This is a genomic window from Hyunsoonleella jejuensis, from assembly GCF_900111025.1.
Classification (GTDB): Bacteria; Bacteroidota; Bacteroidia; order Flavobacteriales; family Flavobacteriaceae; genus Jejuia; species Jejuia jejuensis.
The window spans coordinates 1,211,102-1,268,652 of sequence record NZ_FOFN01000001.1; the positions used below are offsets into that span (position 1 = coordinate 1,211,102).

Annotated in this window: 58 protein-coding genes and 1 tRNA gene (2 of these 59 running past the window's edge); 26 read left to right on the top strand and 33 right to left on the bottom strand. The window is 35.1% G+C overall.

Annotated elements, in window-relative coordinates:
* Positions 1-379: the 5' portion of a tetratricopeptide repeat protein gene (locus BMY39_RS05170; RefSeq protein ID WP_143064740.1), read on the bottom strand. Its footprint begins 575 nt before the window's first position; only the first 379 of its 954 coding nucleotides appear in the window; the start codon lies at positions 377-379; its stop codon lies off the left edge, out of view.
* Between the two features lie 563 nt (positions 380-942).
* The gene (locus tag BMY39_RS05175) at positions 943-2,013 is read right to left on the bottom strand and encodes an HNH endonuclease (RefSeq protein ID WP_092576528.1); all 1,071 of its coding nucleotides are present in this window, start codon (positions 2,011-2,013) and stop codon (positions 943-945) included.
* 219 nt (positions 2,014-2,232) lie between these two features.
* Here BMY39_RS05175 and BMY39_RS05180 point away from each other — a divergent pair, with 219 nt between their 5' ends.
* Positions 2,233-2,919, top strand: coding sequence for a GNAT family N-acetyltransferase (locus tag BMY39_RS05180; RefSeq protein WP_092576533.1), 687 nt, complete (start codon positions 2,233-2,235; stop codon positions 2,917-2,919).
* An 87-nt stretch (positions 2,920-3,006) separates the two neighbouring features.
* On the opposite strand, the gene pruA is transcribed toward BMY39_RS05180, so the two are convergent.
* Positions 3,007-4,635: an L-glutamate gamma-semialdehyde dehydrogenase gene (gene pruA, locus BMY39_RS05185; protein ID WP_092576537.1), complete on the bottom strand. Its 1,629-nt coding sequence runs from the start codon at positions 4,633-4,635 to the stop codon at positions 3,007-3,009.
* 166 nt (positions 4,636-4,801) lie between these two features.
* Between pruA and BMY39_RS05190 the strand changes: the two genes are divergently transcribed.
* On the top strand, positions 4,802-5,527 hold the full coding sequence (locus BMY39_RS05190; protein WP_092576540.1) for an NRDE family protein: 726 nt from the start codon (positions 4,802-4,804) through the stop codon (positions 5,525-5,527).
* Positions 5,520-6,512, top strand: a complete 993-nt coding sequence (locus BMY39_RS05195; protein ID WP_092576543.1) for a DUF6695 family protein — start codon at positions 5,520-5,522, stop codon at positions 6,510-6,512. The genes BMY39_RS05190 and BMY39_RS05195 overlap by 8 nt, the downstream gene beginning before the upstream one ends.
* Before the next feature lie 158 nt (positions 6,513-6,670).
* Here the strand turns inward: BMY39_RS05195 and apaG are convergent, their stop codons facing one another.
* Positions 6,671-7,057, bottom strand: a complete 387-nt coding sequence (apaG, locus tag BMY39_RS05200; RefSeq protein WP_092576549.1) for a Co2+/Mg2+ efflux protein ApaG — start codon at positions 7,055-7,057, stop codon at positions 6,671-6,673.
* Positions 7,058-7,141: 84 nt separating this feature from the next.
* Positions 7,142-8,392, bottom strand: a complete 1,251-nt coding sequence (locus tag BMY39_RS05205) for a type IX secretion system plug protein (protein WP_092576552.1) — start codon at positions 8,390-8,392, stop codon at positions 7,142-7,144.
* A gap of 153 nt (positions 8,393-8,545) precedes the next feature.
* On the opposite strand from BMY39_RS05205, the gene BMY39_RS05210 reads away from it, so the two are divergent.
* From BMY39_RS05210 to nqrF, 6 genes are read left to right on the top strand one after another with little or no spacing between them, the layout of a single operon-like run.
* A complete protein-coding gene (locus tag BMY39_RS05210) occupies positions 8,546-9,901 on the top strand; it encodes a Na(+)-translocating NADH-quinone reductase subunit A (RefSeq protein WP_092576555.1) in 1,356 nt (451 codons plus the stop codon).
* Positions 9,901-11,124: an NADH:ubiquinone reductase (Na(+)-transporting) subunit B gene (locus BMY39_RS05215; protein WP_092576558.1), complete on the top strand. Its 1,224-nt coding sequence runs from the start codon at positions 9,901-9,903 to the stop codon at positions 11,122-11,124. The genes BMY39_RS05210 and BMY39_RS05215 overlap by 1 nt, the downstream gene beginning before the upstream one ends.
* 2 nt (positions 11,125-11,126) lie before the next feature.
* Positions 11,127-11,930, top strand: coding sequence for a Na(+)-translocating NADH-quinone reductase subunit C (locus BMY39_RS05220; protein ID WP_092576560.1), 804 nt, complete (start codon positions 11,127-11,129; stop codon positions 11,928-11,930).
* Position 11,931: 1 nt separating this feature from the next.
* The gene (locus tag BMY39_RS05225) at positions 11,932-12,576 is read left to right on the top strand and encodes an NADH:ubiquinone reductase (Na(+)-transporting) subunit D (protein ID WP_042244897.1); all 645 of its coding nucleotides are present in this window, start codon (positions 11,932-11,934) and stop codon (positions 12,574-12,576) included.
* A gap of 36 nt (positions 12,577-12,612) precedes the next feature.
* A complete protein-coding gene (nqrE, locus tag BMY39_RS05230) occupies positions 12,613-13,335 on the top strand; it encodes an NADH:ubiquinone reductase (Na(+)-transporting) subunit E (protein WP_092576563.1) in 723 nt (240 codons plus the stop codon).
* A 1-nt stretch (position 13,336) separates the two neighbouring features.
* Positions 13,337-14,644, top strand: coding sequence for an NADH:ubiquinone reductase (Na(+)-transporting) subunit F (gene nqrF, locus BMY39_RS05235; protein WP_092577707.1), 1,308 nt, complete (start codon positions 13,337-13,339; stop codon positions 14,642-14,644).
* Positions 14,645-14,709: 65 nt separating this feature from the next.
* Here the strand turns inward: nqrF and BMY39_RS05240 are convergent, their stop codons facing one another.
* The 3 genes from BMY39_RS05240 to BMY39_RS05250 form a co-directional block, all read right to left on the bottom strand.
* Positions 14,710-15,165, bottom strand: a complete 456-nt coding sequence (locus tag BMY39_RS05240) for a Na(+)-translocating NADH-quinone reductase subunit F (RefSeq protein WP_092576568.1) — start codon at positions 15,163-15,165, stop codon at positions 14,710-14,712.
* Positions 15,166-15,284: 119 nt separating this feature from the next.
* On the bottom strand, positions 15,285-16,028 hold the full coding sequence (locus tag BMY39_RS05245) for a DUF6090 family protein (RefSeq protein ID WP_092576571.1): 744 nt from the start codon (positions 16,026-16,028) through the stop codon (positions 15,285-15,287).
* Between the two features lie 61 nt (positions 16,029-16,089).
* On the bottom strand, positions 16,090-16,902 hold the full coding sequence (locus BMY39_RS05250) for a DUF6090 family protein (RefSeq protein WP_092576574.1): 813 nt from the start codon (positions 16,900-16,902) through the stop codon (positions 16,090-16,092).
* A 153-nt stretch (positions 16,903-17,055) separates the two neighbouring features.
* On the opposite strand from BMY39_RS05250, the gene BMY39_RS05255 reads away from it, so the two are divergent.
* Positions 17,056-17,523: a DUF4846 domain-containing protein gene (locus tag BMY39_RS05255; protein ID WP_245738170.1), complete on the top strand. Its 468-nt coding sequence runs from the start codon at positions 17,056-17,058 to the stop codon at positions 17,521-17,523.
* On the top strand, positions 17,502-17,642 hold the full coding sequence (locus tag BMY39_RS15220; protein WP_245738172.1) for a DUF4846 domain-containing protein: 141 nt from the start codon (positions 17,502-17,504) through the stop codon (positions 17,640-17,642). Before BMY39_RS05255 ends, BMY39_RS15220 begins: the two co-directional genes overlap by 22 nt.
* On the opposite strand, the gene BMY39_RS05260 is transcribed toward BMY39_RS15220, so the two are convergent.
* The gene (locus tag BMY39_RS05260; protein WP_092576577.1) at positions 17,631-18,374 is read right to left on the bottom strand and encodes a tetratricopeptide repeat protein; all 744 of its coding nucleotides are present in this window, start codon (positions 18,372-18,374) and stop codon (positions 17,631-17,633) included. The two genes, BMY39_RS15220 and BMY39_RS05260, sit on opposite strands and share 12 nt — an antisense overlap.
* A 354-nt stretch (positions 18,375-18,728) precedes the next feature.
* On the opposite strand from BMY39_RS05260, the gene BMY39_RS05265 reads away from it, so the two are divergent.
* On the top strand, positions 18,729-19,106 hold the full coding sequence (locus BMY39_RS05265) for a Na(+)-translocating NADH-quinone reductase subunit F (protein WP_092576580.1): 378 nt from the start codon (positions 18,729-18,731) through the stop codon (positions 19,104-19,106).
* Positions 19,107-20,090 (top strand): FAD:protein FMN transferase, encoded by a 984-nt coding sequence (locus BMY39_RS05270; RefSeq protein ID WP_092576583.1) that lies wholly within the window; start codon positions 19,107-19,109, stop codon positions 20,088-20,090. It begins immediately after the preceding gene.
* An 82-nt stretch (positions 20,091-20,172) separates the two neighbouring features.
* Here the strand turns inward: BMY39_RS05270 and BMY39_RS05275 are convergent, their stop codons facing one another.
* The 3 genes from BMY39_RS05275 to map are packed head-to-tail and all read right to left on the bottom strand — an operon-like array spanning position 20,173 to position 22,079.
* Positions 20,173-20,937: a class I SAM-dependent methyltransferase gene (locus BMY39_RS05275; RefSeq protein WP_092576585.1), complete on the bottom strand. Its 765-nt coding sequence runs from the start codon at positions 20,935-20,937 to the stop codon at positions 20,173-20,175.
* 6 nt (positions 20,938-20,943) lie between these two features.
* Positions 20,944-21,261, bottom strand: a complete 318-nt coding sequence (locus BMY39_RS05280; RefSeq protein WP_092576588.1) for a cupin domain-containing protein — start codon at positions 21,259-21,261, stop codon at positions 20,944-20,946.
* Positions 21,261-22,079 (bottom strand): type I methionyl aminopeptidase, encoded by an 819-nt coding sequence (gene map / locus BMY39_RS05285; protein ID WP_092576591.1) that lies wholly within the window; start codon positions 22,077-22,079, stop codon positions 21,261-21,263. The genes BMY39_RS05280 and map overlap by 1 nt, the downstream gene beginning before the upstream one ends.
* Before the next feature lie 122 nt (positions 22,080-22,201).
* Between map and BMY39_RS05290 the strand changes: the two genes are divergently transcribed.
* Entirely contained in the window at positions 22,202-23,467 is a 1,266-nt protein-coding gene (locus tag BMY39_RS05290; RefSeq protein ID WP_092576595.1) for an acetyl-CoA hydrolase/transferase family protein, read from the top strand.
* A 6-nt stretch (positions 23,468-23,473) separates the two neighbouring features.
* Here the strand turns inward: BMY39_RS05290 and BMY39_RS05295 are convergent, their stop codons facing one another.
* Both BMY39_RS05295 and gpmI read right to left on the bottom strand, forming a co-directional pair.
* A complete protein-coding gene (locus tag BMY39_RS05295; RefSeq protein ID WP_092576601.1) occupies positions 23,474-23,884 on the bottom strand; it encodes a BT0820 family HAD-type phosphatase in 411 nt (136 codons plus the stop codon).
* Between the two features lie 49 nt (positions 23,885-23,933).
* Positions 23,934-25,451 carry a 2,3-bisphosphoglycerate-independent phosphoglycerate mutase gene (gpmI, locus tag BMY39_RS05300; protein WP_092576605.1) on the bottom strand — a complete coding sequence of 506 codons (1,518 nt, stop codon included), beginning with the start codon at positions 25,449-25,451 and terminating at the stop codon, positions 23,934-23,936.
* A gap of 250 nt (positions 25,452-25,701) precedes the next feature.
* On the opposite strand from gpmI, the gene BMY39_RS05305 reads away from it, so the two are divergent.
* Complete coding sequence (locus tag BMY39_RS05305; RefSeq protein WP_092576607.1) at positions 25,702-26,097, top strand: ankyrin repeat domain-containing protein; 396 nt, start codon at positions 25,702-25,704, stop codon at positions 26,095-26,097.
* A gap of 66 nt (positions 26,098-26,163) precedes the next feature.
* Here BMY39_RS05305 and BMY39_RS05310 read toward each other — a convergent pair whose 3' ends face one another.
* Positions 26,164-26,931 (bottom strand): M48 family metallopeptidase, encoded by a 768-nt coding sequence (locus tag BMY39_RS05310; RefSeq protein WP_092576609.1) that lies wholly within the window; start codon positions 26,929-26,931, stop codon positions 26,164-26,166.
* Positions 26,932-27,014: 83 nt separating this feature from the next.
* On the bottom strand, positions 27,015-27,470 hold the full coding sequence (locus tag BMY39_RS05315) for a GNAT family N-acetyltransferase (RefSeq protein WP_092576611.1): 456 nt from the start codon (positions 27,468-27,470) through the stop codon (positions 27,015-27,017).
* An 81-nt stretch (positions 27,471-27,551) separates the two neighbouring features.
* On the opposite strand from BMY39_RS05315, the gene BMY39_RS05320 reads away from it, so the two are divergent.
* Both BMY39_RS05320 and BMY39_RS05325 read left to right on the top strand, forming a co-directional pair.
* The gene (locus BMY39_RS05320; RefSeq protein WP_092576615.1) at positions 27,552-27,977 is read left to right on the top strand and encodes a GNAT family N-acetyltransferase; all 426 of its coding nucleotides are present in this window, start codon (positions 27,552-27,554) and stop codon (positions 27,975-27,977) included.
* A gap of 48 nt (positions 27,978-28,025) precedes the next feature.
* Positions 28,026-28,098 (top strand) — tRNA-Gly (locus BMY39_RS05325).
* 370 nt (positions 28,099-28,468) lie between these two features.
* On the opposite strand, the gene pepE is transcribed toward BMY39_RS05325, so the two are convergent.
* Positions 28,469-29,176: a dipeptidase PepE gene (gene pepE, locus BMY39_RS05330; RefSeq protein ID WP_092576617.1), complete on the bottom strand. Its 708-nt coding sequence runs from the start codon at positions 29,174-29,176 to the stop codon at positions 28,469-28,471.
* A 151-nt stretch (positions 29,177-29,327) separates the two neighbouring features.
* Here pepE and BMY39_RS05335 point away from each other — a divergent pair, with 151 nt between their 5' ends.
* From BMY39_RS05335 to BMY39_RS05355, 5 genes are all read left to right on the top strand, one after another.
* Positions 29,328-30,131 (top strand): carboxypeptidase-like regulatory domain-containing protein, encoded by an 804-nt coding sequence (locus BMY39_RS05335; RefSeq protein WP_092576620.1) that lies wholly within the window; start codon positions 29,328-29,330, stop codon positions 30,129-30,131.
* 135 nt (positions 30,132-30,266) lie between these two features.
* Positions 30,267-31,004 carry a hypothetical protein gene (locus tag BMY39_RS05340; protein ID WP_092576623.1) on the top strand — a complete coding sequence of 246 codons (738 nt, stop codon included), beginning with the start codon at positions 30,267-30,269 and terminating at the stop codon, positions 31,002-31,004.
* A gap of 60 nt (positions 31,005-31,064) precedes the next feature.
* Complete coding sequence (locus BMY39_RS05345) at positions 31,065-31,568, top strand: DUF6702 family protein (protein WP_092576626.1); 504 nt, start codon at positions 31,065-31,067, stop codon at positions 31,566-31,568.
* 111 nt (positions 31,569-31,679) lie between these two features.
* Positions 31,680-33,983, top strand: a complete 2,304-nt coding sequence (locus BMY39_RS05350) for a M1 family metallopeptidase (RefSeq protein ID WP_092576628.1) — start codon at positions 31,680-31,682, stop codon at positions 33,981-33,983.
* Between the two features lie 80 nt (positions 33,984-34,063).
* Positions 34,064-34,351 (top strand): Sec-independent protein translocase subunit TatA/TatB, encoded by a 288-nt coding sequence (locus BMY39_RS05355; protein ID WP_092576632.1) that lies wholly within the window; start codon positions 34,064-34,066, stop codon positions 34,349-34,351.
* Between the two features lie 168 nt (positions 34,352-34,519).
* Here the strand turns inward: BMY39_RS05355 and BMY39_RS05360 are convergent, their stop codons facing one another.
* The 8 genes from BMY39_RS05360 to kynU form a co-directional block, all read right to left on the bottom strand.
* Positions 34,520-35,164 (bottom strand): O-methyltransferase, encoded by a 645-nt coding sequence (locus BMY39_RS05360; protein ID WP_092576635.1) that lies wholly within the window; start codon positions 35,162-35,164, stop codon positions 34,520-34,522.
* An 87-nt stretch (positions 35,165-35,251) separates the two neighbouring features.
* A complete protein-coding gene (locus BMY39_RS05365) occupies positions 35,252-36,337 on the bottom strand; it encodes an amidohydrolase family protein (RefSeq protein ID WP_092576638.1) in 1,086 nt (361 codons plus the stop codon).
* Between the two features lie 84 nt (positions 36,338-36,421).
* Positions 36,422-36,955: a 3-hydroxyanthranilate 3,4-dioxygenase gene (locus tag BMY39_RS05370; protein WP_092576640.1), complete on the bottom strand. Its 534-nt coding sequence runs from the start codon at positions 36,953-36,955 to the stop codon at positions 36,422-36,424.
* A 138-nt stretch (positions 36,956-37,093) separates the two neighbouring features.
* Positions 37,094-37,876 carry an SDR family oxidoreductase gene (locus BMY39_RS05375; RefSeq protein ID WP_092576642.1) on the bottom strand — a complete coding sequence of 261 codons (783 nt, stop codon included), beginning with the start codon at positions 37,874-37,876 and terminating at the stop codon, positions 37,094-37,096.
* An 18-nt stretch (positions 37,877-37,894) separates the two neighbouring features.
* Entirely contained in the window at positions 37,895-39,334 is a 1,440-nt protein-coding gene (locus BMY39_RS05380; protein WP_092576645.1) for an aldehyde dehydrogenase, read from the bottom strand.
* Complete coding sequence (locus BMY39_RS05385) at positions 39,335-39,739, bottom strand: RidA family protein (RefSeq protein ID WP_092576647.1); 405 nt, start codon at positions 39,737-39,739, stop codon at positions 39,335-39,337.
* Between the two features lie 121 nt (positions 39,740-39,860).
* Entirely contained in the window at positions 39,861-41,318 is a 1,458-nt protein-coding gene (locus tag BMY39_RS05390) for an FAD-dependent oxidoreductase (RefSeq protein ID WP_092576651.1), read from the bottom strand.
* 40 nt (positions 41,319-41,358) lie between these two features.
* A complete protein-coding gene (gene kynU / locus BMY39_RS05395; RefSeq protein ID WP_092577710.1) occupies positions 41,359-42,657 on the bottom strand; it encodes a kynureninase in 1,299 nt (432 codons plus the stop codon).
* 117 nt (positions 42,658-42,774) lie between these two features.
* Between kynU and BMY39_RS05400 the strand changes: the two genes are divergently transcribed.
* From BMY39_RS05400 to BMY39_RS05410, 3 genes are all read left to right on the top strand, one after another.
* Positions 42,775-43,194, top strand: coding sequence for a (4Fe-4S)-binding protein (locus BMY39_RS05400; protein WP_092576655.1), 420 nt, complete (start codon positions 42,775-42,777; stop codon positions 43,192-43,194).
* Between the two features lie 136 nt (positions 43,195-43,330).
* Entirely contained in the window at positions 43,331-44,131 is an 801-nt protein-coding gene (locus BMY39_RS05405) for a class I SAM-dependent methyltransferase (RefSeq protein WP_092576660.1), read from the top strand.
* A gap of 284 nt (positions 44,132-44,415) precedes the next feature.
* Complete coding sequence (locus BMY39_RS05410; protein ID WP_092576663.1) at positions 44,416-47,682, top strand: WD40/YVTN/BNR-like repeat-containing protein; 3,267 nt, start codon at positions 44,416-44,418, stop codon at positions 47,680-47,682.
* A gap of 257 nt (positions 47,683-47,939) precedes the next feature.
* Here BMY39_RS05410 and msrA read toward each other — a convergent pair whose 3' ends face one another.
* From msrA to BMY39_RS05425, 3 genes are all read right to left on the bottom strand, one after another.
* A complete protein-coding gene (gene msrA, locus BMY39_RS05415; protein WP_092577713.1) occupies positions 47,940-48,599 on the bottom strand; it encodes a peptide-methionine (S)-S-oxide reductase MsrA in 660 nt (219 codons plus the stop codon).
* 167 nt (positions 48,600-48,766) lie between these two features.
* The gene (locus BMY39_RS05420; RefSeq protein WP_092576666.1) at positions 48,767-49,546 is read right to left on the bottom strand and encodes a zinc ribbon domain-containing protein; all 780 of its coding nucleotides are present in this window, start codon (positions 49,544-49,546) and stop codon (positions 48,767-48,769) included.
* Between the two features lie 3 nt (positions 49,547-49,549).
* Positions 49,550-50,644 carry a Nif3-like dinuclear metal center hexameric protein gene (locus BMY39_RS05425; RefSeq protein ID WP_092576669.1) on the bottom strand — a complete coding sequence of 365 codons (1,095 nt, stop codon included), beginning with the start codon at positions 50,642-50,644 and terminating at the stop codon, positions 49,550-49,552.
* 46 nt (positions 50,645-50,690) lie between these two features.
* On the opposite strand from BMY39_RS05425, the gene lpxK reads away from it, so the two are divergent.
* A complete protein-coding gene (gene lpxK / locus BMY39_RS05430) occupies positions 50,691-51,698 on the top strand; it encodes a tetraacyldisaccharide 4'-kinase (protein ID WP_092576672.1) in 1,008 nt (335 codons plus the stop codon).
* Here lpxK and BMY39_RS05435 read toward each other — a convergent pair.
* The 5 genes from BMY39_RS05435 to BMY39_RS05455 form a co-directional block, all read right to left on the bottom strand.
* On the bottom strand, positions 51,695-53,890 hold the full coding sequence (locus BMY39_RS05435) for a tetratricopeptide repeat-containing hybrid sensor histidine kinase/response regulator (protein ID WP_245738173.1): 2,196 nt from the start codon (positions 53,888-53,890) through the stop codon (positions 51,695-51,697). The two genes, lpxK and BMY39_RS05435, sit on opposite strands and share 4 nt — an antisense overlap.
* A 115-nt stretch (positions 53,891-54,005) precedes the next feature.
* Positions 54,006-54,884: a lipoyl synthase gene (gene lipA, locus BMY39_RS05440; RefSeq protein WP_092576678.1), complete on the bottom strand. Its 879-nt coding sequence runs from the start codon at positions 54,882-54,884 to the stop codon at positions 54,006-54,008.
* Between the two features lie 49 nt (positions 54,885-54,933).
* Positions 54,934-56,178 carry an NRAMP family divalent metal transporter gene (locus tag BMY39_RS05445; RefSeq protein ID WP_092576684.1) on the bottom strand — a complete coding sequence of 415 codons (1,245 nt, stop codon included), beginning with the start codon at positions 56,176-56,178 and terminating at the stop codon, positions 54,934-54,936.
* A complete protein-coding gene (locus BMY39_RS05450) occupies positions 56,171-56,722 on the bottom strand; it encodes an RNA polymerase sigma factor (RefSeq protein ID WP_092576687.1) in 552 nt (183 codons plus the stop codon). Before BMY39_RS05450 ends, BMY39_RS05445 begins: the two co-directional genes overlap by 8 nt.
* Positions 56,713-57,551, bottom strand: partial view of a glycosyltransferase gene (locus BMY39_RS05455; protein WP_092576692.1) — the 3' portion only. Its footprint extends 277 nt past the window's final position; only the last 839 of its 1,116 coding nucleotides appear in the window; the start codon falls outside the window, past its right edge; the stop codon is at positions 56,713-56,715. Before BMY39_RS05455 ends, BMY39_RS05450 begins: the two co-directional genes overlap by 10 nt.

Sequence of the window (57,551 nt, forward strand, 5' to 3'; positions counted from 1 at the left end):
TAGCATTGCCTAAATTAAAATAGGCTCCTATTAAATCGGGGTCTAGCTCAACGGCCTTTTCATAGTCAAAAAGTGCGCCTTCATAATCTTCTAGATTAAATTTACAATTGCCCCTGTTATAATAGCTATCTGCATCAGGTTCGTAAAAAATTATCTTGGTAAAATCTAAAATGGCGCCTTCATAATCTGCTAAATTATATTTGGCAATACCTCTGTAAAATAGCGCATCAAGATGTTTGCTGTCAATATCTAAGGCTTGATTTAGCATTTCTATTTGTGCTTCAGGATCGTTTAGCTTTAAGGCTTGCCTCACAAATTTTGTTGCTTGCCCCATACTTAGTAGCGGTACAAATAAAAAAACGAGTAATATCTTTTTCATATTTTTTTTAAACGTCAATTCTTAATAGGTATTGTTTTTAATGGTTTTAAAGTATCAAAAACTATTCCACTAAGATTTAAAACATAAAACTAATGAAATTTTAAACAAGAAGTTAGCCTGTTAACATAAAAATAATTTGGACATTACCCTCCAAAGGTTGGGTCAGGTTTTACTCATTAATTCTTATTTCATATTTATGAATTCTTGAATATAAATATTTCGGCTAGAGTTTATCCCGAGCATAGTAGAAGGACTGTCTTTTGCATCTGGGAGCTTCAACAAATGCCTCAACATTTAACGCCAGGTTTGATGGTTATGGCAAGTGCTTAAATCGTTTTAGGAGTGTTTTTTGGGGGGAGGTTCGTTTAACGGTCTTGTATATGGCTCGTAGCGTGAAAATTAGCGATTATTTTTCGGTTAAGCACAAGCCAGATTTTTAAATTTTACTATTGAACTTTTTTAATGGAAATTGTCAAATTTAAAAATTTGGCGACTTTCAAAATATACCTTAACTTCGATTAAGCAACTCATTAGCTATGAGCTATATATGTTGTTAGGCAATGTTATTGTATCAATTCAGCATATTCATCAACTTTAGCTCCTTTAGATCTATTACATTTCCAACAAAGAGTTTGTAAGTTTTCAACTGTCGTTTTCCCGCCCTTACTTACAGGAATAATATGGTCAATTTCCAATAAAAGATTTGGCTCGTTTTCAGTTCCATTTCCACAATTGCAACATTTATAATCATCTCTTTCCTTTATTAAATCTCTTAAATTAGGCGTCATTAAAGCCCTTTGACCTGCTATACTTTTTCTCCACTTAATCTCATCGTTTAGATATTGAACCAATTTATTAAGATTTTCTATGTTTAATTCAATATCGCAAGAAGTCGAACTATAGCCTCCAGCAGATATATATTGAAATGTAAATACAGGAATATATGAATCACTTAAATCAATCGATTCAAACCCAAGTTCAGTTGAAAGTCTTTCGTTATGAAATTTTTTAATAAAAAGAGGTACAGAACTTGAAATATTACTTAAAATTTCTAATTTTTCATTGTATAATAAAACCAATCCATCATCAACAGATAGAAAATCATTTAGAACTTTCTCAAATCTTTCTAAAGATTTTTGATCCTTTTTAATGTCAAAATACTTACATAAATATTTTATCGGCTGATTACTTGCATTTTTACACACCGTGGCTGAACAATTATAAACATTATTCTCATTTTTAAACTCTTTCCATTCACTCCGACTGTAGTTATAAAGGCTATTATCCGTTAAACTAGCTTCTCCATAATCATAATATTGGAGATTGAAATAAGAATTTTTTAATTCTTCAATATAATTATTTAAATCATTGCAATTTTGAATATGATTGCTAATACTTTCTTTCAATGATTTAAATTTCTTGCTTTTAAAATATAAAAGTGGATATATACGTAACCCAATGTAAATTGCTAAACCAAAAAAAACAATCCCTATTACAATTTCCTTATTTTCAACAATTGAATTGTAAATGCTAATAAATATTTCAGCAATAAATTCAAATATCTTGTAAAGAATATAAATCGGAATAGCTATTAAAACTAATAATCCTATTATTTTATCATCTGATTTAGCCATTCGTTAAATGTTCGATTTAGTCCTAATATTGCCTAATGGGGTGACGGATATGCGCCGTTCTCTAATACTTCGACAAGCTCAGCACGAGGGGCTTATATCCGCCGTTAAACGAAGGTAGGCGAAAATTTTTACAAAGTCAAGTGGTTTATATCAAACCAACTTTATATTTTATGAAAATTTCAATATTTCAATTTACATTTGATACATCAATTTTTTTGAATGAATCATTTTCAGCAAACATTACAAAATCCAGTGTGGTATGCCCTGAAGGAAACCCATCAAAAGTATGTTGTAGCATACGATGAGGTTAAATTTTACAATCCAAACATTTGCCCATTTGGAGCTTTTCCTAATGCTTCAAAAACCAAAAAGGCCTTAACAGCCTATTCAAAATTAACAGATAGCTTTTTTCTAGTTTCAGAAAATGATACACCAGATTTTGATGAACATCATGTGGTTTTAAACCAAAAAATTGAAGGTTGCCAAATGGTTTTAAACGACTTAGCCACAGTTGAAATTTCTGAAACCATAGTGCCACTTACCGAAACATATATTCAAGAAATTTACGATTTAATATGGTTGGTAATGCCAGGGTATTACAAAAAACGCACGTTTGATATGGGCGATTACTTTGGTATTTTTAAACATGGAAAACTTATAGCAATATCAGGGCAACGTATGCAAACTAATGATTTTATAGAAGTAAGTGGCGTGGTAACACACCCAGATTTTACTAGGCAAGGTTTTGCAAAACAGCTCATTACGCATACAGTACAGGAAATTTTAAAAACTGGTAAACATCCTATTTTGCATACCACCAAAGGTAATCCGGCTATTGGTTTATATGAAAGCTTAGGTTTTCAATTAACCAGAGACATGAATTGGTGGTGGTTTCGTAGCAAATAAGCATTGAATAGATAAAGAAATTAAAAAAAGAGACAGCGTGCACAGGCTGTCTCTTTCATAAATTTTAATTTGCTCTCGCAGCAATACCTATTCTCCTAAAAACGGATATCTATAATCCGTTGGAGTAACAAATGTTTCTTTTATCATTCTAGGTGATATCCAACGCAATAAGTTTTGAGCGCTACCAGCTTTATCGTTTGTTCCTGATGCTCTGGCACCTCCAAAAGGTTGTTGCCCTACTACGGCACCAGTTGGTTTATCGTTGATGTAGAAGTTACCTGCACTATTTTGTAATGCCTCTGTTGCCTCAGTAATGGCATATCTATCTTTTGCTAGAATTGCACCAGTTAGAGCATATTCACTTGTGCCGTCAACTAGCTTTAAGGTTTCGCTGTAAGCGTTATCTTTATATACATAAATAGTGATTACCGGACCAAAAAGTTCAGTACACATCGTTGTGTATTTAGGATTTGAAGTTACTAAAACTGTTGGCTCAATAAAATAACCTTTGCTTTTATCATAACCACCGCCTACAAGTATATCAACATCAGCATCGGTTTTGGCTTGGTCTATATATTTCGCTAGTTTATCAAAAGACCCTTCGTGAATTACCGCCGTAATAAAATTGCCCATATCTTCAGGAGAGCCCATTTTAAAAGACTTAACATCTTCAATAATGAAATTTTTAACCTCGTTCCAAATACTTTTTGGAATATAAGCGCGAGATGCCGCACTACATTTTTGGCCCTGGAATTCGAAAGCACCACGTGTAATCGCCGTAGCTACTTGTTTTGGGTTGGCAGATTTATGTGCAACAATAAAATCTTTACCACCAGTTTCTCCAACAATTCTTGGGTAAGTCTTATAGTTATGGATGTTATTTCCTATTTGTTTCCAAAGTTCTTTAAATACATGCGTTGATCCTGTAAAGTGTAATCCTGAAAAATCGGGACTAGCCAAAACGGTATTTGTAATCATAACAGGATCGCCAAAAACCACATTGATTACTCCTGGAGGCACACCGGCTTCTTCAAAGACATCCATGATCACTTTTGCTGAATATACTTGACTGTCACTAGGTTTCCAAACTACAACATTGCCCATAAGCGCCATACAAGCAGGCAGATTTCCAGCAATGGCTGTAAAGTTAAAAGGTGTAACGGCATAAGTAAATCCTTCGAGTGGTCGATATTCTATACGGTTCCAAGCATCACTGGTGCTTTCGGGTTGTTCCATGTATATGTCCGTCATAAACTGTACATTAAAACGTAAGAAATCTACAAGCTCACACGCTGCATCAATTTCAGCTTGGTGTATGTTTTTGGACTGCGCAATCATTGTTGCAGCATTAATTTTTGCACGGTAAGGCCCTGCAACCAATTCTGCGGCTTTTAAAAAGATACCTGCACGTTGTTCCCATGGCATTTTACTCCATGTTTTTCTCGCTTCTAAAGCCGTAGCGATAGCCTCGTCAATATGTTTTTGTTCTGCCAAATGATAGGTTCCAACAACGTGTTGATGATCATGAGGAGGCGACATTGTTCTGGTATTTCCAGTGCTAACATTTTTTCCATTAATGTATAACGGCACGTCTATTTTGCTATTGAACATAGTTTTGTACATCTCTAAAACAGCAGTGCGTTCTGGTGTTCCAGGGGCATAAGATTTTACAGGTTCATTAACTGCAATCGGTACATTAAAAAAGCCTTTTCCCATTTTTTATATTTTTATTGAATGATCAAAAAATTGAATAGCAAATTTACGGATTTAAATAGTATTTCTATTGGAAACCTCATTTAAAAACGTGGTGAGAATTAGTCAAAAAAGGAGTAAGATTTCTTTATTTTTTGTAAGTTGCCAATTCTTTTTGGACATTATACATATGTGTACAGTAACCATAGCACCAATTAATGAAACCTGTTTTGTTTTAACTTCGAATAGAGACGAAGCACCGAACAGAGCCTCTGCAGCTCCTGAGTTTTATAATATTAACAATACGCAAGTTTTGTTTCCAGAGGATAAATTGTCTGGTGGCACTTGGATTGGAATAAGTGAAAAAAAACGAGTGATTTGCGTTTTGAATGGTGGATTTGAAATTCATGAGCGTAAATCATCATATCGATTAAGTAGAGGTGTAGTGGCAAAACATTTTATGGTTGCTGATGCCATTGTTGAAACCATTGAGTCTTATAATTTTGACGCCATTGAACCGTTTACTATGGTGATTGCAGATTGGAGTACTACGTTGCAATTTTTTGAATTGGTTTGGGACGGTAATCGAAAGCACTTTACAGAATTGCCTTTAGAACCAAGAATTTGGTCTTCTTCAACATTGTACGATTCAGCGATGAGAATTAAACGTAAACAATGGTTTGAAGATTTTAAATCTGAACACCAGCTCGATAGAGAATCATTGATGACATTTCATAAAACAGCAGGAGCAGGCAATGTAAATTATGGCGCAATAATGGATAGAGGCTTTGTGAAAACCACAAGCATTACTCAAATTCACAAAAAAACTGAGGTTACAGAGATGCACTATGAAAGTCTTTTAAGCAACCGTCAAACATCTAAAATCTTCAAAATTCCACAACCCGTTAATGGCTAACACAGGTATTATTTTAACCATGGCATATCCTGAAACCATTGTTATGGTTGCCGATGAATGGTATTCGCCTTTTTTAAGGTATTTGGGTGTTGGTAAGAAAAACTATTTACGAGCGGGTCATGCGGCGTTGGTGTTGATAGATAAATCCACAGGAATTTTGGAGTACCACGATTTTGGGCGCTATATTACGCCAGAACCAAATGGAAGGGTTCGAGGAAAAGACACGGATAATGAGTTAGATTTTCCGTTAGTAGCCAAAATTGAAAATAAAACTATTACCAATCTTGATGAAATTTTAGAGTTTTTAGGCACAAACCCCAAACTAACCCATGGTGAAGGAAAATTGGTAGCTTCGGTTTGTAGCGCTGTAGATTATAAAAAAGCACGAACTCATATCACCGAAATGCAAAACAGGCATTTTATTCGCTATGCGGCGTTTATTAAGGATGCTTGCAACTGTGCGCGTTTTGTAACCGATAGTTTGATTGCTTCTGTTACTGATGCGAAAATTAGGAAGGACCTGATACAATCTAAATGGTTTACACCAAGTACTGTTGGCAATGTGTTACTTGCTGATACTGAAAATTATGTATATGAAGTCTCTGAAACGGGGCAAACTTCAGAATTTAAAGGTTCTCAAAAAAGTGAAAATGTACGTTACTTTTTAGATAAGTTAAATGGGCATGAGGTAAATTTTAAAGGAACTTTAGAGCCAAAACCTAACGCTACTATTGTAGAGCATGCCCAATGGTTATCGGGTATTGCAGCAGGCGCTTGGTTTGAACTACATAAAAATGGAAGTATTGAGATTTATAGGTTTAGACGCATTTCCCCGTATGGCAATGTAGATTGTGATGCCCTTTTTAAGGTAGAGGATACCTCCTTTAACTATGATTTGTCTTTTGAATTTGTGCATTACTCCAATTGCAAATTTTTTCATGTGAGGCAGGAGCGCAGGGTTTTTAGGTTTGAGAGGGTTAGTTAATTGTTTTTATGCCTTCCTTACAATGATAGTTTATTCATTAATTTTCTAAGGTTTCTTCTGCGTTAGGGATTGAACGGCATGTTTGAGCTCCTCGAAGAGAGCGAGTAGTGAAAGCCCGACCACTTGCACTGAGCTTGTCGAAGTGTTGTGGTAACGCCCTAATTAATAGCGAAAGGCGCACTCAACTTAAAGGTTGGAATAGCGACTTGAAATTTTTTGGTGGTGGTGAAATTTACCATATTGTAATGCCCTTGCATCGCACCAAAAGGTGAGGTGAGTAAGCATCCTGAAGTGTAGGTATGCGATTCCCCAGGTTTTAAAACTGGTTTTTTACCAACAACGCCTTCACCTGTTACGGTCTCTAGGTTATTTAAAGCGTCTAGAATTTCCCAATGGCGTGCGTAGAGCTGTACAGAGTCTTTACTTTGATTTTCTATGGTAATGGTATAACCAAAGGCGTACTGGATTTTATAATTTTTATAAAATGTGCCCTCGAAAGTAGTTTCGACCGAAATTTTTATGCCTTTTGTTACCTGTTGAACCATGTTAAGGATTGATATACAACACTTTTGTGGCGCTAAAATAGGTATTTTTAAATTTTGAACCTTTAAAAAACCGTTAAATACAGACTAATTGGTGATATTTATCGATGAAACTTCGTTAAACCCAATGATTTTATCGTATCTCGCCCCTAAATCGCGATAATATACTAATACTTTATAGTTGTTTTCGGTTTGCCAGAAGTTCCCGCTTATGCGTCCTTCATCTAAAGTGCCATCTGCATTTACGACTACATATTTGTAATTGTAAAACCCTTGTTTGAGTTTAAAATGGGTTTTATAAATTCTGCCTTCTGGGTAATAATCCATTCTGTTATAATCGTCTAATGCATAGTTGTTGTAATTGCCATACACATAAATGGTTTCGCCATTTAGTAGTTCTGGATAGTTTAAGGAAAAATGTACTTCAACATAATCGGCCTCAACCGAGACATCTTCACGGTCTATGGCTGTTATTTTAAACTGCCCGTTAATATCAGGATTATAGGTATATGGTAACTCCGCCCTAGATCTATTGGTAAACAAGTAGCTGTGATAAATATCCTCTAGCTTAATGTATTGCACGCCCATTGAAGCGGCTCTTACATCCTTAGTTTCAAAAAATAAATACTCGTTACCACCAGGAAAAGCGGTTTCATTTACATAGCGATAAATTAATTTATTGCCGATAGTATATTGTGGTTTTATATCAGAAATAGCTGTGTTTAAGTTTCTATTTTGAATGATTAATGTTTTTATTGTTTGAAGCGGATTGTTAATCTGTGCATTGGTAGAAATTTCAATATCTACAGTTTGCATATAATCAATTGTTTGTACGTCTCTAGAGCGTTTTATGCTAATGCCTGGAGTAACAATATCTTCATACACCATTAATTTTCTTGAAAACACCAATTCATCATCTCTATCAAATACTGATATAAGGTAATTGCCCGAAACAGTTAAAGCACGTGTTTGCGCATTTGGAATGCTTAACCTGTAATGCGAATACAATTGAAAGGTGTTGAATGAATTACGATAATCTTGAATTCTAAAATTATCTACACCAAGCAAGAATTCGGTGCGCACCAAAACAGATTCTGTCCAATCGTAGTTGTAATGTTTGATTTTATAATAAAAATCGGGTTCGTTTGAAACCAGAGCATCAAACTCTAAATAAAAGGTTTCGCCTAGTTTTATAATTGGTAATTCTCCTAAATCGCTACTGGTGCTTTTGAAGGTAATAGATTTGATATAATCTGGCGGATTTACTTCTTCTACCTGTGACTGAAGGGATAAAGAGAAAAAAAATACCCCAAAGAGTAAAGAAAATTTACAATGCATTCAATTCATTTTTGTAAATATAATCAAAATTGATGCCTAAGACTTCATATAATTTAATACTTGTAAATTTCTATTAAATTTTTGTGGTAACTATTTTTTAGTTCGTATTTTTGCACCGATTTTTTTTAGACAACTAATTTCAACAAAGAAAATATGTCAAACGACATTCGCATTAAGAAAGGTCTAGATATAAAACTTAAAGGAGAAGCTGAAAAAACCACTGAGACGGCGGTTTTGAGTAACTTTTATGTTTTAAGACCAGAAGACTTCCATGGCGTAATTCCAAAATTAATTTCTAAAGTTGGCACGAAAGTAAAGGCAGGAGAACCTGTGTTTTACGACAAATCAAACGAGAATATCAAATTTGTTTCTCCTGTTTCGGGTGAAGTTATTGAGATTGCTCGTGGTGCTAAACGTAAAATTTTAGAAATAAAAATCCAAGCTGATAAAACACAAACCTATCTAGAGCACGGTAAGTTTGATTTAGGTGCCGCTACACCAGAAGCAGTAAAGGCCCATTTTTTAGCAGGAGGTTTATGGCCATTTATAAAGCAAAGACCATACGATGTTATTGCAAATCCTGATAAGGCGCCAAAAGCGATTTTTATCTCTGGCTATGCAAGTGCACCATTGGCAGCCGATTTAGATTTTACGTTACAAGGAAAAGAAGCGGAGTTGCAAGCTGCGGTTTCTGCTCTTGGGAAATTAACTGAAGGACAAGTTCACGTGTCTGTTGGTAAAAATTCTAATTCGCCATTAGCTGGTTTATCTGGAGTTACCTTACACAAAGTATCTGGTCCGCATCCATCTGGAAATGTTGGAACGTTAATCAATAAAGTAGATCCTGTAAATAAGGGTGAAACCGTTTGGACTGTTAATGCACAAGATTTAGTAATTATTGGTGAATTACTCTTAACTGGTAAGTTTAATGCCGAACGCGTTGTGGCTTTGGCAGGTTCTGAAGTAAAAGCACCACGTTATTTTGTTACTAAACTAGGTAGTGAAGTTGCTACAATGATTTATGACAAAGGGGTTGAGAAAGATGCTAATTCTAGAATTATTTCTGGTAATGTTTTAAGCGGCAAAGAGATTAAACCAGATGGTTATTTAGATTACTACAGCAACGTAATAACCATTATTCCAGAAGGTGATGATTATGAGTTGTTTGGATGGAATAAACCTGTGTTTGATAAGGTGTCTACATCAAGAGCTCTAACTTTTTCTTGGTTAAATCCAAACAAGAAGTATGATTTGAATACCAATACTAACGGAGAGCATCGTGCCTTTGTAACTACCGGAACCTACGAGGAAGTTTTTCCTTTAGATATTTACCCAATGCAAATTTTGAAAGCTTGTATGTATCAAGATTTAGATGAAATGGAAGCTTTAGGGATGTACGAAGTTGCACCAGAAGATTTTGCGTTAACTGAATTTGTATGTGTTTCTAAACAACCGCATCAAAAAATTATAAGAGAAGGTTTAGACTTAATGCTTAAAGAGATAGGATAATGGGTTTAAAAGAAAAATTACACAATTTTAAAGAAAAGAATAAAGATAAAAAGTGGTTGCCTGCTTTTTCAGCTTTTCATACGTTCTTGTATTTGCCAAACGAGACTACTCATGGTGGTACACATATTAAGGCTGCGGATGATTTAAAGCGTACCATGAATACAGTTATTATGGCTTTAGTGCCATGTCTTATATTTGGTATGTTTAACGCAGGATACCAGCATTACCTGGCACTTGGCGAAATAGAATCTGCTAATGGATTTTTGGGAGCTTCGTTTTGGACTATGGATAATTTCATCATTGGTTTAACACAAGTATTGCCATTGGTGGTAGTATCTTATGGCGTTGGTTTAGCCGTAGAATTTGTATTTGCAATTATCAAAGGGCATGAGGTAGAGGAAGGTTACTTGGTAACGGGTATGTTAGTGCCTCTTATCGTTCCTGTTGATATTCCATTATGGATGTTAGCTGTTGCTGTAATATTTGGTGTAGTTATAGGTAAAGAAGTTTTTGGTGGTACCGGCATGAACATTCTAAATCCAGCATTAACTATTAGAGCTTTCTTATTCTTCGCTTATCCAACATGGATGTCTGGGGATAAAGTTTGGGTACACGGTGCTGTAGAAAGAGATAGAATGATTGCAGACGGCGCTAATCTAGATGCCATTTCTGGAGAAACAATTTTAGGGTCTTATGCTCAAAATAACTCGGTAGTTTATGATTATTGGGATATGTTTTGGGGGATAATACCGGGTTCGGTAGGAGAGACCTCTAAGTTTTTAATAATTATTGGAGCATTATTTTTAATCTTTACTAAAGTAGGAAGCTGGAGAATTATTATTTCTACACTTATTGGTGCGTTGGTAATGGGCTTGATTTTTAATGGTGTTGTGGATGCAGGATGGATTGGAGCGTCGAGCAAATTCTATGGTTTAATGAGTGTTCCTTTTTGGCAACATTTAATTATTGGTAGTATTTTATTTGGCGCAGTTTATATGGCAACGGATCCTGTAACAGCCTCACAAACAAATAAAGGTAAGTGGATTTACGGTTTCTTAATAGGTTTTATTTCTATTATGATTCGTGTATTCAACCCTGCATATCCTGAAGGTGTATTTTTAGCCATTCTTCTAATGAATGTTTTTGCACCAACTATAGATCATTACGTAGTTCAAGGGAATGTGAAGAAACGAATGAAACGTTTAAAAGTTAAAACAGCTTAATTATGGCAATGGATACAGACAAGAATTCGTACACTATAATTTTCGCTATAGCCATGGTTGTGGTTGTAGGATCATTACTGGCATTTACAGCCTCATCATTAAAACCTACGATATCAGAAAATGAGCGTATTGAAAAACAACAAAATATCTTATACGCTATGGGTATTAATGAGAATGATGAAAGTAGTGCTAATTTTGTAGCAACTACCGAGGCACCGCAATTGTTTACAGAGAACGTATCTGAACAACTTGTATTAGAGTCAAAAGATGGTGAGATTATTAGTAAAATGACTGGGCAAGAGTATATGGAAGCTAATAACGGTAAAGAGCCTTATTTAATTGATATTAAAAAGCAAAAAAGTAACGCTAAGGCTGGAAAATCAAGACTACTGCCACTATTCGTAGGTAATAATAAAGAAGGGAAAAAAGTATATGTAGCTCCTATATATGGTAAAGGTTTATGGGATGCTATTTGGGGTTACATAGCAATTGATGAGAATATGGTAGTTCAAGGTGCATATTTTGATCATAAGGGAGAAACCCCAGGATTAGGAGCCAATATTAAGCAGCGTTATTTTATGGATGATTTTTATGGAGAACATCTACTAACTGAAAACGGAGTTTTTAAGGGTATTACAGTAGCGAAAGGTAATGCAGACCCTAAAAATGAAGATAAGATGGATAACGAAGTTGATGCTATCGCAGGTGCAACGATTACAGGCGATGGCGTAACAGCCATGATTAAAAGCGATTTAAAGCTGTACAAACCTTATTTCGATAGTTTAAAATCTCAAAAAACAAATTAATATGGGACTTTTATCAAAAAAAGATACAAAATTAATAACAGATCCTTTAGCGGATAATAACCCAATTACCATACAAGTTTTAGGTATCTGTTCAGCTCTGGCCATTACGGCAGAGTTAAAGGCATCTATAGTAATGTCTATTTCAGTATTGTTTGTTTTAGGGGTAGGAAATGTTGTTATTTCTTTAATGAGAAACATTATTCCATCTAAAATTAGAATTATTGTGCAATTAGTCGTTGTTGCGGCATTGGTAATTATTGTAGATCAAGTTTTAAAAGCATTTGCTTACGAATTAAGTAAAACACTTTCTGTATTCGTCGGGCTTATTATTACCAACTGTATCATTATGGGACGCTTCGAAGCATTTGCACTCGGTAATGGGCCATGGCGTTCTTTTTTAGATGGTATAGGTAATGCCGCTGGTTATGGTGCTATATTAATTATAGTAGGCTTTTTTAGAGAACTTTTGGGTTCTGGAACGCTTTTAGGATTTAAGGTTCTAGGAGACCCGATTGAAAAAACTGGATTGTACGCAATTGGTTATGAGAATAATGGTTTTATGCTTTTGTCTCCAATGGCTTTAATTGTAGTTGGTATTATTATCTGGGTGCAGCGCACTAAAAACAAAGCATTAATAGAAGATTAGTCATAATTCTGAATTCAGAATTTATAATTAAAAGGTATGGAACACGTAGAATTATTTTTTAAATCGATATTTATAGATAACATGGTATTTGCCACGTTCTTAGGAATGTGTTCATATTTAGCAGTATCTAAAAAAGTAAGTACAGCTGTAGGTCTTGGAGCTGCCGTTATATTTGTACTGGCAATTACAGTGCCTTTAAACTGGTTGTTAGACCAGTATTTACTACAGCCAGGAGCTTTATCATGGTTGGGTGCAGAATATGCCGACTACGACCTTAGTTTTCTTTCGTTTATCATGTTTATTGCAACTATCGCAACCATGGTGCAACTCGTAGAAATTGTGGTAGAGAAATTTTCGCCATCCTTATACAACTCTTTAGGGATATTTTTGCCATTGATAGCCGTAAACTGTGCAATCTTAGGAGGGTCTTTATTTATGCAATCGCGTGAAATTGCAACACTAGGTCTAGCCCTTAATTACGGAGTGGCGTCAGGAATTGGTTGGTTTTTAGCCATTTTAGCAATTGCTGCCATTCGTGAGAAAATCAGATATTCAAACGTGCCACCTGCGTTGAGAGGTTTGGGGATTACGTTTATTATCACGGGATTAATGGCCATTGGTTTTATGAGTTTTGGAGGTATGTTAACAGGTGGAGATGAAGAAGCCGCAAAGGAAGAAAAGACAGCAAAAGTACAAGAGTCTGTTGAAGATTCTGAAAAGGATAAAGTAGTAGCTAACAACATCACAATAAATGAGTAATATGATATTAGCAGCAGGAACATTAGGAACGGTTTTAGCAACGGTAACGGCTTTTTTAGTTATTACCTTGCTATTGGTTGCATTACTGTTATTTGTAAAGCAAAAGTTGTCACCATCAGGTCCGGTAAAGATCACGATAAACGGTGAAAAAGAAATAGAAGTAGCCTCAGGCGGTACACTATTATCTACTCTTGGGGGAAATAAAATTTTCTTACCATCGGCTTGTGGCGGTGGTGGAACTTGTATCCAATGTGAGTGCCACGTGCTAGAGGGTGGAGGAGAAGCATTGCCCACAGAGACACCTCATTTTTCAAGAAAGGAATTGCAAGAAGGAGCTCGTTTAGCATGTCAGGTTAAAGTGAAGCAAGACATGAACATTACTATTCCTGAAGAGGTATTTGGTATTAAGAAATGGGAAGCCACTGTTGTTCGTAATTATAATGTAGCATCATTTATCAAGGAGTTTGTAGTTGAAATTCCTGAAGATATGGGATATAAAGCCGGAGGCTATATACAAATTGAAATTCCACCATGTGAAATTAAGTATTCTGATATTGATATTACGGCACACCCTGAAGAACATGAAACACCGGATAAGTTTCAAGCAGAGTGGGATAAGTTTGGTCTTTGGCCTTTAGTAATGAAAAACAATGAAACAGTAGAACGCGCTTACTCTATGGCTTCTTACCCAGCTGAGGGGCGTGAAATTATGCTGAACGTTCGTATTGCAACGCCGCCATGGGATCGAAATAAAAACGGATGGATGGATGTTAATCCAGGCGTGGCATCGTCTTATATTTTCGCTCAAAAACCAGGAGATAAAGTAACTATTTCTGGACCTTACGGAGAATTCTTTATCAATGAGTCCGATAGTGAAATGCTTTATGTTGGAGGTGGTGCAGGTATGGCACCAATGCGTTCGCACTTGTATCATCTTTTCAAAACTGTTAAAACAGGAAGAAAAGTAACCTATTGGTACGGTGGACGCTCTAAGCGAGAATTGTTTTATATAGACCATTTTAAATCTTTAGAGAAGGACTTCCCTAACTTTAAATTCTACATGGCACTTTCTGAGCCATTAGAGGAAGATAATTGGAAAGTAAAAGAAGATATAGATGCTCCGGGAGATGGTTTTGTTGGATTTATTCATAATTGTGTTATAGATAATTATTTAAGCAAACATGAGTCTCCAGAAGATATAGAATTGTATTTCTGTGGCCCACCGTTAATGAACAAGGCTGTTCAAAAAATGGGAGAGGATTTTGGTATCCCTGATGAACATATTAGATTTGATGACTTTGGAGGGTAATCTTCAAGTATAAATAAATAAAAACCAACTCTAATTGAGTTGGTTTTTTTATATCTAGAAGTCATTTAAACTTGCATAAGTTGATATTTGGGTTTATTGTTTTTAACCTCAAATAGCTTCGTATAATCCATTACGTTTTTTACATTGTCTAATTCACATAAAAACCTAACCACTTCACATAAGCCATTAAACAGAATATCTTTATCAGTTGGGTTTTTAGGCTTATCATTCTTATGATGTAAAGGTAGTTGAAAGCCACAAGCCTTTAAAAACGTAGCTTCAATTTGTAGCAATTCTAAAGGCGAGTAGCCACTAAATTTTCGTCCAAAAGTTTGGTGCACTTTGCCAACATAGTTTAATTCTAAAGCGCCATGATAGTCGGACAGATGGCGCCAACTATCGGTGTTATCCAAAATATTCCCAACAGCACATTGCAGACAATACTCGGGGTTCAACGTGTTTTTATGAAATGCGATATAAAGCTTTTTTATGGCCGATTCCATACGAGGGGTAATTTTCATAATTGCATTTTAATCTAAAGATACAAAAGTATTAGATAATTTGTCTAATGGCATATTCTAAGTATTTGTTAGAATTGTCCTCAGCCAAAAGTCTTTACAGATAATTCTAAATTATCTAATTATTGATTCAATTCTGAATTAATTAAAAGGATAAGCTGGTTGGTAGTTTTCAGAATTTTTGAATATTCGGTTATTAATGACTCACTATTAAATGCGGAAAGAATAAAACCATTTTTATATACCATATTATTCAATAGTAAATTTGCCTGAATGGAATCTAGTTTAATTTTTTCATTTTCTAAGCCTTTTAATGATGTTTCTAGATCTATTGTGGTAAAGAAGGGGTCGTATAGGTAGCTTTCAAAATCTTGTTGCATTTCATTTTCTATAAAGGCAATCTTTTTAAAGCTTGCCTGCATGTTCTGTATACTATCTTTAATAGCTTTATTTGAAATAATGGATAGGTTCCCTGAATTTAATAATTCTTGATAGGTATTGTTATGTTGCTCAAACGGATACCAGATCATTACATTCAAACCTTGTCTATTAAACGCAACTACATCAAATACTTTAGTTTTATTAAAAAACTCTAAAATGCTATCGCTGGATTTAATAGATTTTTCTCTATCTGCAATAAAGATTTTGAGCGATGTCAGGTTTAATTTTAAATCCGCTTTAATATTTTCTAAATAGATATGTTCAATGTTTTTTGTTTTTCTGTTTTCATTCCAATTATTAATTTGAAGCGCTATTAATATTCCAATCACTACTAAAACAATTTCACCAACAGCATATTTTAGGTATTTACCAACATTACCTTCTGCCAAAAGTTTTTTTCTAATTTTTCTAAAGAATTTAATCATACTAGCAGTTATTGAAAATAGTTATTTACTTGTATAAATCTGTTTGCAAATAAAATTAGCTTTAAAGATTATATTCAGTTTTTAGTAGTCTTATTAAGTTTTCTGCATCATTGAGAATTTCTGGCATTTCATGAAATGCTCGAATACGATATTGGTTTTGAATTAAAATAAATTTATTTGTTAATATATTTAAGAGTTCTTCATCAGAGCTTATTAGTTTTAATTCCTTAGCCTTTGAATTTATATATTCTTGAGTTTCAAATAAATTTAAATTTGGATCATTGAAATTTTTATTTTCGAGAACTAACATCTCTGAAAAATAGGGTGAATTAAGGTTTATAATGGATGCAATACTCGCATTGGCTTTTTCGTAATTTGATGAGTCGAATTTAAAATCTTCATCTAAGTGGTAAGAAAACGATTCGTATGCGACCAATCGTTTTTCTAAGCTGTCATTTCTAATATAACGTATACTCCCCGAACTTTTTAGCTCTTCAAATGTAGATCTATTCCACTTATATGGGCGATACATTATATCATAGGTGTAAACAAATAAATCAGTATTTGAAAGGCTATCGCTAGGAGTGCTTAACATATAATTTCTAAGGTTTTCAATTCTGTAAAAACCTTTTTTAGCCTGAAATAAGCTTACCTTCAACATTTCGATGTCATTTTTTAAGTCTTGAATGAGTGATCTGGCATAATTGCTTAAACGCCTATTTTCAATTCGATCTTCATTCCAATTGTTGACTTGTAATGCGATTAAAATGCCAATTACAACCAAAACAATTTCTCCGATGGCGTACTTGATGTATTTAGGAGTATTGCCTGATGTCAAAAGATTTTTACGGATGTTTCTAAAGAATTTAATCATGAATAGTTTCAATAGTAAGTAAACCAGATAGAAATAGGTTAGGTGCGTTAATTATCTGAAAAAACACCAATATTACAATGTCTCAGATATCTTTTAAATGTACATAATTTTTGTTGTAAATAAGTAAAGACTTACTGTTTTCGTTTTTTCTATATGCGAAAAATACTTTTTTTACTTTCATTGTTTGTTTTTGCAGTTTTTATTGCGCTACAGTTTAAGGCTTCAAAACGTAATATTAATGTCTTGGAGCCTGTCTTAAAACATCAAAGACTTTTAAATAAGGAAGGTCTTAGAATACAGTCCAGAGTTAATTTACCAAATGGTTATAAACGTGTAGCATATCCAAAAGGTTCTTGTCAAGAGTATTTTAGAAATTATAGGCTCAAACCTTTTGGGGCTAAAATTATTAACTATGATAATACAGAATATCTATGGCAACAATGGCATATTGGTGTTTTAGACATTCCAGTACCTAAAAATGGATTACCCCAATGTGCCGACGCTTTAATTAGAATTAGAAGTGAATACTTATGGGATAGGAATAGAAACGAGGCGATAGGATTTATTTGCTTTTTCAAGGTAATACACCTGCACAAAGTGTGCATTTGGTTAAGAATTTAGAAGAAACTCAAATATCACCATGGTATCATTTAAAAAAGGATGCTATTGTTTCCGTGTCAAACTACACGTTCTATGATTCAAAGTTCGTGAGGTTTAAATATGCAAAATTAGTTTTCTAATTTGGTAAGTAATTCTTTCCCCAAAGGTTTTCTTGTTGATGCAAGGTGTTTTTTTGCAGATTTAAAATTACCTTGTTTTAAATAGGACAACGCCAAATAATAATTTGCATCACTTAACAAAGGGAAGGTTTTTTTAGACTGCACGGTGCGCTCTAAATAAGGAATGGCATTGGCTTCTTTTTTGTTTGCTAGGTGGGCTACACCTAAAAAATAATTTAGTGTGTCATTTTCAATGTTGTTCTCTATTTGGGTTTTCCATATGGCAATAGCAGCACTGTAGTCGCTTTCATTATATCTTCTCATACCTATGTAAAATTCAGAAATAGTATCGCTATTTGTTTTATTTTGCAGTCCAGGTGCTGGTTTAAAATAGTTATTGTAGAGTTTTTCGTTTTTTGGAGTACTGAAAAACCAAATACTTCCGACAACTAATATTACAGCTGTTGCCGCTGCAATTCTACTGTATCTTAAAAAACGAGCTTTTTGTTTTTGTGGGGCTACTATATATTTTGTTTTAGAAATTGCCTCTTCAGCTTCTTTACCTTTATTTTTTAAAGATTGGGTTTCAGTATCAAAATACTTGGTACGTACTTCTTCAACTTGAGCTTTAAAATCTTCATCAAGATCCAAAAGCCGATTAAAATCATCAAGTTCACGTGTAGATAGTTCGCCTTTTAGATAGCGTTCTATGGTATCCAGTAGCTCTTGCGGTATGTTATTGTTATTTTGCAACTTTTAAATGTTTCGGACTTATAAAACAATAATCTAAAATTTATATAGGTTTTTTCTGGAGCAATCCTATTTTTTATTCACACATGTATAAACCTGTAACAAGTGTTTTTAGCAAGTAGTGCCGAAGTAATATATTTTTATAGAAAAAAAGACTAAAATATATACAACTTCATTTTTTATTAAAACGAAATTACAAAACGTTTATTTAACTATATCAAAGCTTGCGAAGTAAATTTTTATTCGTTTAAACTTTATGTATCCTACCGTTCCTTTACAAGGTTTGTTGCTTTTTTATCTTTAATTTATAAAGCTTTTAAATGTCATCATCCTATTAACTTTTAGTATTTTTACAATATGAGTAAACCGCTTTCAAAACAGGAGTTACATAATCTTGCAATGAACCATGTTGGAAAAGATTTGGAACAACGTGGGTTTGAGTTTGTAGCTATTAATAGTAAACTGAAAAAACATCCACAGTTTGTGTGTATTGATAAAAACAGTCAATATTATTTTGTGGTTGTGCGTGCTGTTATTCTGCCTGAAAACCCTAATAATTATGACATTGTTTGGATGGAGTCTTTTAAGAAGCATGCTTTTGAAAAAGATGCCAAGGTTTTATATGCAGGTGTTGGTTTAGGCAATCCTAATGGAGCGGATTTACCTGTTTATTTAAATGAAGATTATTTAATTGAATATAATGGGATTCAATACATAGAATCTAACTTAAATTAAATGAAACGAATTTTATTGGTATTAATAGTTATTGGATTTATTTCTTGTAAACAGAATAATACCCGTGTCATAAATAATACTGTAGTACAAGGTACAGTGTTTGGAACATACTATAGGGTAACTTACTACTCTAATAAGGATTATCAAAAGGAGTTTGATAGTTTGTTCAATATTATAAACAATTCTTTATCTACTTATTTAGAAAACTCAGATATTTCTAAAGTAAATAGAAATGAACTTACCGAAATAGATAATCATTTTAAAAATGTTTTTCAAGCTTCAAAAGTAATTTATCACGAAACCAATGGTGCTTTTGATCCTACCATAGGCAATGTAGTGAACGCCTGGAATTTTGGCGCTGAACAAAACAAGTTTTTAACCGATAGTATTACAATTGATAGCTTAATGCAATTTGTAGGATTTAATAAAATAAACCTATCAAACAATTCTATTATAAAACCCAAAACGTCATACTTAGAGTTTAACGCTATTGCTAAAGGATATGCTGTAGACGTTATTTCACAATTTTTAAGTGATAAACGTATAGATAATCACCTAGTAGATATAGGTGGCGAACTTATGGCTAAGGGCATTAATGCTCAAAAGAATAAGGAATGGCTAGTTGGCATTGAAAACCCCAATTTTGATGGTACACAATCTACTAATAAAGTAGTAAAGCTTCAGGATGAAGCGATGGCCACTTCTGGTACGTACAGAAAATTTAAAATTGATGAAAATGGCAATAGATATGCGCATATTATAGATACTGAAAGTGGGTATCCAAGTAAAACCAATTTATTGAGCATTTCGGTGATTGCTAGGGATTGTATGACAGCTGATGCCTATGCTACTGCCTTTAAAACCATGGGCATAGAAAAAGTAAAAACTTTTTTAAGAGCGCATCCAGAGCTTAAAGTATTTTTGATTTTTGAAAATGAAAATAATGGATTGGAGACTTTAGCTTTAAACGGATTTCCAGAATAATCATTTATGTTTTATTTGAAACAACAAGACTTTCACTCTATAAGTGTTATTTAGTTGTTTAAAGTTGTTCAGGGTAACTTTTTTATTTGAAAACTACTGGAATAATTTCTCCATTAGCCAAACAATATTTACTTATTTCTTCATCTGAGAGTTTATCGGTATAGTTCACTTCTTCAACTTTGAAACCTATGGAGCGAAGTTTGTCAAAATAGTCGCGCCCATATACGCGAACGTGGTCGTACTGTCCAAATATTTCTGCACGTTCTTTTTTGTCAGTTATTGAGTTGTCTTCAAAAGTAGTTTCTCGATTTAAATCCTGTGGAATTTGAAAAATACCATATCCGCCAGTCTTCATTACCCGATACAATTCCTGCATCGCTTTAGTATCATCTGGTATGTGCTCTAAAACGTGATTGCAAAGTATAACGTCAAATTCATTATCCTTAAAAGGAAGGTTACAAATGTCAGCTTTTACATCTGCAAGTGGAGAATTCAAATCTGTAGTTACATAATTTAAATTAGTCATTTTTTCAAAACGCCTGTAAAATGCTTGTTCTGGTGCAAAATGTAATACTTTAAGTTTTTCTGAAAAGAAGTTGGTTTCATGTTGCAAATACAGCCAAAGCAATCTGTGACGCTCTAAAGATAGCGTAGAAGGCGATAACACATTATTTCGCTGTTTTCCATAACCGTATGGTAAAAATGTTTTGAAACTTTTGCCATCGATTGGATCGGTGAATGTATTTCCTTTAAGGAAAAAAGCGAATATAGGACGCACTATATAACTGACTCTTATTAAGAAAGGCCTTGGAACCGTATTTAATATGATTTTGAATAGTTTTTTCAATGGAGATTATTTATAATCTTCACGAACAGGACAAAACGTATCGATTAGAGTACAATCTGTTAATGCTCTTGCGCTATGTAATGTATTTGAAGGAATAATGACAATGCTACCTGGTTTTAAGGTTTCAGTTTTCCCATCAATTGTCATTTCTAATTCTCCAGAAATAACTTGAGACGTTTGCTCGTGCATATGAGAATGTAATGGCATAATTGCTTCTTTATTTATACTCACATAACCTACAGTAAATGAGTTCGAGTGCACATATTTTCCAGATACGCCCTCAACTAGTTGTTTACTCGGGATGTGAGATAAGTCTATTTTCATTATAACACCAATTCTTTTTGTCGAAACTCATCCTCTTCGTTGCTTTCAATCCCTAAAGCTTCATAAATATATGCGAATGTAGAAAGTAGCTCAGGTTTGCCATCAACCAAAGCAACATTATGTTCAAAATGTGCCGATGGTAAATTATCTAGGGTAGTTATCGTCCAGCCATCCCTATGTTGTTTTATACGTTGGGTTCCCATGTTAATCATGGGCTCTATGGCAACTACCATACCTTCCACAAATTTTTTACCACGACCTCTACGTCCATAATTTGGCATTTCTGGATCTTCATGCATTTTTTTACCTAAGCCATGGCCTACCAATTCTCTTACTACTCCATAACCATGAGCTTCACAATATTGTTGAATTGCATAGCCTACATCACCAACACGATTATTTAATTTAAATTCTCTTATGCCAATATAAAGTGACTCTTTAGTGATTTTTAAAAGTTGTTCAATTTCAGGCGCAATGTCGCCTACAGCAAACGTATAGGCATGGTCTCCATAAAATTCATTTTTAAGGGCACCACAATCTATTGAAATGATATCACCCTCAACCAAAGGGTCGTTATTAGGAATACCATGAACTACTTGTGAATTAGGACTCATGCATAAGGTGTTTGGAAAATCATAAAGTCCTAAAAACCCTGGTACCGCTCCTTGATCTCTTATACATTCTTCTGCAATTTTATCGAGTTGTAAGGTCGTAACACCTGGTTTAATTGCTTTAGCAACCTCGCCTAAAGTTTTAGATACTATGAGCGCGCTTTCGCGCATTAGCTCTATTTCTTCTCTGGTTTTTATTTTAATCATGCGTATTCAAATATTGGCAAAGATACTAATTTAAAGCACTAAAAAAATTCGTGAATAACTGACATTTGACAGTCTTTTTGCAATTGTAAATCAATAACTTTACTAAAATAAACCATTTCCAAATGTATAAAGTTGTTAGTGCTGAAGAAGCTGTAAAAGCTATAAAAAGTAACAGTAGGGTTTATATACAAGCTGCCGCTGCTGCGCCACAATTGCTTATTAATGCAATGAGTAATCGTTCCGAAGAACTAAAGAATGTAGAGGTGTGCCATTTACATCTTGAAGGTGAAACGCCATATGCAAATCCAGATTTAAAGGAAAGTTTTCATGTTAATTCATTTTTTATCGGTAAAAATGTAAGGCATACATTATCGGCGGGCAATGGTTCTTACACACCAGTTTTTTTAAGTGAGTTACCTTTATTGTTTAAAAGGAATATTTTACCCTTAGATGTTGCTCTTATTCACGTTTCGGTTCCTGATAAGCATGGGTATTGCTCTTTAGGGGTTTCCATTGAGGCAACTTTGGCTGCTATTGATAATGCTAAAACCGTTATAGCTCAAGTAAATTCGCAAATGCCAAGGACGCATGGTGACGGTATTATTCATTTTTCTGAAATAGACTTGTTTGTTGAATGCGATGTACCAATACCAACGCATAATTTGGGAGAACCATCAGAGGTTGAAAATAAAATTGGTGATTATGTGGCTGGTTTAATAGAAGATAGAAGTACCTTGCAAATGGGTATTGGTACTATTCCGAATGCTGTTTTATCTCGCCTGACAAATCATAAGGATTTGGGTTTACATACCGAAATGTTTTCTGATGGTGTTATAGATTTAATTTTGAATGATGTTATTAACGGAAACTATAAAGGAGTAAATCCAGGTAGAGCACTTTCAACATTTTTAGTGGGTTCAAAAAAATTATATGATTATGTAGATGATAACCCGTTTGTTGAATTACGGGAATCAGATTATGTTAATGATGTATCAATAATTAAACAAAACCCAAGAATGGTGGCTATAAATTCGGCTATTGAAGTAGATGTTACAGGTCAGGTTTGTGCAGATTCTATTGGTTCCAAAATGTATTCAGGGGTAGGAGGTCAAATGGATTATATACGCGGTGCTTCTCTTAGCGAAGGCGGTAAAGCAATTATCGCTTTGCCTTCAGTAACAAAAAAAGGTATTAGTAGAATTGTGCCTTCTCTAAAACCTGGGGCGGGCGTTGTAACTACAAGGGCACATGTACATTATATAGTTACAGAATATGGCATCGCCAATTTATATGGTAAAACTATAAAACAGCGCGTTAAAGCTTTAGTTGACATTGCACACCCCGAACATAGAGCCTCTATAGAAAAAGCTTACTTTGATTTAATTTAGGTATGCTTATCTAAAAAAGTCTAAGAAACTCTTTTTCTTTTTATACTCTAAAGGTTTCGCGTCGCTATTGGTTAAGAGTTGGTAAATTTCTCCCCAACCGTAAAAACCTCCAATGTTTCTATCGTCAATAAATATATCTGCGTTTATTTTTCGGCTTATGTCATTAGTGTACTCTTCCTCTGGAAAACTTTTGTTAACAGCATAAAAGCGGATACCGTTATCTTCACAGAATTTTACGGCTTCATCTAATTTATCACCACATCTGTAGGTCCATAAAATAAGACGATGTCCTTCTTCTTGCAACTTTTTTAAAGTTTCAAACGCAAACATTTGTGGCTTTCCAATTCTAGGGTATGCGTCTTCTACAATAGTGCCATCGAAATCAACTGCGATAATAAGGGTGTCCGTAAAATTCATTCGATTTAGGGTTTATTATGCGCAAAGGTAATTCTTTTTAATAATTTCCTTAAATCAAAGGCTGTTGTGTCATAGCTTTAGGTTGTTCAACACCAATAAGTTTTAAAATAGTAGGAGCGAGGTCACCAAGAATACCATCCTTAATCTCTTTCAAATCTTTATCAATTAAAATAATTGGTACAGGATTGGTAGTGTGCGCAGTATTTGGTGTGCCATCAGGATTTATCATGGTTTCGCAGTTTCCATGATCTGCAATCAGCAATGTAGTATAATCATTTTCCAAAGCAGCAGTAACCACCTCTTTTACACATTCGTCAACAGCTTCACAGGCTTTAATAGCCGCTTCCATATCTCCAGTATGCCCCACCATATCGCCATTGGCAAAATTTAAACATACAAAATCTACTTCCCCTTTTTTAAGTTCGGGTATTAGTGCATCCTTTAACTCGTAGGCACTCATTTCGGGTTTTAAATCGTAAGTGGCTACTTTTGGGGAATTTCTCAAAATACGTTGCTCACCTTCAAATGGTTCTTCGCGTCCGCCTGAAAAGAAAAATGTAACATGAGGATATTTTTCGGTTTCAGCAATGCGTATTTGCTTTTTATTGTGTTTCGCTAAAACGTCACCTAAAGTGTTACTTAGGTTTTCTTTATTAAAAATTACATGTACATTTTTATACTCGTCATTATAATTGGTAAGAGTTACGTAATGTAAATCTAGTTTTTCCATATCGTATTCAGGGAAATCCTGTTGCGATAGTACTTCAGTTAATTCGCGACCTCTATCTGTTCTAAAATTGAAGAAAATTATAACATCGCCTTCCTTAATATTGGTTACAGGAGTATTATTGTTATCAACAGCAATAATCGGTTTAATAAATTCATCTGTAACATTATTCGCATAGTTGTTTTCTATTGAAGCCACAATATCATGAGATGACTCTCCTTTAGCATTTACTAAAGCATCGTAAACCAGTTTAACGCGTTCCCAACGTTTGTCCCTATCCATAGCATAATATCGCCCAGAGATAGTTGCAATTTTAGTGTTTGTATTTTTAATATGGTTTTGGAGTTGTTTTACAAAACCAGAGCCAGATTTCGGATCAACATCACGTCCGTCCGTAAATCCATGAACAAAAGAGTTTTTAACGCCAGCCTCTTCAGCAGCATCAATTAAACCAATAAGGTGATTAATGTGTGAATGTACGCCACCGTCACTCAGTAAACCTAAAAAGTGTACATCCTTGTGGTTTTCTTTTGCATAGTTAAAAGCATCCACTAAAACGTGCTCCTTATTTAAAGTCTTGTTTTCAACGGCTAAATTTACTTTCACCAAATCTTGATATACAATTCGTCCAGCACCAAGATTCATATGTCCAACTTCACTATTTCCCATTTGTCCTTCAGGTAGACCTACATGCAATCCGTCTGTTCTTAGGGAAGCGCTAGGGTATTTCGTGTATAAACTATCTATAAAAGGAGTATTTGCATTATCAATTGCAGAAACTTTTGGGTCAGGAGATTTTCCCCACCCGTCAAGTATCATAAGGATGGTTTTTTTGTTCATTTTTCTTGGTTTATTTTAAGCTGCAAAGATAAGGATTTTAAAGGGATTAAAGCCTTAAGCAGATTGAAAATTATAACTAGTTTTGATGTTGATCTTTGGTGCGGTTTTTCGATTGAAAACCCTTAAAAAGTTGTGAATTAAACGTTAAAAAAATGTTATTTAAGATTTTTTAGTGTAACAATTTAATTTTTATGTCGTCTCTTTAGTATAATCAAAAAACAAATCATTAATCAAATTAAATTCTTTCATCATGAAAAAAACAATCATCATTTCTGCAATCGCATTATGCTTTTCAATTGTTAGCGTTAATGCAAAAACGTCATTCGAGCCAACTAAAGTTTACAAAACTCAGGCTATTACAAACGTAAACCCGTTTTGTGTTTCTATTGCTAAAGGCGATATTGAAACTGTTAAAAAGTTAATAGAGTTAGGTACAAATGTAAACGAACAGTCTAATGGAATGACACCTGCAATGTACGCAGCGAAATTTAATCGATGCGACATTTTAAAACTTTTAATTGAGAATGGTGCTAAACTCAAAGTAAAATCTACAAAAGGAATGACAGCGATGAAATATGCCAAATTACATAAGGCTGTTGATGCTGAAAAGGTTTTAGCTGAAGCTTTAGCAAACAAGAAAAAATAATTAAAAGCTATTATAATTATTTTGATTTAGTCATGATAAAAGCCCTCATTGAGGGCTTTTTTTAGTTTACGGCTTTCTATATTTTTCTATAGATTCTTCTATTTTTTCAATTCTGTTATCAGGGTCTGGATGCGTGCTTTGAAATTCTGGAACCCGATTGGGTCCTGCGGCTTCTTTTAATATTTTCATTACACCAATCATTTCTTCTGGGTTGTACCCTGCCCTAATCATAAACCTTACGCCCAAATCATCACTTTCCAACTCATCATCACGCCCATTGGTAAGCAATTTTTGTTGACCAATACCACCTACAAGCCCACCCATATCTGCTCCTACAGAACCTGCTGTAGCTAAACCTTGCCAATATTCGCTCTCTGCTATACGTTCTGCACTGTGTCTTCCTAAAACATGACCAATTTCATGGCCTAAAACTCCAGCTAGTTGGTCTTCGTTTTTTAATTTTTCTAATAGAGCATAGGTTATAAAAATTTGCCCGCCAGGTAACGCGAAAGCATTAATCGTTCTTGGGTCGTTTAGTAAATGAAATTCGTATTTGTAAGGCGTCTCTCTAGCGATACTACTATTTACCAATTTATTGCCCACATTATCAACCAATTCTTGTAATTTAGTGTCAGGATGTAATCCGCCATGTTGTTGTGCCATTTGTGGTGCGCTTTGTAGACCAATGGCTATTTCCTTTTCGGGTGTCATCGATATAGTTTGCACTCTTCCCGTATAGGGGTTCTCTTCTCGTTGACTGCAACGCTTCAGCACAAAAAATATGGCAATTGCTGCTCCAATAAGCAGTCTTACTTTAAAATTTCTTCCTCTCATTTTAGATGGTTTTAGGACAGTAAATTACAAAAAAATGACTTATATGTTTACGACACTTTTAGGTATAAAATGTCACAATATATTCACGAAATTGATTTGTACATGGTAAAATGTTTACCAATTTCAGGAATATAAAACGGATCTCCCAAAGTTGTATAGCCATTGTTTTTGTAGAAATTAACGGCAATAATTCTTGCATTGCACCAAATTAATTCAATGTCTTTTTCTTTAAGTAGTTTTTCGCCGTAAGCTAAAATCAATTTACCTAACCCTTTGCCCTGAAAATCTTCTAGTATTGCCATTCCGCGAAGCTGGCATTGTAAAGTTTCTTTGAATAAACTATTTCTAGATTTCATAAAAGATGCCACGCCGATTATTTGATTCTTGTGGAATACTCCAATATGTATTGTAGTTTTCAAATCATCACCTTTAAAAACACAAGTTTCTAGCGGTCTTCCTTTTCTTAAAACAGGATGTCTAACCGGGTAAGTCGTTTTAGCTGATATTTGTTTAATTTTAAAATCTTTAATTTTTGCCATTTCAGGTTTTGTTACAAGCCATATTCAAACTTATTAAATTAATGGTTATCAATTTATGTATCTTCACTTTAAAATTTTTTAATGGAATTTGAATTTAAAATCCTAGATAAAGCCGATATCTTGAAAATTGTGCCTTTGGTTGAGCAGCTTGATGATTTTAAGGTGCCTAGATCAACATTAGAAGAGCGATTTTTAGAAATGAAACATCAAAATTATGAATGCGCCGTAATTTTGGATGGCGAAACTATTATAGGTGTTTGTGGTTTATGGTTTTGTACGCGACATTATGCAGGAAAGAGTGTTGAGGTAGACCATGTTTATATTGAAAAAGCTTACAGGGGTAAAGGCCTTGGAAAACAGTTTTTTGCGTGGATTTATAATTATGTAGCCTCTAAAGACTGCAATACTGTAGAGTTAAATACGTATGTAAATAATTATCCTTCTCATAAATTTTACTACAATCAAGGGTTTGAAATTTTAGGTTACCACTTTTTAAAGAAATTATAGATCTTTTTTTGGATAGTTTGGTAAGGATTATATATTTGTGACGCTAATGCGGGAGTAGCTCAGTTGGTAGAGCGTCAGCCTTCCAAGCTGAATGTCGCCAGTTCGAACCTGGTCTCCCGCTCTAAAAGCTTCATTTTAAGGGATGAGGTTTTTTTTCATTAATGGTTTTGAATTTAAGGAAAGTAAGGTGAGAAGTCTACCCTGAGCGCAGTCGAAGGGAACCTGGTCTCCCGCTCTAAAAGCTTCATAATAAGATATGAGGCTTTTTTAATGTTGTTTTACAAAGAGTACATTAGCTATGGTATGCCGCGGTGCTGGCAGGTACGTGCGGGAGCGATAGAAACGGCATCCTTTTTGCGAAACTGTAAATGCAAAAACCTCTGTTTTTTGAAGCTATTAATTTGAAAGGAAAAAACTTTAAGGTGCTTACAGGGCGCCTCGCAAAAAGATATAGTGGATAGCGCGGTTTTTATAAAAACCCGCCATAAAAGTTATTTTAAATTAGTTAAGGTTGAACCGCTTTCAACTTCGTAAGGTGGTTTGTTATATTCAAAAATTCTCGCTGAAAGCGGGCCCTGTAGCGTAATATTATTATCTTCTACTGAAAGCCAACTGCCTTCGCGTAAGCCTACAACTGGTTGTGAGTTGTAGCAATGAAATTCCTTAATTCGGGTTTCGCGAGTTTCTCCCATATGTGTGCTATTGGTGTCGGGATCTAAATAGTGCGGATTTATATTAAAAGGCACTAAGCCTAAGGCATTGAAACTTGGGGGGTAAACAATAGGCATATCATTGGTAGTTTTTATGGTAAGGCCGCAAATATTGCTACCGGCACTTGTACCTAAATATGGTGTGCCATTGTTAACTGCATTTTTAAGTGGCGCTATTAAATTGTTTTTGTGTAATTGGTTGGCTAGAACAAAGGTGTTGCCACCGCCCGTAAATATACCTTCGGCATTTTCAATCGCCTCAGAGGGGTTTTTATACGTATGCAGTCCTACTACATTTATGCCAATTTTTGCAAATGCTTTTTTCGCAACTTCGGTATAATCATCATGAGATATTCCACTAGGTCTCGCGTAAGGCACAAAAACTATGGTTTTTACCTCTTTAAAAAAAACAGAGAGTTCTTCTATAATATAGTCTAAATAGCTGCTGCCGTGAACAGTAGAGGTGCTGGCAATAATTATATGTTTCATATTAAAATTAATTGAGCCTAAAGCTAATTAATTTTTTAACAAATATTAAGAAGAGCATATTTTAGAAAATGAGTTTTAAGTCGTATTTTTAAAGAAAAGAAAGCGTTGCTTGGTGTATATATAGTAATACTTTTTACTAAAAACCTAACCTATGAGAAAGATTTTATGTGTATTACTGCTATTTAGTATGGCGCATTTTAGTGCTCAAAACTTTACTAGAACCGATGTTGAGGGTAAGATCGTAGTAGAGCATAACGACGTTTCTGGAATTACAATTTTTAATGCGTCATCTGATAAAGGAACAATAACAGATGTTAACGGCGAGTTTACTATTGCTGTTATGGAGAACGATGTTATTGAGGTTAGTGCTTTGCAATTTCAAAATTTGAGCTTTAAGGTGAACAAAGCTATTGTCGCTTCTAGAAATATGAAAATATTTTTGATAGAGGAAATAAATAAGTTAGATGAGATTGTAGTTCGTGCTAAAGGTTTGACAGGAAATTTGGGGACAGATATTGATGGCTCTAAAACGTTTAATCCCAAATTAGACGCCCTTTATTTTGGTGTGAAACATAGTAGTGAGTATAATTTTGAAACCGATTATAAAACCAAAGTGGTTAATATTGGAGATGATATACAACGTAATAGATTTTATAATGGATTGAATATTGTAAACGTTGTTGACCAATTGCTGTTACCCATATTTAGATCGGAAGCTAAGGAAAAAAAGACTTCAGGAATACCAGAAGTGCCTGCTGAATCCGTTAAATATTATTTCGCTTCAGAATTTTTGGTAGACAATTTTAAGATTCCAGAACATCGAGTTGAAGATTTTATTGCCTATGTAGAAAGTGGAGATTTTGATTTTACCCTGCTTAATTATGGAAGAGAGCTAGAGTTCCTAGAGTTGTTGAACACGAAGAGTATAGAGTTTTTAAAAAAGGACAAAGGATAAATCTAGGTGGTTTAACAAAATTTTAGAAGCAATTTTTAATTTGTTTAAGACATTACTCCCGACATTTATGGCTTAAAGTATTCACCATTGAAGCCGAAATTGTTTTTTGTTTTTTTATTTTTCTGTAATGCGGCAATGGCACAATATATTGATATTGCTGGAAAGGTAGAAAGTACGGCCGATATTGAAAATATACATGTTATCAATAAAACAGCTAAAAAATTTACTATAACTGATGCAAGAGGTGTTTTTACAATTCCCGTAAGCTTAAATGATACCTTGAGTTTTTCTTCGGTTCAGCATGAGCCTAAAATAATAATTGTTTCAAAAGCTATTATAGCTTCAAAAACAGTTACCGTCTTATTGGTGGAGCAAGTAAACACGCTAAATCAAGTTACCGTTGGAAAAATACTCACGGGAAATTTGAGGTCTGATATTGGAAATGTTGAAGGTAAAGCACCCATAAATTTTTATGATTTAGGTATACCTGGCTACACTGGCAAGATTGCAACCCAAAGCGAGCGTCGCCTTTCTGAGGCTGGAGAATTTAAACCTAAAATGTTGCTGGGGGCATTAACTGGTTCAATACCTTTAAATCCAATTATTAATGGTATAACAGGTAGGACAAAAATGCTCAAAAAAAGAGTAGAGCATGAACGCAACGAAGAACTTATTGCTAAAGTAAGAGAAAAGTTTTCAGAAAGTCTATTTAGTATGTATGCACTAGATGAAGCATATAGAATGGATTTTTTCTATTTCTGTGAAATGGATGAGAATTTTTATAATAACTGTGCTGGCAAACCAAATTTAGAGGTATTAGTGTTTTTAAAAAGAAAACTTAAAGAATATAAAGTCAATCAAAAAGAAAAGTAAATTTTGGCACAAGTTTTGAAAACTTGAAAATAGTTACTTTTGTCAATACTTTTTATTATTATGAAATCACTTAAAATCATAATTCCTGTAGTTTTTACGCTATTGCTATCGTCTTTTACAACATTACATAAGTACTATGTAAGTAATACCCAGATAGAGTATGTTAAAGACAAAAAGTCTCTACAAATTATAACAAGGGTTTTTATTGACGATTTTGAAAATGTACTCAAAGAACGGTATGATGATATGTTGTCTTTTGATGATAAGAATTCTAAAATGATTGATGTTTACACTGAAAAATATCTAAATGAAAAACTCAAGATAAGTATCAATGGCCAAGCTAAATCGTTAATTTATATTGGTAAAGAAATAGAAATGGGTATTGTAAAATGTTACTTAGAGATAGAAGAGGTTCAAAGTGTCAATACCATTACCATAACAAATCAGTTGTTGTACGACTTGTTTACAGAACAACAAAATATTATAAAGCTTAATATTAACTCTAAGAAGAAGAGTTATGTGCTTACCAAACAAAACGATAACGCAATGTTAAATTTTAATTAAATTAAAGTTTAAACTAAGCCAAAGTCTTATTTTTGCTCGCGTTGTACGCTAAAAAGCTAAAACCTGTTAGCGGTTTTAATATTTTTCCTAAAAAATTATAATAGTTACGTAATGAAATATCTTCTGTATTATTTTTTATCTGTTGTTTTTATATCCTCAGGTATTTATGCACAGGAGCAACAAGAGTCTGCTCCAAAAAAAGGTCATACTAATAACAATAAATTCAAACAGTTGTACGATGAATTTTCTACTCCAAATGTGTATAGAGCGGCATCGGGAGCTCCAGGACATGCTTACTATCAACAAAAGGCAGACTATAAAATGGATATTGTTTTGGATGACAAGAATGCAAAGTTATCTGGTTTTGAGACTATAACATACACCAATAATTCACCTGATGTTCTAAAATATTTATGGGTACAGCTAGATCAAAATAAACGTGCAAAAGACTCCAAATCGCCATTGATTGAAGGTGGTAACGTAAGTCCAGTGTTATACCCAAGTCAATTCTCCAAACAGTTTCTAGAAGAAAGTTTTGATGGCGGTTTTAATATTCAAGAAGTTAAGGACGCTAAAGGAGGCGCATTACCATATATGATAAATCGTACCATGATGCGAGTAGAATTGCCAAATCCAATGGAGACAGGAGATGAATTTACATTCTCCATAAAATGGTGGTACAATATTAACGACCATGTTAAACACGGTGGTCGCTCAGGATACGAGTATTTTCCAGAAGATGGTAATAGAGCCTATGTTATTGCACAGTTTTTTCCAAGAATGGCAGTGTATAGTGATGTTGAAGGTTGGCAAAATTCTCAGTTTTGGGGACGAGACGAATTCGCACTAACTTTTGGAGATTATGAAGTAAATATTACGGTGCCTGCAGATCATATTTTGGACGGTACAGGTGTTTTAACCAATAGAAAGGAAGTGTTTTCTAAAGAAATGATGCGCCGATACGAGCAGGCTAAAAATTCATACGATAAGCCAGTTATAATTGTGTCGCAAGAAGAAGCTGAAGCTGCAGAGAAAAGCTTTTCTAATAGTACAAAAACGTGGAAATTAAAAGCTGAAAACGTTCGCGATTTTGGTTTTGCAACGTCTAGAAAGTTCATTTGGGATATGATGGCGGTTAAAATCGGAAACAAAGATGTTATGGCCGTGTCTTTATATCCAAAAGAGGGTAATCCGCTTTGGGAAGAATGGTCAACTAAGGCTGTTGCAAGTACGTTGAAGTCATATTCTAGAATGACGTTTGATTATCCGTACCATAAAGCTATTTCAGTTCATGCGAAACAACAAGGAATGGAATATCCAATGATTTGCTGGAATTACGGCCGTCCAAAAGAAGATGGCACTTACAGCGATCGCGTAAAATATGGCATGATGGGCGTTATTATCCATGAAGTTGGTCATAACTTTTTTCCAATGATTGTGAACAGTGATGAGCGCCAGTGGACATGGATGGATGAAGGCTTAAACACATTTATGCAATACGTGGCAGAACAAGATTTTGGCGAGGCTTATCCAGATGCCTTATCAGAAAAAGATGAGCATTTCCCATCTGATAGAGGGCCTGCACATATGATTGTACCTTACATGAGTGGAAATCAAGATTACATTGCACCAATAATGACAAAAGGCTTAAATACCTATCAATTCGGAAATAATGCCTACGGTAAACCAGCTACAGCTCTAAATATATTAAGAGAAACTGTGATGGGACGCGAGTTGTTTGATTATGCGTTTAAGGAGTATGCAAATCGATGGATGTTTAAGCACCCAACCCCTGAAGATTTCTTTAGAACAATGGAAGATGCTTCGGCATTCGATTTGGATTGGTTCTGGAGAGGATGGTTTTACACTACAGATTGGGTGGATATAGGCATTAAAGAGGTTAAAAAATACTATGCAACCTCTGAACCTAATGCATACATGAGAGATGTAATGGAGAAAAGGGGGATTAAAAAAGAACAGTTAAGGCCTCTGGTTTACATGGTAGAAGAAGGAAGTGAAGATGTAAATGAAAGAGTAAAAAATCAAGATTTAGCAGACGTACAAACGGTTAAAGAGTATTTAATGGACAATTTTTCGGCTGAAGAACGTCAAAACATTAAAGCACCCAAATATTTTTACAATGTTACTTTCGAAAAACCAGGAGGATTGGTTATGCCAATTATTGTAGAATATACATATGCAGATGGTTCTAAAAAAAGAGAAACCTTTCCAGCGCAGATATGGCGATTTAACGATAATGAAGTAAGTAAAGCCATCGCAAGTGACAAGGAAATTGTAAGTTTTACTGTTGATCCGGACAGGGAAACTGCTGATATCGACACAGCCAATAATTCTTGGCCTAAAACAGAAGAGCCTGGGGAGTTTGAAAATTTCAAACAGAGCATACAAGGGTAACACCTTAGAAAATAAAAAAAGCCGATGTTTAAACAGCGGCTTTTTTTTATGCTCTCAAAACAACTCACTATATTTGTACTGTGATACACTATTTTACATTTTTATTTATTAGTGGTGGCGAAATCGCCTTTATACTATTCATAGCTATTATGGTTTTTGGTGCCGATAAGTTGCCAGAAATCGCTCGTGGTTTGGGTAAAGGCATGCGCACACTAAAAGATGCCACCAATGATATTAAGCACGAAATCACCAAAACAGCTGAAAATCATGGTATAGACACCAGTATCACTAAGGACGTGAAGCAAGAGTTAGATAAGGTAAAGGATGATTTAGAGGATTTTACGGGTTCTGTAAAAAGAAAGCTCTAACAATTCACTAATAATAAAATTTTGGGCGTTACCCTATCGGGTCAGGCTTTCGGCAGTCGCTCTCTGCGAGGAGCTTCAACAAATGCCTCAATCCTTAACGCGGGAATGCTTGCTAGATTTGTTATAAATTTTAGGTTTGAGCCCTCCTGTGAAGCAAAAAGCCTTTTCTTATATCTTTCTACTTATCGTCAAACCATCTCGAATAGGCAAAACCACGGTTTCAATACGCTTATCTTCTTTTAGCAGTTTGTTATATGCAATCAAAGCAGGTGTAGAAGTATCCTCTTTTTTAAATGTGCTATCCAGAACTTTTCCACTCCAAAGTACATTGTCCGATAAAATTATACCGCCAGGGTTTAGCTTGTCAATAATAATCTTAAAATAGTTAGCGTAGTTCTCTTTATCGGCATCAATAAACACTAAATCAAATGTTTTGTCAAGCTCAGGTATAATATCTAAGGCGTTTCCCAAATGTTGAAAAATTTTTTCACCGTATTCAGATGTGTCAAAATATTTCCGTTGAAAATCTACTAATTCTTCATTAATATCAATAGTGTGAAGTTCGCCATCTAACTGCATACCCTCAGCTAAACACAAGGCTGAATAGCCAGTGTAAGTGCCAATCTCTAGGATGTTTTTCGGGTTTACCAATTTAGAAATCATACTTAAAACACGTCCTTGATAATGTCCACTCAACATGCGGGGTTGCAATATTTTTTGATAGGTTTCTCGTGTTAATTGTTGCAATAACTCTGGTTCATCCTCAGAGTGGGCAACCACATAATTATCTAAATCTTCTGGAATAAAATGCATAATCAAAATAAGGTCGAGCGCAGTCCAAACCTCACTGTTTAAAAATATAAAAACCACTCGACTGCGCTCGAGCGGATATCGATTTTCTTAAGTTAAAATACGATCAACTAACTGGGTTTTTCCGTTTTCATCATTGCCAAACAACCACTGTAGCACATTATCTTCCCAAATAGCGTCATATTCTGTTTCAGTAATAATTTTTCGTTCTATGGCTAAATCCAATAATTTTCCAGGATAAGACGATTGGGGTTCACTTTCCATTTCCCCAAGAGGATAAGGATCGTCTAACCCCATTAAAACTTGTTTAGCGCCATGGTTGCGTATCAACAGTTCTAATCCACCGGTATCATGAACAAGTGTATCAAAGAAAATATTCTTGTGTCCCACAGCTTTTCTAGGGTGATGTTTACCTTCAAACAAGTCTGGTCTTCCATCAAATCCTTGAATACGTCGTCCTAAATTTATTTGTGCTAATTGTCCACCATGAGCAAAACAGGTGCGCATATTCGGGTACTTTTCTTGATAGCCATTCAATGTTAAAAAATGGTAGGCATCTGCACACTGTGCTAACATCCAAATTAAATGAAATCTCCAAGCGGTATCCTCTAAATTTATAAATTTTTCGCCATCGTAAGGATGAATTTCTACAGCAAGATTGTATTTATTCGCTAACTCAAAAAGAGGTTCATTTTCTTCATCAAAAATACAACGCCACGTTCCGATAGTATCCATATAGTGCGTAGGCAAACATAATAAACGCATACCGAGAGTTTCCACACAACGTTCAATTTCCCAGCATGCACTTCTAATAAATCCAGGATGTACTACAAAACCGCAGGTAAATTTATCAGGATGTTCATGTTGAATCCGCGCATTAAAATCATTCTGAAAACGCAATGCTTTTTTCATTTCTTCAACGCGCAATCCGTTACCGTATAGCTGTGATAGGTTTAAAACCACAGCATGATCTATTTTATTACGCTCCATCCAAGAGAGCTTTTCATTGAGGAAAAAACTAGAATCTGTTACAGGGCGTTTCCAGCCCTTTTGCAGCATAAATTTCCGGTCTTTATCTACCCAGAAAATACCCTTTTCACGCATAAACTCCGGGATTTCTTCGGGATAAGGGAGCAGGTGCGAATGACCGTTAATTCTAAGTTTACGTTTTTTCATTTTTGTTATTCCTGCGAATGCAGGAACATCTTTTAAAATTAAGCTTTAATAACCAAGATTCCTGTATTCGCAGGAATGATAATGCTAATCTATTTTAACCTTCTTTGGTGGTTGCATGACTTCGCCACAATTGGGGCAACTGCGTTTATCGGTATCGCCGTAGTATTTGTCAAAAATCTTTGGCATATCGGTTTCAATATTGTCTAAAGTAAAATCTTCCTCGTACAATTTAGTTACACAATTTTCGCAAAACCATAGCAAGGTATCTTTCATGCCTTTTGGGCGCTTATATTCAATAACTAAACCAACTGTATTTGGTCCACGTTGCGGAGAATGTGGTACCTTGGGGGGCAATAAATAAATATCACCTTCTTTAATATGTACATCTTTTGGAGTACCCTTGTCAATAATTTTTAAAACAATATCCCCTTCAACTTGATAGAAAAACTCAGGTGTTTCATTGTAATGGTAATCCTTTCGGTTATTGGGCCCGCCCACTACCATAACGATAAAATCTGCATCTTTCCAAACTACCTTGTTGCCAACAGGAGGTTTTAATAAATGACGATTCTCTTCAATCCAAGCCTTAAAATTTATTGGTGATGTTAAATTGCTCATATAAAGCCCCTCTTAATCTCCCCAAATAGGGAGAAACTCAAATCGGGTATTTGAGTTTTGTTGAATTAAAATTATATATAAAGATAATACATCTTCTGTGATTTCTCCCTCCCTTTGGCAGGTTTGGGAAGGGCTTTTTTATAAAGATTTGGTTCTTCCACCATCCACAGGAACATTTATACCATTAATGTAACTGGCAGCTTCACTTGCTAAAAACACAATAGCATTTGCTGTTTCTTTAGGTTGAGCAAATCGTTTTACTGGCGTGTAATTTTTCATGATCTCTGTCATTTCTTCAATAGTCCTATCTTCCAATTTTGCCTTAATTTTAATAATTTCCGTTAAGCGCTCAGTATCGGTAAAACCTGGTAACACATTATTCACGGTTATGCCAAATTCTGCAACTTCAATAGATAACGTTTTGCTCCAATTACCCACAGCGCCTCTAATAGTATTACTTACGCCAAGTCTTGGAATTGGTTCTTTAACAGAGGTTGATATTACATTAATAATCCTTCCAAAGCCCTCAGCTTTCATAAACGGAATGGTAGCTTGTGCTAACAAATGGTTACATTTTAGGTGCATGGTAAAAGCATTTTCAAAAGCTTCTAAACTAGCATTTATAATTTCCCCACTTGCAGGCCCTCCAGTATTGTTTACCAAAATATGAAAACCATGTTCCCGTTCTATAAACTTAATGACCTGTTCTTGCAGATCTCTAGGATTTAGAAAATCGGCTACCAAATAACTATGGTTTCTATGTTGAGGTAATTCGGCTAATACTTCTTTGAGCTTTTCCCTATTTCTGGCTACTAACGTTACGTTTACACCTTCTTGTGCCAGTGCAATTGCTGTTGCTTTTCCTATGCCTTGGGTGCTTCCGCAAACAAGGGCGTTTTTGTTGTTTAAGTTGAGGTTCATTTATTATGGGTTGGTTAATTAATATTTTATACACACATTTTTAGGTTCAGTAAAAAAGCGCAAAGCTTCAAATCCACCTTCACGGCCAATGCCAGAAGCTTTTGTGCCGCCAAAAGGCGTTCGTAAATCGCGTAACATCCAAGTGTTTACCCAAACAATGCCAGATTGCAGCATACTACTCATTCTCATCGTGCGCTTTAAATCATTAGTCCAGAGTGTTGAAGACAAGCCATATTTTACGTTATTGGCCATCTCTAGAACTTCTTTTTCGGTTTTAAAGGGCATGAGCGTTACTACTGGCCCAAAGATTTCTTCTTGATTTATCTGGCATTCATTATTGGAAACTTCTATTACAGTCGGTTGCATATAATAGCCATTTTTAAAACCTTCAATAATGACTTTATTTCCGCCACATAGAATTTTGCCACCTTCTTTTTTAGCAATATCAACATAGTGTAACACTTTTTCTAAATGGGATTTTGAAACCAATGCGCCAATATCCGTATTGGGTTCAGAAGGATGTCCTAATTTTAGGTGTTTCACTTGCTTAACAAAATCTGTTTTAAATTTATCATAGATAGCATCTTCCACAAAAATTCTGCTACCACATAAGCAAATTTGCCCTTGATTAGAGAAGGAAGAACGCACCGTGGTCTCTAGCATGTCATCATAATCACAATCAGCAAAAATGATATTTGGATTTTTCCCACCTAATTCAAGAGATAATTTCTTGAACATAGGAGCTGCAATTTTAGCGATATGGGCTCCTGTTTGTGTGCCTCCAGTAAATGAAATCGCTTTAATATTTGGGTGCTCCACGATGGCTTGTCCAGTAGTATTGCCTAAGCCATGAACAATATTTAAAACCCCATGAGGGAGGCCAGCTTTATTTATTAGTTCACCCAATAGAAAAGCCGTTATTGGCGTAACCTCACTTGGTTTGGCAACCACACAATTACCTGCAGCAATGGCAGGAGCAATTTTCCATGTGAATAAATAGAGTGGAAGGTTCCACGGTGAAATACAGCCAACAACACCTATAGGTTGGCGTAGTGTGTAATTTATGGCACTTTGGCCTGTACTTTCATGACTTTCACTGGCAAATTGGGTAATAGCGTTTCCGAAGAATCTAAAATTACTCGCTGCTCTTGGAATATCTATAGCTTTTGCTAAACTAATAGGTTTCCCATTGTCTTTACTTTCTGCTTCTGCAAAACGGTCTAGGTTTGCTTCTAGCAATTCCGAGATTTTAATTAAAATCCTACTGCGCGCTTCTAGCGTAGTTTTAGACCATGATGAAAACGCAGCTGTTGCACTTTGATAAGCTTTTTCTACGTCGTCTTTTGAAGAGTTAGGGATTTGTCCGTAAACTTCACCATTTGCAGGGCAATAATTATCTATCCAATTATTAGAAATAGGATTTTCAAATTTACCGTTGATGAAGTTTTGGACTTTCATTTATAACTTTTTAAAGGCCACAACCTTAATCTCCACTACCAAATCAGGGTGAGGTAATTGATGAACCGCTACGGTAGTTCGTGTTGGTCCATTTTCCTTGTCAAAAAACTCTGCATAAGCTTTATTATAGCCTGCAAAATCATTCATATTTACTAAAAAGGTTGTAACGTCTACCACATTTTTTAATGAGGCTCCAATTTTGGTTAGGTTCTTCTCAATATTTTTTAAAACTTCTCGGGTTTGTACTTCTATATTTAGGTGTTTTGTACCCATTTCGTCAATAATATCTACCCCTGCAATGGTGTTGTCGGGTCGCCTAGAACTAGTTCCAGAGACAAAAATAAAATCGCCAACTCTTTTGGTATGTGGATAAGCTCCTCTTGGTGTTACTGATTTGTCGTTCATATTTAAGCCCCTCCTAACCTCCCCAAAAGGGAGGAATTCTTACTCGGGTGGATAAGAATTTATTGTTATTTGTGTAAAGCGCAACCTTTCCCTTCCTTCGGAAGGGGTAGGGAAGGCTCTTTTATCTTAATCCAGCAATTCTATCGTCTTCTAAAATTGCTTCTGTTTCATTTTTCACCTTGTCTAATATCAATTGTATATCATCTGATGGTGAAATTACACCATCTGATAGCATATTTAAAATAGCCTTGTCTTGCGCTCGCCCCCTTAACATCGCCTCACGATAGCCGATGTCCTCATTAAAAGTAACCAAACTATATTTTGATGCATATTCTTTTGGGAAATGTTTTTCTAGTGCCATTTCTATTTTTCGTTTTTCCTGGAAAATAGGATTAGCCACATGGTCTTTCATCTCATGGAAATTATCAATAGCCAAATCAGCAATGGCATCGGTATCCTTCTTTCTGCTTTTTTCATATTCTTGGAAAACGGTTTCCCAATCACCTTTATGTTTGTTTAAAACCGCATCAAATTCAACAATATCTTCAAACGATGCATTCATACCTTGTCCGTAAAACGGTACAATAGCATGTGCCGCATCACCCATTAACAGTGTATTGCCCTTATAATGCCAAGGTGAACATTTTATGGTGCCTAGAGGTGCTGTTGGGTTTTCAAAAAAATCGTCTGTAAGATTCGGCATTAAGGCCAAGGCATCAGGAAACTCTTTTTGAAAAAATTCTAAAACGATTTTTTCATCAGTTAGATTATTAAAATTGTATTCGCCGTCATCATAACTTAAAAAAAGTGTTACCGTAAAACTTCCGTCTAAATTAGGTAGCGCTATCAACATAAAACTCTTGCGAGGCCAAATATGCAATGCGTTTTTGTGTATTTTATAACCGCCATTAGGCTTGGGTAAGATACTCAGTTCTTTATAGCCATGGGATAGGTAGGATTGAGAAAAACTAAACAAAAACTTTTTACCCAAATAATAACTTTTTCGCATAGCGGAACCGGCGCCATCTGTAGCAATAATTATATCTGCATCTTCAATAAATTCTTCTTTTGTACGATAATCTGTAAAGCGAGCTGTGGTTTTTTCAAAATCCACCGATGTGCATTTTTTATTAAAATAGATGCTCACATTTTTGTGCTGTTCAGCTTCATCTAAAAGTAATGCATTTAAACCGCCTCGAGAAATAGAGTTGATATATTCGTGGTCTCTGCCACTGTAATTAGATTGAAACGTGTTGCCGTTTGCATCATGAATCATTCTCCCATGCATAGGAATACAGAGTTGATTCACTTTTTCATCAATCCCTACGAGTTTCATGGCTTTGTTACCTCTGTCTGAAAATGCCAAATTTATAGAACGACCAGCACTAATATCTACTTTTCTTAGGTCTGGGCGCATTTCGTAAACAGCAACGTTGTAGCCTCTTTGACCTAAGCGTAACGCTAATAGAGAACCGCATAGTCCTGCACCTATGATTAATATGTTTTGAGAAGCCCCACCTAAATCTTTCCCATTGGGGAAGACTTTCTCACTCTTACTTTTGATTTCTTTTTCTATCATGTCTTGTCATCCTGAACGTGTTTCAGGATCTCATTATGTTTTAATTTATTTTGGTTCCCTCTCTTTTGGAGAGGGCTAGGGAGAGGCTTATTCTATCAACCAATCGATACACATCTTCAAACGAATTATAAAGCGGTACAGGTGCACAACGAATTACATCTGGTTCGCGCCAATCGCTGATTACACCTGCTTCTGTTAATTTAGTATGTAATGATTTGTCAGCATTCTTAACCTGAATAGAGAGTTGACAACCACGTTCATTTGGATTGCTTGGTGTAATAATTCTAATTACATCTTCACCTAAATCTTTCAATAAAAACTCAAAATATCCTGTTAGTTCTTTTGACTTGGAGGTTAACTGTTCCATACCAACTTCAGCAAATAAGTCTAATGAGGCTCGTATGGCTGCCATTGATAGAATTGGCGGATTGCTTAACTGCCAGCCTTCAGCACCAGGTAATTGGTCGAATGCATCGCGCATCTTAAAGCGTGTGTTTTTATTGTGGCTCCACCAACCTGCAAATCGGTTTAAATCTTTTCGGTAGGCATGCCTTTCGTGTACAAAACACCCTGATAAACTTCCAGGGCCAGAATTCAAATATTTGTAAGTACACCATGCTGCAAAATCGGCTCCTGAATCGTGTAAATTTAATTGCACATTGCCTGCGCCGTGGGCACAATCAAAACCAACAATGCAACCATATTGATGACCTATTTCAGTAATTCGTTTTAGGTCGAAAAACTGACCTGTGTAATAGTTTACGCCTCCAATCATTATTAAGGCAATCTCATCACCTTGGATTTCTAAAATAGATTCTAAATCCTCATAATTTAACAGTTCTTCACCTTCGCGAGGTTTCCAGAAAACTAAACCTTCTTTCTCATCAAAACCATGATGGCGCAATTGAGATTCCACGGCATATTTATCGGAAGGAAATGCATCACTTTCAATCAATATTTTATAACGTTTTTGCGTGGGTTGGTAGAACGATACCATTAAGAAGTGTAAATTTGCCGTTAGCGTATTCATAACCACCACTTCAATAGGTTTCGCGCCCACAACGTTCGCCATGGCTTCGGTTAAATATTCGTGATAGTTTAACCATGGGTTTTTAGCTTCAAAATGTCCCTCAACGCCTAAAGTAGCCCAATCTTCAAGTTCTTGGTTTACGTAAGTTTTAGTGTTTTTGGGTTGTAGCCCTAAAGAATTTCCTGTCATATAAATCAAATCATTTCCATGCTTATCTTTTGGAATATGAAATTGATTTCGGTATGATTTTAAAACATCATTTTGGTCTTGTTCTAAGGCGTAATCCAGACCTAATTTGTAATCGGACAATGTGTTTTTGTTTTCGGTTTCTAACAAAAATAAGCATTATAAACTTAGAAATGAAGCCTAAAAAATATCGCATAATGCATATGCAAATTTTCGTATCTTTAGTAAAAACTTAAAGCTATGGGGAAAATAAAAGAATATTCAAACGGAGAAACTACAGTGATTTGGGAAGCAGGAAAGTGCATTCATTCGGCTATTTGTGCTAAGGGATTGCCAAAAGTTTTTCGCCCTAGATTGAGACCATGGATTAAATTAGATGAAGCAGAAACAGAAGCGATTATTAACCAGGTAAAGCAATGTCCTTCTGGTGCGCTACGGTATTATATGAATGATGAAAAAGACAACGCTTCTGAAACTTTAGAAACCAAAGTTGAGGTTTTAGAAAATGGACCATTGTTAGTGTATGGTACTCTAAAAGTAGTGGACAAAGAAGGGAATGAGGCTATTAAAAATAAAATTACGGCGTTTTGCAGGTGTGGAAAATCAGAAAATAAACCCTATTGCGATGGCGCACATGTAAAAGCAGAATTTAAAGGCTAAACAAGTATTGCCTGAAAAAGATAAAAGCGCTTCAATTTATAATTGAGGCGCTTTGGATATATATAGACGCGTATGCGGAAAAAACGTTATACTTTATTTACGAAATTGGTCGTACTTTAGATGTTTTACTTACAACATGAATCAACAAAAATCTTTTTTCGAAACCAATAAGGCAACTTGGAATACTAAAGTCAAAGTTCATGCCAAAAGTGAGATGTATGACATTGAAGCATTTAAAAATGGAAAATCCTCTTTAATGCTTTATGAATTGAAGGCTCTCGGAGATGTTTCAGGGAAATCGTTGTTGCATTTGCAGTGTCATTTTGGTCAGGATACTTTGAGTTGGAGTAGGCTAGGAGCTAAATGTACAGGTGTAGATTTGAGTGATGAAGGTATAAAACTAGCCAAACAATTAAATGCGGAATTAAATTTAGATGCCGAATTTGTGTGTTGCAATGTTTTAGATACTTCTGAGTTTGTAAAAGATGAATTTGATATTGTATTTACAAGTTACGGCGTAATTGGATGGTTGCCAGATTTAAAACCATGGGGACAAATGATTTCTGAACGCTTGAAGCAAGGTGGTACATTTTTTATGGCAGAATTTCACCCGATTGTTTGGATGTTTGATTATTTAGAAGAAAAACCTATTATGACATATGGCTATATGCAAGATGACGTGATTTATGAAGAATATGAAGGCACTTATGCCAATGAAAATTCCAAAATGATAAGTAAAGAATACGCTTGGAATCATGGTTTGGGTGAAGTAGTTACGGCTTTAACCGAAGCAGGATTGCATATTGAATATTTAAAGGAATATGATGAAAGTCCTTATGATGTATTGCCTGATTTAATAAAAACAGACGCTGGAATGTACGTAACAAAAGATAAACTATATCCTTTAATTTTTACTTTGAAGGCAATGAAGGTTTAGGGTAGAGTTTTTGGAAGCGGAACGTGTTTTTATTTGTTATATACCCATGTTGTAGGTAGTTTTTATTTAAATTCAGTTCCGAAAATGAAAGGTGTTTTTAGATTTCTAAAAAGTTCGATAAAGTTTCGCCGTCATTAGAATAATCAAGATATTTTCCTTGAACCGCTATCCCAGAAACCATATAAAATCAAATTAAATCTAACTATTGTGGTCATTCTATGATAATTCATTAAGTTTGAGCTAATCACTTTTTCACAATTCTTTTTTCATAAAAAAACCAAACCATGAGAAACCAATTCTTCACATTGCTGCTATATTTCTGTTCAGCTTTTCTTTTTGCTCAAAATGAAACAGTTAAACCTTGGTCAGACAAAAATTTTGAAGGTCTGAAACTACGAAGTATAGGACCTGCGTTTATGTCTGGTAGAATAGCAGATATTGTTATTCACCCTGCAGATGATAATACTTGGTATATTGCTGTGGCCTCAGGAGGAGTTTGGAAAACAGTAAATGCTGGAGTCACTTGGAATCCTATATTTGATAAAGAAGGTTCCTTTGCCACTGGCTGTGTGTCCATTGACCCTAATAATCCTCATGTTGTCTGGGTAGGTACTGGGGAAAATGTCGGTGGCCGTCATTTATCGTTTGGCGATGGAGTATATCGAAGTGATGATGGAGGAGCGAATTGGAAAAATATGGGTCTGAAAAATTCTAACCATATTTCGAAAATTATTATTCATCCTGAGAATTCGGATGTGATATGGGTAGCCTCACAAGGTCCGCTTTGGACAAAAGGCGGTGAAAGAGGATTGTATAAATCTATCGATGGTGGAATAACTTGGAAGCGGACTTTAGGAAATTCTGAATGGACGGGTGTAACCGATATTGTGATTGACCCTCGCAATCCTGACCAAATGTATGCTGCAACTTGGGATAGGCACCGAACTGTAGCTGCCTATATGGGTGGAGGTCCAGGTACAGGATTGTATCGAAGTTCAGATGGAGGAGATACATGGGAAAAACTAAAAACAGGTTTACCTAAATCTAATATGGGAAAAATTGGTTTAGCTATTTCTCCTCAGAAGCCCGATGTGTTATACGCTGCTATCGAATTAGACAGACGGAAAGGTGGCATATATCGCTCAATGGATCGTGGCTCAACTTGGAAAAAAATGTCTGATGCGGTATCCGGTGCAACCGGACCACATTATTATCAAGAGTTATATGCTTCACCGCATCAGTTTGATAGATTGTATTTAATGGATGTGAGGGTGCAGGTTTCAGAAGATGGTGGGAAAAATTTTCGTCGTATGAAGGAACAACATAAGCACTCTGACAATCATGCTCTGGCTTTCAGAAATGATGATCCGGATTACTTATTGATGGGGACAGATGGAGGTGTTTACGAATCTTTTGACTTAGCAGAAAATTGGCGTTTTATGGGGAATCTTCCTTTGACTCAATTTTATAAAGTGGCGGTAGATGATGCAGAACCTTTTTATAATATCTACGGCGGTACACAAGATAATTCGACTGAGGGCGGCCCTTCTCGCACAGACAATATACATGGTATTCAAAATTCAGACTGGAAAGTAGTTTTGGACTGGGATGGACACCAACCAGCTACGGAGCCAGGTAATCCCCATATTATGTACGGACAACGTCAGGAGGGAACCTTGTCCAGAATTGATATGATTACTGGTGAGGTGATGGACATTCAACCGCAACCTGGAGCAGACGAAGATTATGAACGCTATAATTGGGACGCCCCAATTTTGGTGAGTCCTCATGCACCGGAACGAATTTTTCATGCATCACAAAGACTTTGGGTATCTGATAATCGTGGCGATGACTGGCGTATTCTATCAGGAGATTTAACTCGTGACCAAAATCGTTTAGAATTACCGATTATGGGAAAACAACAAAGTTGGGATAATGCATGGGACTTGAACGCCATGTCCAATTATAACACGATTACTTCTATCGCCCAATCACCACTTGATGAAAATCTAATATACATCGGTACCGATGATGGGTTGATACAAGTGACAGAAGATTATGGGAATACTTGGCGAAAAATAGAAGTTAGTGTCATAAAAGGGATGCCAAAGACACCTTATATCAACGACATCAAAGCAGATTTACATGATGCGAATACAGTTTATATAGCGATGGATAATCACAAGTATGGCGATTACCAACCTTACATTTTAAAAAGTATGGATCGGGGTAAAACTTGGAAACCTATTCAAAATAATTTACCTAAAAGGAACTTAGTTTGGCGTCTTGTCCAAGACCATGAAAAAAAAGATTTGTGGTTTGCAGGAACTGAATTTGGTATTTATTTTTCTCCCAATGCTGGTGATAAATGGATAAAACTCCAAGGTGGTGTTCCAACCATATCGTTTCGAGACTTGGCGATTCAGCGGCGAGAAAATGATCTGGTTGCGGCTTCATTTGGACGAAGTTTTTATGTTTTTGATGATATAAGTGTGTTAAGAGAAGTAAATGATGAAGTTTTGAAAAACGAGGCTACTTTGTTTTCTACCCGAAAAGCATGGTGGTATATTCCGCGTGGACATCTAGGTTTTGAAGGAAAAAAAGGAGATCAAGGGGCAAACCATTTTGTGGCGGACAATCCTCCTTTTGGAGCAGTGTTTACCTACTATTTGAAAGATGACTTAAAAACAAAAAAAGAAATTCGAGCCACACAAGAAAAGAAAAATAAAGACAACATTGCTTTCCCAGGTTGGCAAGCCTTAGAAGGAGAACGCATGGAAAGTGAACCCAAAATTTGGCTAGAAGTCAAGGATTCTAATGGTACTGTTGTTAGACGTGTAAATGGTTCATCAAAGAAGGGCTTTCATCGCGTAGCTTGGGACTTGAGATATCCTTCACCAAACGCGATTTCCATGATAGAACCTCCAACACCCATGTGGGACGATAGACCAAAAGCTTTGATGGCTGCACCAGGAACATATTCCGCTTCGCTTTTTCAACAAGTGGATGGAGTGGTAAAAGCCTTGTCCCAACCTATAGAATTTGAGGTTGTGCCTTTACGAAAAGGTGCAATGGAAGGTGCACCGCATTCAGAAGTGGCTGCTTTTTGGAGACAATATGAAGATGCAGTGCGTTCGCATTCTGCTATTCAAATGAGTTTAGCGAATTCTTTGATACGTGCAGAACGCATGAAAAAAGTATTGAGTCATTCGCCTACAGCAGCAGGTAGTTTTGATAATCGATTGGCAGAAGTACGAATGGAACTTTTGAAAATTGACCAAGATTTAAATGGTGAAAAATCCAAAGTAGAACCGGGAGAAAAAACGAAGCCAACTGTCGTTGGTAGATTATTTTCTTTACAAATTGGAATTGACCATTCAACGTATGGTCCTACGACAAATCATAAAAACGCTTTACATCTGATTAATGGGCAATTGAGTTCATCACAGTCGCAATTGGAAATGAGTCAAGGGAAATTATCGCAGTTGGCAAAGGATTTGGTTAAGGCAGGCGCACCATGGATGGAAGGCGAAGCGCTGCCAAAGCATTGATGGTTTTTCTTATTCAGAAACCTAAGTGGCTTAAATGGAGTCGGTCAACTTTTTTTAAGTGGATTTTTGTGTAATTATTGCCAACTCGTTATATAGTAACTTTTATCACTCATATTCCGTAAATATATCATGATATGGTAAGTTTTTTGTCACTGTTATACCATAAAGATAATTTTTTTATTTGTAAGAAAAAACTAAAAACTCCAATAGATTTCTATTGGAGTTGTTAATTATTTTATTTTTAAAATCAATTTTACTTAATGATTTTCCTTCAATAATTCCTTAGGAAATTGAGCTTGAAAGCGCTTTAATCTTGGGATAGAGACATTGCGTATATAACCATTATTTGGATGTAAACGCTCGTAGTTTTGATGGTAATCTTCAGCTACCCAAAACTTTTGAAAAGGATAGACTTCGGCGGCGATTTTAGCGTCTAGTTGTTTTGCCAAAGCTTGCTTTTTCTCTAAAATGATGTTCTTTTGCTCCTCATTTTGATAAAAAATAATGGAGCGGTATTGCGAGCCTTTATCTGGCCCTTGTCCGTTTACCTGTGTTGGGTTTTGCGATGCGAAATAAGCGTCAACAAGCGTTGAAAAGCTCACCACTTTTGGGTCGTAAATAACTTCTACGGCTTCGGCGTGTCCTGTACGGCCTGTGTTGCTGGCTTCATATGTTGGATTGTCGGTATAACCGCCAGAGTAGCCATTAATCACCTCGTCTACGCCTTTTATGCTTTCGTAAACTGCTTCTACACACCAAAAGCAACCGCTTGCAAAATACGCCTTTGCTTTTCCGTTTTCTAATGGTACTTCAACTGGTGTTGCGTTGATTACTTTTTGTTGCTTTTCGTTGTTTTGTGCTGCGTTTTGACAACTAAATAATAGCGCTAAGGCTAAAATGGTGAATAGGTTTCTCATTGTTTTTTCTTTTTCTAATAGACGTATAAAAATACAAAACCTTAAATGAGAAAATGTGAAAGTTGTTTTAAATATTGGTTTTACTTTGTTTTCAACTGCGTTCAAATTTTACAAATAAAAAAAGCCCTCAAATTTTGAAGGCTCTTAATTTTATTTGTGGAAATGGATTATATTTTAGAAAATAACTTTTCCATTTTTGCTTTTTGTTCTTCAGCTAATGCGGCATCTACTAATATTCTTCCACTATGCTCGTCTGTAATTACTTTTTTACGAGAAGCTATTTCTACCTGAACTTGAGGTGGAATTGTAAAGAAAGAACCACCCGAAGCACCTCTTTCGATAGGCACTACTGCTAAGCCATTTTTTACATTCTTGCGAATTCTGTCGTAAGCAGCAACTAAACGCTCTTCTATCTGAGTTTTGTACTCCTCTGACTTGGCAATTAAAGCTTGCTCTTCTTTTTCAGTTTCTGCTAAAATAGCATCTAACTCACCTTTTTTGTGCTTTAAATGTGTTTCGCGCTCTTTTAACTGATCTTTTGTAGCAGAAATTACTTCTTTCTTTTGCTCAATTTGTGCCTTAAATTCTTTGATGTGTTTTTCGGCTAACTGAATTTCTAGTTCCTGAAATTCTATTTCTTTAGAAAGTGAGTTGAATTCTCTGTTATTTCTAACATTTTTTTGTTGCTCACCGTATTTTTTAATAAGTGCCTTAGACTCTTCTATAAGGTTTTTTCTAGAGGAAATATCGTTGTCTATTACCGCTAAATCGTTTACTAATTTGTCTAATCTTATATTTAATCCGGCAACTTCGTCTTCTAAATCTCTCACTTCTAAAGGCAATTCTCCGCGTACATTTCTTATTTCGTCAATGCGAGAATCTATAAGTTGTAAATCGTAAAGAGCTCTTAAACGCTCTTCTACAGTAACTTCTTTCTTTTTAGCCATACTTTAAAAATACTTAACAGGATTGGTATTTGTCTTTGATAAAATGATTGCAAAATTAGTAATTTTTTTCGTAAGATACTCTACTAAAAGATTTTTTGTGAATTGTTCACTTTCATAATGCCCAATGTCGGCTAAAAGAATGCTATTTTCGGCTGCGAAAAAGTCGTGATATTTCAAATCGGCAGTCACAAAGGCATCAGCTCCCGCAGCTTTAGCACTAGTAATTGCAAAGCTCCCCGAGCCTCCTAAAACTGCTACTTTTTTAATGGTTTTGTTTAAAAATGTAGAATGACGAATACAGCCAGTTTTCATTGTAGTTTTAAGCTTGTTGAGAAAATCTGTTTCCGATAGCGGTGTTGACAAATCACCTATCATTCCCATACCTATATGTTGGTTTTTATTTTCTATGGTAACCACCTCATACGCTACTTCTTCATAAGAATGGCTATCGAACAACGTTTTTAAAACCCGTGATTCTAAGTGTTTAGGGAAAGTAATAGTAATTTTAGTTTCAGCTTCAGTATGCGTTGTGCCTTTTTTTCCAAGGCTTGGGTTAGAAGCTTCGTTGCCTTTAAACGTGCCGAAACCGTCTACGTTAAAACTGCAATTATCGTAATTACCAATGCTACCTGCGCCAACATTAAATAGAGCGACGCGCAATGCCTCTGCTTCATTTTTAGGCACATAAGTTGTTAGTTTTTTTATGGTATCGTTTTGTGGTATTAATATTTGTTTGTTTTGTAATTCCAATTGATTACAAATCATAGTATTCACACCGTTAAATGCATTGTCTAGTGCGGTGTGCATACTATAAATAGCAATATTGTGTTGTATAGCTTTCATTACAACACGCTCCACATATGTTTTGCCATTAAGTTTTTTTAAACCTTTAAAAATTATGGGATGAAAACTTACAATAAGGTTACAATTTTCTGCTATAGCTTCATCTACAACAGTTTCCAATGTGTCAAGTGTTACTAAAACTCCAGTCAATTCAGTGTTTTTATTACCTACTAAAAGACCAACATTGTCAAAGTCTTCGGCATAAGATAATGGCGCCAAAGTTTCTAAATGATTTATAACATCTTGTACAATCATAATTTATTTATTTGCTTCAAAGATAAAATATTATACATTCGCTTAAATGAAGCTGCTTAGAAAAATATTATTTCCCATAGTACCCATTTATTATCTGGTTACTTGGTTACGAAATAAGCTATACGATTTAGGTATGAAACTATCAACTTCTTTTGATGCGCCAGTAATTTGTGTAGGCAATTTAAGCGTTGGTGGAACTGGCAAAACGCCAATGATTGAATATTTAATTTCACTTCTAAAGGATGATTACAAGGTAGCAACCTTAAGTAGGGGCTACAAGCGCGAAACAAAGGGGTTTCAATTAGCAGAAAAAACAACTGCTATGGAAGCTATAGGTGACGAGCCATTTCAATTCCATAATAAGTTTGGGGGGTCTATTCGTGTTGCTGTTGATGGCAATCGTACTAATGGGATTAAACGTTTATTGCGTCTTGAACACGCTCCTGAGGTTATTTTGCTTGATGACGCATTTCAACACAGAAAAGTAAAGGCGGGCTTTAACGTTATGCTCACCACCTATAACCATCCTTTTTTTAAGGATATAGTTTTGCCAACTGGCAATTTGAGGGAGCCAAGAAAAGGTTACAAAAGAGCAGATATTATTATCGTTACCAAATGCCCAAACCATTTAAGTGATGTTGAAAAAGCAACATTTATTAAATGTATAAGGCCATTAAAAAAACAACATGTTTTTTTTAGCTCTATTGCGTATTCCAATGAAGTAGTATCTAAAACATCAAAAGTAGATTTATCTCATTTTAACGATTTTACTTTGGTGACAGGTATTGCCAATGCAACACCTTTAGTTGATTTTTTAAACTCTAAACACTTAAAGTTTAAGCACCTAAATTTCAAAGATCATCATGATTTTTCTCAGGAAGATATTTCTAAATTAGAATCTCTTAAGACCATACTCACTACGGAAAAAGATTTTATGCGTTTGCAGCGTTATAAATCTTTAGAGGACAAGTTGTTTTATTTGCCGATAACAATAAAAATTTCTGAAAGTGAGACGTTTAACGATTTAGTACACTCCTTTGTGAAATCATTTTAAGCAGTAGCGGATTTTTTATTCGACAAGGCATTGAAAAGCTTCTTTTCAAATTCTTCTTGTTTGAATGGTTTGGGGATAATATCGGTAAAGCCAGCTTCCTCAAACTCGTGCATTTTATCTTCAATAGTAACGGCTGTAAGTGCAAAAATGGTAAGTTCCTTATCAAAAGTCCTTACAATTTTAGTAGCCTCTATACCGCTAATTCCTGGCATATGAATATCCATTAAAATAATATCGTATTTGTTCTCTTTAATTTTATCAACTGCAGCTTCACCATTATCCACAATTTCACAGTTGAGCTCCATTTTAGTTAAAATCTTTTTGGTTATCATTTGGTTGATTTTGTTGTCTTCAACTACTAAAATTTTAACCGTACTTAAATCAATATTTTGTTTGGCTTCAAGTTGTTTAACTTCTTTTTTAACCAAAGTTTCTTTGGCTTCCTTGTATTCTAAAGGAATTTCGAAGAAAAATGTAGTGCCTTTTCCAAGTTCGCTCTGTAAATAAATTTTACCCTTTAAAATTTCAATTAAACCTTTAACAATAGATAGTCCTAAACCTGTGCCACCATATTTTCTGTTGATTTGAATGGAGCCTTGAGAGAAACTTTCAAACATATTATCCTGCTTCTCTTTAGTAATACCAATACCATTATCCTCTACTTCAAAACGAAGATTATAGGTGTCGTTTTCCTGACCTATTTTGTAAACTCTAATCCAAATATCGCCGTCCTTGGTAAACTTTATAGAGTTGCCGATAAGGTTAATCAATATTTGGGAAATCTTTAATTGGTCTGCAATAAAGTTTTCGGGCAGGTCTTTGTCGTATTCAAAATGAATCGTGATGTTGTTGTCTAATGCCGAATTATTAAGCGCTAAAATAATATTGTTAATCTTCTTTTTAAGATTAAAAGGTTCTGGCTCTACCTCTACCTTATTGGCTTCGATTTTATTAATTTGAAGGATGTCATTAATAAAAGTCAATAAATAATCACCGGAAAATTTAAGGGATTTTAAATGTTGTATTTGCTCGGGTTTTGGGTCTTCATCCAGTAGCATATTACTAAGGCCAGTTACGGCATAAAGCGGTGTTCTCAATTCATGTGTTACTGTAGATAAGAAATTTGCCTTTGTTTTAGAGGCAAGTTCTGCTTTTTCTTTGGCGATAATAAGCTCATTATTTTTCTTATGGAGCATATTATTCGTCTTTAACCTAATATTGTTGTTTTTGTATAATGAAAGTGTAAGTAATGATAGAATCGTAATGAGCGCAACACTAAGTATAGATATAAGCGTACTTAAATCATTTTTACTATTAGCTTCTTCTAACTGTGCCTTTTGTTTTTTATTACTTTCAATTTGATCATTAATCAAAAACTCTATCCTTTTTTCTGGGGAAAGATTGTCACGTTTTACATTTCTTAATGAATCTGATAGTCTTACATGAGATTTTAAATAATTGGTAGCCAATTCATAATTTTTAGTACTCTCATAGATATTGCTTAATACCAAAAGCCCAGAGTTTTCGACAGATTTTAATCCATTGGTTTTTGCAATCTCTAAACCTTCTTTGGTAAAACTTAATGCTTTTTCATGGTCGTTTAAAATATTATGAACCTTACCATGATGAACCAATGCGCTGCATAATGTGCTATTAAGGTTTTCCTTTCTGGAAAGCACAATAGCTTGTTCGATGAGTTCTCGAGCTTTTCTATAATTTTTCAGTTCAATATAAGCATTACCCTCAGCTAATAAAGTCCCAGCAAGTTCAGATTGCATCTGTTCTTCTTGAAATTTTGATTTGGCTGCGCGATAAGAGTCTAACGCTTGATAAATATTACCTTTTGCCATATAAACATCACCAAATGTTTTATACGAGCGACCAAGATTTTTGTTGTCGTTTATAATGCGTTGCATTTCAACTGCAGCAGTGAGTGCTTTTATTGCGGCGTCTTCTTCCTCTATAATTAAATGAAGATTTCCTTTCATGGATTGAATTAATCCAATACTTTTTTTGTTATCGGAATTTTGAGCCAGCTCTAGAGCTTCGTCAAGCGTTTTTTGTGCCTCAAAATATTTGAAGTTTTCAATGTCCTTTTGAGACTGCTCGATGCGGTAGTTGATGTTGTTTTGAATAATCTCAGGATCCTTCTCAATGGTATTTTGAGAGGATATCATGATTGATTGCAACATCAAAACAATAAATATGTATTGTTTTATTTGGGACATTTTTAGATTCAATAGGTCGACAAATATAAATATTTATTCGATAAAATACATTTTTTTATCGATAAATTACATATTTTTATTAATTAATATGCTTTTGAGCCTTATAAGATGACCGTACTAGAGCACTACTTTCTACATGTCTAAATCCTAAATCGAGACCTATTTCTTTGTATTCGTCAAACTCATCGGGGTTTATAAAGCGCTTAACAGGTAAATGTTTTTTACTTGGTTGTAGGTATTGTCCTATAGTTACAACATCCACATCATTTTCCCTTAAATCATGAAGCGTTTCTATAATTTCCTCTCGTGTTTCTCCCAAACCAAGCATAATTCCAGACTTTGTACGTCGTTGTCCTTGTTGTTTTAAGTATTTTAAAACCCCCATACTTCTGTCGTATTTCGCTTGAATACGTACTTCGCGTGTTAGTCGTCTTACGGTTTCAATATTATGAGACACTACTTCAGGAGCTACATTTATTATTCTATCAATATGCCTTTCAATTCCTTGGAAATCAGGAATAAGTGTTTCTAAAGTCGTTTCAGGATTCATTCTGCGTACAGCGTTTACGGTTTCCGCCCACATTATACTACCCATATCTTTTAAGTCGTCTCTATCAACGCTTGTTAATACGGCATGTTTAATATTCATTATTTTTATGGAGCGTGCTACTTTTTCTGGTTCGTCCCAATCAACAGTTTCGGGTCTTCCTGTTTTTACGCCACAAAAACCACAAGAGCGTGTACAGATGTTTCCCAAAATCATAAATGTGGCTGTACCTTCACCCCAACATTCACCCATATTTGGGCAGCTGCCGGATGTACAAATGGTATTTAGTTTGTACTTGTCAACTAGCCCTCTTAATTCAGTATATTTTTTTCCTGTTGGAAGCTTCACGCGCAACCATTTAGGTTTGCTTTGTCGCTCAGGTAATATATTAGAAATTGTTTCCTTTTCCATTGCTAAAAATTGAACTGCAAAGATACGAAGTATTCTGTTAAAAGGTAAGTTACAGTGTTGTAAGATACCAAGCACTAAAACCTATTAAAAAAAGGATACCAAACCAACTTAAAACATGCATATTTTTCGATGGTTGCCAATCTTTTGGAGTGTGTCGTCCTGAAATAAGAATGTAGTTGATAATAGCGTAAAATGGCGCTGTGATAAACGATAGAATTGTGGCAATTTTAATGAGCAGTCCCATTTCAGAACCTAAAAATAAAAAGATGTAAATAGTGCCCAGACAGAGCAAAACAATCCAAAATAGATATCCGAACTTAAACGTTCTATCCAAAAGCAATTCCGAAGTTCTATCCATGGCTCGTGGTGAAGCATCAAGTGTGGTTAGAGTTGTGCTAAACATAGTGGTAAATGCAGCAACCCCGATAATGATGTATGCCCAACTACCTAGACTTTTGGTATACATATCAATTAATTGGCCTGCGAAAATACCTGCCGAACTATGAAACGTTTCACCGCTACTAAACATTACTAAGGCGCCTAGGAGAACAAAACAGAAACCTAAAATGATGGTGCCAATATAACCAACGTTGAAATCGAATAGAGCACCTTTTGTAGAGAAATCTACCTGTGTCTTTTTCTTCTCCAATGTCCAGAGTGAATGCCAAACCGAAATATCTAAAGGTCCAGGCATCCAACCCATAAATGCAATTAAGAATGCAATTTCTAAACTGTTTTTTGGCAATACTTGAGCTATAGAAAGTGGTGTGCCAGTATTGAACATTGCCATTATTACAGCAGCAATAGTGCTGATGGATAGTATAATAATGATAACTTTAATAAGATTATCTAACAGTTTGTATTTTCCAAAAAGTAACAAAGTGAGGCAAATAGCCAAAATGAGTATAGACCAGATTTGAACGCTATTTAAAGCTACACCGCCTATTTGTGTAGTTTCAAATTCATAGAATAAAGTTGAAGCAATGCCTGCAGTAACTATGGTAACGGCCATTTGTATCACAAACATGGTGCCTAAGGTTAATACGTAATAGGCTATTAACGTGCTTTTGCCCAATTTTTTGTAGCCATCTAGCAAGCTTTCGCCCGTGGCTGCTGCATACCTTGGGCCATATTGAAAAAACGGATATTTAAAAAGTGTTACTAAAAATAAAGCCCAAATTAAGCCCAGACCAAAATCGGCACCAGCTCTCGTAGATTGTACCAAATGTGATACGCCAATGGCAGCGCCAGCAAAAAGTAAGCCCGGACCAAGATTTTTTAGTTTTTCAACCATTTTTATTAGTAATCACTTCAGCTAGCAGTTTTTTAGCACGAAGCAACTTTACTTTTACATTGTTTATGGGTTCGTTTAATTCTTTAGAAATTTCTTTATAACTCAACTCCTGGAAGTATCGGAGATTAATGACTTTTTGATAATGTGGTTTCAGTTTTTTAATGTCTCGAAGTAAATTGGCTAAATTTTGTTCAGTAATTAACTTGTCTTCAACAGTAGGCGATTCATCAAGGATTTGAAACGCTTTTCTATCGTCTTTTGAAATAATGTGTTTTATCGAGTTTTTTTCTTTTCTAACTAAATCAATATGAATGTTTTTGGAAATAGTAATCAACCAGGTTTTGAAAGTGTAATTTTCATCAAACGTTTCAATTCTATCGAAAGCCCTAGAGAAGGTTTGAATGGTAATATCCTCAGCATCATTTTCATTCTGAACGCGCTTTAGCTGAAATCCGTAAACATCGTCCCAATACAAATCCAATAGATAATTAAAGGCTTTTTGGTCGTTTTTTTTAGCGCGAGAGATGGCTTCGTTTATTTCCAATGGTTGGGTTTTGAAATAATATTTGATATAAAGATAGCTAATTGAGAAACAATTAAAAACAATTCTAGCACCGGTAGGAGTAAAATCAGGTCGGTTTCATTAAGTTTTTTTGCTGATAGTCCGTATGAAGAAAATTGACTTGCCAATCTTATTAAAATGAGTAAACATACAACAATTGGAAAATGCCAAAACGCCAGTAATAGAATAGATAATAGCCAAAATAAAAAGCTAGAGATATAAAATAATGCTAGAATAAATTTATGATTTAATTTGTAATGCTTTGCCGTAGAAATATGTCTGCGTTTCTGTCTTATCCAGCTTTTAAAAGACATTTTGGGAACTGATGTTGTAAAGCTATCAGGTGAAATACAAATACGTGTATTTGATTTTGTGGCGGCTTCATTTATGAATAAATCATCATCTCCCGAGTGGATGTTCATATGTTTCATAAAACCATTCACTTTAAAAAATTGTGCTTTTGTATAGGCTAAATTCCTGCCAACACCCATGTATGGCATTCCTATTTTTGCAAGAGAAAAGTAGGATATGGCAGCTATTAATGTTTCAAACCGAATAAGTTTATTTAATAGTGAATTTTTAATTTTTGAATAAGCCCCATAACCTAATACAATAGAGGTTTCAGAATTAAAATTGGAAACCATTTCTCTTATCCAATATTTTGAAAGGGGTTTGCAATCGGCATCTGTAAATAATAAAATATTATGTTCGGCCGCTTTTATACCAAGGGTTAATGGGTATTTTTTATTACCCCAAAAGATTTCAACGGGCTCTACATTAACAATTTTGATGTTTCGATGAGATTTTGAAA

What these genes read in the sequence shown, in the direction of transcription:
- BMY39_RS05375 (WP_092576642.1), bottom strand. Translation starts at nt 37,876, where the DNA reads ATGAACCTCAACTTAAACAACAAAAACGCCCTTGTTTGCGGAAGCACC.
- BMY39_RS05400 (WP_092576655.1), top strand. Translation starts at nt 42,775, where the DNA reads ATGGGGAAAATAAAAGAATATTCAAACGGAGAAACTACAGTGATTTGG.
- gpmI (WP_092576605.1), bottom strand. Translation starts at nt 25,451, where the DNA reads ATGAACAAAAAAACCATCCTTATGATACTTGACGGGTGGGGAAAATCT.
- BMY39_RS05195 (WP_092576543.1), top strand. Translation starts at nt 5,520, where the DNA reads ATGGCTAACACAGGTATTATTTTAACCATGGCATATCCTGAAACCATT.
- BMY39_RS05420 (WP_092576666.1), bottom strand. Translation starts at nt 49,546, where the DNA reads ATGGCTAAAAAGAAAGAAGTTACTGTAGAAGAGCGTTTAAGAGCTCTT.
- apaG (WP_092576549.1), bottom strand. Translation starts at nt 7,057, where the DNA reads ATGGTTCAACAGGTAACAAAAGGCATAAAAATTTCGGTCGAAACTACT.
- BMY39_RS05360 (WP_092576635.1), bottom strand. Translation starts at nt 35,164, where the DNA reads ATGCATTTTATTCCAGAAGATTTAGATAATTATGTGGTTGCCCACTCT.
- map (WP_092576591.1), bottom strand. Translation starts at nt 22,079, where the DNA reads ATGATTAAAATAAAAACCAGAGAAGAAATAGAGCTAATGCGCGAAAGC.
- nqrE (WP_092576563.1), top strand. Translation starts at nt 12,613, where the DNA reads ATGGAACACGTAGAATTATTTTTTAAATCGATATTTATAGATAACATG.
- BMY39_RS05210 (WP_092576555.1), top strand. Translation starts at nt 8,546, where the DNA reads ATGTCAAACGACATTCGCATTAAGAAAGGTCTAGATATAAAACTTAAA.
- BMY39_RS05220 (WP_092576560.1), top strand. Translation starts at nt 11,127, where the DNA reads ATGGCAATGGATACAGACAAGAATTCGTACACTATAATTTTCGCTATA.
- BMY39_RS05410 (WP_092576663.1), top strand. Translation starts at nt 44,416, where the DNA reads ATGAGAAACCAATTCTTCACATTGCTGCTATATTTCTGTTCAGCTTTT.
- BMY39_RS05320 (WP_092576615.1), top strand. Translation starts at nt 27,552, where the DNA reads ATGGAATTTGAATTTAAAATCCTAGATAAAGCCGATATCTTGAAAATT.
- pruA (WP_092576537.1), bottom strand. Translation starts at nt 4,635, where the DNA reads ATGGGAAAAGGCTTTTTTAATGTACCGATTGCAGTTAATGAACCTGTA.
- BMY39_RS05385 (WP_092576647.1), bottom strand. Translation starts at nt 39,739, where the DNA reads ATGAACGACAAATCAGTAACACCAAGAGGAGCTTATCCACATACCAAA.
- BMY39_RS05405 (WP_092576660.1), top strand. Translation starts at nt 43,331, where the DNA reads ATGAATCAACAAAAATCTTTTTTCGAAACCAATAAGGCAACTTGGAAT.
- BMY39_RS05225 (WP_042244897.1), top strand. Translation starts at nt 11,932, where the DNA reads ATGGGACTTTTATCAAAAAAAGATACAAAATTAATAACAGATCCTTTA.
- BMY39_RS05335 (WP_092576620.1), top strand. Translation starts at nt 29,328, where the DNA reads ATGAGAAAGATTTTATGTGTATTACTGCTATTTAGTATGGCGCATTTT.
- BMY39_RS05215 (WP_092576558.1), top strand. Translation starts at nt 9,901, where the DNA reads ATGGGTTTAAAAGAAAAATTACACAATTTTAAAGAAAAGAATAAAGAT.
- lipA (WP_092576678.1), bottom strand. Translation starts at nt 54,884, where the DNA reads ATGGAAAAGGAAACAATTTCTAATATATTACCTGAGCGACAAAGCAAA.
- BMY39_RS05250 (WP_092576574.1), bottom strand. Translation starts at nt 16,902, where the DNA reads ATGATTAAATTCTTTAGAAACATCCGTAAAAATCTTTTGACATCAGGC.
- BMY39_RS05435 (WP_245738173.1), bottom strand. Translation starts at nt 53,890, where the DNA reads ATGTTGCAATCAATCATGATATCCTCTCAAAATACCATTGAGAAGGAT.
- lpxK (WP_092576672.1), top strand. Translation starts at nt 50,691, where the DNA reads ATGAAGCTGCTTAGAAAAATATTATTTCCCATAGTACCCATTTATTAT.
- BMY39_RS05370 (WP_092576640.1), bottom strand. Translation starts at nt 36,955, where the DNA reads ATGAGCAATTTAACATCACCAATAAATTTTAAGGCTTGGATTGAAGAG.
- msrA (WP_092577713.1), bottom strand. Translation starts at nt 48,599, where the DNA reads ATGAGAAACCTATTCACCATTTTAGCCTTAGCGCTATTATTTAGTTGT.
- BMY39_RS05240 (WP_092576568.1), bottom strand. Translation starts at nt 15,165, where the DNA reads ATGAAAATTACCCCTCGTATGGAATCGGCCATAAAAAAGCTTTATATC.
- pepE (WP_092576617.1), bottom strand. Translation starts at nt 29,176, where the DNA reads ATGAAACATATAATTATTGCCAGCACCTCTACTGTTCACGGCAGCAGC.
- BMY39_RS05345 (WP_092576626.1), top strand. Translation starts at nt 31,065, where the DNA reads ATGAAATCACTTAAAATCATAATTCCTGTAGTTTTTACGCTATTGCTA.
- BMY39_RS05305 (WP_092576607.1), top strand. Translation starts at nt 25,702, where the DNA reads ATGAAAAAAACAATCATCATTTCTGCAATCGCATTATGCTTTTCAATT.
- BMY39_RS05270 (WP_092576583.1), top strand. Translation starts at nt 19,107, where the DNA reads ATGAAACGAATTTTATTGGTATTAATAGTTATTGGATTTATTTCTTGT.
- BMY39_RS05290 (WP_092576595.1), top strand. Translation starts at nt 22,202, where the DNA reads ATGTATAAAGTTGTTAGTGCTGAAGAAGCTGTAAAAGCTATAAAAAGT.
- BMY39_RS05340 (WP_092576623.1), top strand. Translation starts at nt 30,267, where the DNA reads ATGGCACAATATATTGATATTGCTGGAAAGGTAGAAAGTACGGCCGAT.
- BMY39_RS05380 (WP_092576645.1), bottom strand. Translation starts at nt 39,334, where the DNA reads ATGAAAGTCCAAAACTTCATCAACGGTAAATTTGAAAATCCTATTTCT.
- BMY39_RS05390 (WP_092576651.1), bottom strand. Translation starts at nt 41,318, where the DNA reads ATGATAGAAAAAGAAATCAAAAGTAAGAGTGAGAAAGTCTTCCCCAAT.
- BMY39_RS05245 (WP_092576571.1), bottom strand. Translation starts at nt 16,028, where the DNA reads ATGATTAAATTCTTTAGAAAAATTAGAAAAAAACTTTTGGCAGAAGGT.
- BMY39_RS05350 (WP_092576628.1), top strand. Translation starts at nt 31,680, where the DNA reads ATGAAATATCTTCTGTATTATTTTTTATCTGTTGTTTTTATATCCTCA.
- BMY39_RS05265 (WP_092576580.1), top strand. Translation starts at nt 18,729, where the DNA reads ATGAGTAAACCGCTTTCAAAACAGGAGTTACATAATCTTGCAATGAAC.
- BMY39_RS05280 (WP_092576588.1), bottom strand. Translation starts at nt 21,261, where the DNA reads ATGAAAATAGACTTATCTCACATCCCGAGTAAACAACTAGTTGAGGGC.
- BMY39_RS05175 (WP_092576528.1), bottom strand. Translation starts at nt 2,013, where the DNA reads ATGGCTAAATCAGATGATAAAATAATAGGATTATTAGTTTTAATAGCT.
- BMY39_RS05365 (WP_092576638.1), bottom strand. Translation starts at nt 36,337, where the DNA reads ATGAAAAAACGTAAACTTAGAATTAACGGTCATTCGCACCTGCTCCCT.
- BMY39_RS05190 (WP_092576540.1), top strand. Translation starts at nt 4,802, where the DNA reads ATGTGTACAGTAACCATAGCACCAATTAATGAAACCTGTTTTGTTTTA.
- BMY39_RS05310 (WP_092576609.1), bottom strand. Translation starts at nt 26,931, where the DNA reads ATGAGAGGAAGAAATTTTAAAGTAAGACTGCTTATTGGAGCAGCAATT.
- BMY39_RS05315 (WP_092576611.1), bottom strand. Translation starts at nt 27,470, where the DNA reads ATGGCAAAAATTAAAGATTTTAAAATTAAACAAATATCAGCTAAAACG.
- BMY39_RS05425 (WP_092576669.1), bottom strand. Translation starts at nt 50,644, where the DNA reads ATGATTGTACAAGATGTTATAAATCATTTAGAAACTTTGGCGCCATTA.
- nqrF (WP_092577707.1), top strand. Translation starts at nt 13,337, where the DNA reads ATGATATTAGCAGCAGGAACATTAGGAACGGTTTTAGCAACGGTAACG.
- BMY39_RS05180 (WP_092576533.1), top strand. Translation starts at nt 2,233, where the DNA reads ATGAATCATTTTCAGCAAACATTACAAAATCCAGTGTGGTATGCCCTG.
- BMY39_RS05255 (WP_245738170.1), top strand. Translation starts at nt 17,056, where the DNA reads ATGCGAAAAATACTTTTTTTACTTTCATTGTTTGTTTTTGCAGTTTTT.
- BMY39_RS05295 (WP_092576601.1), bottom strand. Translation starts at nt 23,884, where the DNA reads ATGAATTTTACGGACACCCTTATTATCGCAGTTGATTTCGATGGCACT.
- BMY39_RS05205 (WP_092576552.1), bottom strand. Translation starts at nt 8,392, where the DNA reads ATGCATTGTAAATTTTCTTTACTCTTTGGGGTATTTTTTTTCTCTTTA.
- BMY39_RS05445 (WP_092576684.1), bottom strand. Translation starts at nt 56,178, where the DNA reads ATGGTTGAAAAACTAAAAAATCTTGGTCCGGGCTTACTTTTTGCTGGC.